Origin of the sequence: Halobacillus karajensis, assembly GCF_900108515.1 — a bacterium.
GTDB classification, from domain to species: Bacteria; Bacillota; Bacilli; order Bacillales; family Halobacillaceae; genus Halobacillus; species Halobacillus karajensis.
Map to the genome: position 1 here is coordinate 344,152 of NZ_FNWW01000004.1, position 43,618 is coordinate 387,769.

The window sequence follows — 43,618 nt, forward strand, 5'->3', positions numbered from 1 at the left end:
ACAATCTCTATCGTTCCCTTCAGTATGATTTGGGAAGAGTTCAACATACTTGGAAATCTCCAGGTATGGCTGCTTATCTTCGGTCTTGGCCTATTATCTACTGTCCTGCCATTTTTGTTGTATACCAAGGGGCTTGAAAAGGTGGAATCAAGCCGGGCAGCCATTGTAGCTACGATCGAACCGGTAGTCGCTACACTCATTGGCTATTTGTTTTACTCCGAGGTAATGACCCTCTATCAATATACAGGTGTTATCCTCGTCCTGCTCTCCGTAGTCATAGTTCAAGAAACGAGACAAAAGAGGGCGATACCAAAAGTGAAATCTTCTGTTTCTTAATTATGCTCAAAACAATCAAGGGCAACATACGTTTGTCTTACGAAACAAACACCTTCGAAATTACACATCCGTTCATTAGAGTGGCTATCCAAGCAGATAAAAGCAAAGACAAGAATATCTCCTCAAGAGGAAAAGTTCTTGTCTTCTCGTTTTTCTATAGAATGGCAATCCTTTATTAAAAGGGATGGATTAAGCGCAAGCGTTCCCCTCTCTTATTTTTTACTTCGTCTGAATAACAATAGTCGTTAATGGATCAATCGTCAATTGACCTTTGTTCCATTCGAAACCTGAAGGTTCCTCCACTTTCCTGCGGCCCGCTTCATCGTTATCTACAAGGACTTTTCCTTTTCTTAGGTCGTCACTAACTGTAAGTGTCCGCTCCTTATTATCTGCATTGACGAACACATAGTAGCTGCCTTTTCCTTTTCCACCCGGATCCACTGCTTTGTAAGCAATAAGCAAGTCGGTATCTTGAACTTCTGGAGCCTCCAGCATCGTCACATGTTCATTCACAAGCGCTTCTGAGCCGTGGCGGAAAGCATCTGTCCACCTTCTCAATTCAATTAAGCCTTTGGTATATTCCATCGTTTCCTTCTGAAGACTTGGTTCTAATACAGACTTCCAATCGAACTGATTAATCACATCTGTGGAATCATAAGAATCATGGATGAAGTACGGATGTTCAAATGCCTTTCCGTGTTCATCCTCCATGTATGTCCACTTGTCCTCCGGTACTCCTTCCCCTTTCCATTGTTTCGTGCGGCCATATTCTTGGCCCGCATGGAGGAAAGAAATGCCCTGGCTTGTTAAGATCATTGAATTGCCGAGGCGGATCCGCTTCTGAATCTCCTCTTCGTGGTGAAACGGGTCTTTTTGGATGGACTGGGCAATCACGTCATGGAGTGTCAAATTATCATGGGCTGCAATATATTGGACGATATCACCAGGGTCATCTTCCGTCACGTTTTCCGGCTGCCCTTTAATAGTATTGAAAATGGTTTGAATAGAACGTGCTCCGCCAGTGATGAAACGGGGCTCCCCTTCACTTCCAAAACCAGACTTTAATTCATTTCGAATCTCATCGGAAAAAACAGCCGCCCCATCTGTTTCATTCATCCAGTCTTGATCCGCTGGCATGACTTCTTCAGCCCCGGTGTCTCCGTCATAAGTTCTCCATCCCTCGCCAAGCATTAAAATATCAGGGTTTATCGCTTTCGCTTCTTCATAAGCAAGCTGGACACTCTCCGCGTCAAGGTCCCCCATCAAATCAAAACGAAATCCATCCACTTTGAATTCCTCTACCCAGTATTTAATGGAGTCTACCATGAGTTTCCGAGACATTTCGTGAGTCGTACCCACTCTTCCTCCACCATAACTGACTTTTGCCTTTCCTTCATCGTCCATGTAATGGTAGTAGTTCGGAACAAGGTCTTCGAGAATGCTTACTTTTGCCGTATGGTTGTATACGACATCCAAAATAACTCCCATCTTACGTTTATGAATTTCATTAACCAATCTTTTAAACTCTCTGATTCTTTCTCCCGGATCTTGTGGGAGTTCCGAATACATACCTGATAGAGAGAAATAACTATGGGGGTCATATCCCCAATTATAATTGTTGCCAGATGCAGAATACTCCCGTTCACGCACTCCGTTCTCCCATTCATTCCCGAAATAATACTTCATGACAGGAAGCAATTGAACATGAGTCACTCCAAGTTCTTTAATGTAGTCTAAACGTTCAACAAAAGCATTGAACGTTCCGAATTGTGAGTTCAGCTCGCCTTCAATACTAGGATCAGACGTAAAATCCCTCACGTGTGCTTCCCATATAATCGCATCTTCACGCTTTTCATAGTTCTTTATTTTCGCGTCTTTCAATTTTGGACCTATATCCGATGGATCCACAATCGCCGCTTTTCCGACATCATCTTGATCCTCATCGTTTGATGCTGCCATTGATTTCGCATATGGATCAAGGGCAGTCTTCTCTTCACCATAGGCCTCAATCCTGTACTGGTAATAATACTTATTCAAGTCTGAAAGGTTTGTATTTTTCTCGTCAAGCGTCACAGACCACACCCCATTATCCCCTTTTTTCATAGCGATGTCTTCTTTAACGACCTGATACTGATTGTCTTTATCATAGAGAACAACCGAAACATTGGTGGCTGTCGGTGACCATAATTTTAATGTAGCTGTGCCATTTTCATGTAAGGTTGCTCCTAACTCTCCATCATAAGCAAACTTGTCATCCATCAACTGCCAGTCCACATAGACGTTTGTTTTCTTTTCCTCAAAATGAAGGGTATAGGTTTGTGTAAGGTCAAGGGCCTCTTCCGTATGGAGAACGATCTCTTGCCCATCTGACTCCGCTCTATGAATGCTTACCACCTCCCCATCTGCCCCTTTAAGGTCAAAATCCGTATGGTCCACATCCTCAATGATTTGATTCATCGTCAACGATACAAGCTTTTCATTCGTAATTTTAGCTGCCTTCACATGAGGAGAAAGTACGGGTTCATCTACATACACTCTCGAATCACCTTGTACCAGCCAAAACTCCTTTTCACCTGTAACAGGAAAACTCCGATCACTTGGTGTATCTTTTTCATCCCCTTTATGTACGATAAAATTTAACCCATTCTGAATATCAATCACTGGAACTTCTGCCGCTACTCCATAATTCGTTTCCTTTGTAAATACAATCGGTCTATTCCAGTCGGTTCCCTGTTCAATGGCCGGATTATTTTTGTCCTGGTTCCACAAATGTAATCCCCAGCCTTCATAATTTCCATCCAATCTTTTGTAATTGATGGTAACGGTTTCATTCGTTTCAGCAGACGTCTCGGTTTCACTAATCCAAGAAAAACCCCCCGGAACAGCTAACATAAATACTACAATAAAGCTGATTACAACTTTCCTCCAATTCTTCCAAATGTCCAAATCATACGTCCCCCTTTTAGTTTTTTAATGCTCACACGAACCATTAAGTGCAAGCGGTTTCACTAATTTGACTATACCATATTCTTTTCTCACGCGAGTGATTATTCAGAAAATTGCAGAAAAAGCAATCGTTTGGTCTGTGCCCATTGGCCTATATTCTGAAATAATTTTGTTCTATAAACTGAAGGAGATTATTAGAAGGTATTTGCTCTTTTGCGAACGGCTCAGATGGTAGGTATAACAGGAGCCATTGAAGTGCTTTTAGGCATTCCATTTGCAGAACCTTTATCATTCACTCTCATCCAGGGCGGAAGGATATCTTTTCGAATCGGCCATGTTTTGGTCTTTTAATGTGACCCTTCTCCCTCACATTCAATACAGAACCAGATTCCAGATGATGCTTGTACCATAGGTGTGTTTCCACATCAGCTTTACTAACATTTCATATCATAGAACACCACAATTTTAATTACCAATAATTATATTATGTAAATTATGTGTCATAATCGATCATTAATCCACTAGTGATTTGTAAAAAAACCCCGCCTTCGCTTCATGTAAAAAGACCGGAGATGAAGTATCTCCGGTCTTTTCTAAGGCACTTTTACCATAGTTATGAATTCACAGGCTTCTGTATAGAAAGTATCTTTTTTTACGAAACCTATATTTTTATATAGCTGGATCGCTCTTCTGTTAAATGTAGCGACAGAAAGGCGTATGGGTTTCCCTGGGTATTCCTTTTTGATATAGGAAAGTACAGCCGAACAGAACGGCGTTCCTTTCCCTTTACCCGTTAATGCTGGATCCATACCAAGCCCCATATCAACAGCCTCATCCTGATATACACCCCTACGACGACCAGCAGGCACTTTGGCGCCTTCACCTATACAAAAGAATCCAATAAAAGTCTTACCCTCAAATAACGCCTTGTATGTTCCGTCCAGCCGCTCGGCAAGGCTGGCTCCATCCCCGTTCACATTATAAAAATCATAAGGTGGCTCATATTTCCATTGCAGTGATACAATCGCCCTTTCCTCCGTCATTTCTTTTACGGAAATATTCATCACTCTCTCCCTTCTTTGACAAAATGATTACGCAAGTAGACACTCATGCTCATATAGATAAGCATATCTCAAATCAATGAATAAGAAATGTTGATCTGTCAGTGGGAAACTGAAGGTCCGTACCATCTCTTTCGTTTCGATATCGGAATAAAGATCGGAAAGTAAGCCGGTATGTAACGCCTTCATCTGCATTACACTTTCAAGGAAATACGGACGAAAAGCCCAATTTGATCCACGCTTATAAGGCTCAAGTTCCCAAATCTCCTCTTTTTTCCTGAAGTTGGAGGACACTTGCTGGCCATCTATATGGCATATGAACATCCGGAAGCTTTCTTCATGGAATTCTTGGGTTACTCCTTCGATAAAGGCATCCGCTTTCTTTGGTCCTTCCCATTTCGATAAAAGACCCTTCACTTTACTCTCCCACTTCCTTATGAAGTCATGCCGCTGTTCAAGTAACCCCTTCTCTCGCTGAACATAGCCCGCCATCTTTTCACCTATATTAATCGCAAGCGATTGATGATCCACAGGTTTAAATTTCGGTTTCCCAAGATAAAATCCTTGATAATAGCGACTGCCATGTTTCCATGCAAAATGCAGCTGGTAATCATCCTCAATATTTTCAAAAAGGAGAGCAGCACCAATCCGGTGGGCAAGCATCGACATGGAATACATGATGTCATGGAAAAGATCGCCGTTCTGCTTTCGTATAATGCCTGTATCAATTTTAAGGATGTGCGGCTCTAATAAACGGATGCGGTCGATGTTCGAGCTTTTTGCCCCGATGTGATCGACAGCGATTTGAATCCCATATGTTTTATAATAGAGAAGCAGGTGATTTAATGATTCAAAATCTTCATCAAAGTCATGCTCTGTCACTTCAATGACGATCCTTTCCATATCAAATCCTTTTTGAGCAAACACAAGCAAGGACTGAAGCAGGTCGTCCCCATCATTAATCATCAACTGTTTCGCATTACGATTAATAAACAATAAACCTTCTGTCCCGCTTTCAAGCATCTCCTCAATGGCCAGTTTCAAAATATGCTGGTCCACTTCAACTTTGAATTCTTCGGGGACATCCGGATCATGGAAAAAAGGCCCCAAACTGTGCCATTCCCCGTCCCCTTCATAACGTGCCAATACTTCATGTCCAATGACTCCATGATTAATCGCACTGACAATCGGTTGGAAGGCCGGCTTAATTTTATGTAAATTCCCTAAGATATCTAATGGATCCATGCGTTCCCCCTCCTAGATTTCTGCCTCTTTCTTCATTATACAATATCTCGGGTGCACATCTAAAGAAAGGTTCTCTCACAGAGCTAGTGGTTGCTAGTGGTTCTTTAAGAATATCTATGTAAAAAATTTCTTTTATTTCCTACATTCAACTATACTTGTCTTCTGATATTTTCATATAATAGCAGGAGTCTTAGAAAGGAGACTGACTACTATGAAAACTGTTGTCATAGATGCCGGTCACGGAGGATCGGATTCAGGTGCTACGTATCAAGGCTATCAGGAAAAGACCTTCAACCTGTCCATCGCTTTGAATGTCCAACGTTTCCTTACTCAAAACTATCAAGTCAACATTCTTATGACGCGGACGAATGATGTAACCTTATCTCTTAACGCGCGTACACGCCTTGCCAACAGGGAAAATGCCGACTTTTTCTTATCCATTCACAACAATGCAGCAGGTGGAAGCGGATTTGAAACGTACATTTACAATGGGGCGTTAAATCCAAATACTCGAACCTATCAAAACATCATTCACAATTCCACCTATAGGGCGATCGGTGGGAAATATAACGTTCGCGACAGGGGAAAGAAACGAGCCAATCTTTATGTGACACGAGAAACGGATATGAGTGCTCTTCTCATTGAAGTATTGTTCATTGACAACCCCGGAGACCTCGCTTTGTTGAGAAATTCCACATTCATTAATGATGTAAGCAGAGGAATTGCCGAGGGAGTTGCCGATTCACTCGACCTTCCAAGAAAACCACAACCCAGTCCTCCACCATCAGAAGGAGACGCGTTATACAGGGTAATCGCTGGATCCTTCCGGAACAGGAAAAACGCTGAAGACAGAATCGAATCCTTAGCAAGACAAGGTTTCCCAGGATTTGTGGTACCGACAACCATTTCTGGAACCCAATATTATCGAGTCCAGACGGGAGCATTCGCAAAAGAAGAAAACGCCAAAGAACAAGTGGAGCAATTAAAACGAATTGGTATTACAAATGCTTTCATTGTACGAGGCGAGGATTCTTCCCCCCAGCCGGAACCGGAGAACCCTGAAGACGGTCTATTCCGTGTTATCGCAGGATCTTTCCGCAATCGCGAAAATGCTGAACAGCGGATTAAGGACCTTTCTAAAGAAGGAATCGACGGGTTCATTGTGCAAGCAGATATCTCCGGGGTGACCCATTACCGCGTTCAGACAGGGGCCTACTCCGAAAAAGAAAATGCCGAGGCCCAAGTAGAAAGGCTTAAATCCATCGGCATTTCAGACGCATTTATTCTTGGTGAAGACTCTACACCACCAAGTGAGCCTGATCCAGAACCGGATCCAGAACCAGAACCACCAGAAGAGGATGGATATTCGATATTAGGGGATATGTATTTGAGTCCCTGTCAGCTTGATGACTTTGTAAAAACCGTCAACCCTGATGCCCCAGACCTTGGGCGCTTTTATATTCAATATGGCGAAGCCTATGAAATTCGCGGAGATATCGCCTATGCTCAAGCGATTCATGAAACGGATTATTTTCGTTTTACAGGCCTTGTCGATGAAGATCAGAACAACTTTGCCGGAATCGGCGCCACGGGTCCCGGCAATCCTGGAGCCACCTTTGATACACCAGAAGAAGGTGTCCATGCTCATATCCAACATTTATACGCTTATGCATCCACAGATCCTATTCCATCCGAATTAGAAAAGGTCGATCCTCGTTTCGACCTCGTCACACGCGGCATCGCCCCAACATGGACAGAATTGAACGGAAGATGGGCCGTACCGGGAGAAACTTACGGACAATTGATCTTACAAATCTATGAACGCAACATTAACCACGCCATAGAAGAAATATCTACACAGCGTGAACAGCTGAATGACGTATTAGAAGAGTTATAGAGAGAAAGCCGGAACCTTTCCTACTGAGGTTCTGGCTTTCTCTCTATAACTCTTCTTTCTTTATTATCATCTCCATCCTCCACCCAGAGCAATTCTTCAAATACCCTTTGTTTTATTTCCCTTTATAGTTTTTGAAAATGGGTATCCTTGTACCCTGTCGGATACTTTAAGCTAAATTCGAACATCCGATCCATCCCAATATGCGCCATCCAAATTAAGCGATCATCAATAACTTGTCATTGCTTGATTGTATAGAAATTAGGATGAGAATCGCCGGAATAAGGTAACTGTGAAAAAAATTATAAATATAACTTCCGGCTTTTTCATGAATGACATAACCGAGCACAGAAACATCAATGGTGAATAACAGGAGGGCAAAAACGATCCAGCTGAAGTTCAGGATATGGTAAAAATAAAGATCAGCCAATAAAACGATAGTGCCTTCGGGGTGAAGGCGTTGTTATTCACTTCCTTCACAAGTTTATAATATAGACAAGCAGTGCTTGTCATAACCGGAAACAAGGGAATTTATGCAAACAGCCTTAAGAAAGGTTGTAAATTTTCAGAGTATTATGTATAATCCTTGGAATAAACGATTTAATTAGAATACAGAGGTGACATACATATGAGTACTCGTGTCGAGAATTTACTAGATGAATTGAAAGCTTTCTTAAGAGATGACCAAGTCTCTACCAATGAAACGATTCTTGAGCACCACAGCAAGGATGAATCCTATCATGCCGGGAATAATCCAGACATAGTCGTTTTCCCCGAAAGTTCGGAGGAAGTAAGTGAGATTGTCAAAGTAGCGGATAGAAATGATACACCGATCGTCCCTTTCGGACTGGGATCCAGCCTGGAGGGTCATGTCATTCCTTCTGATAAGGGAATTACCATCGACTTTACACTAATGAACAAAGTCGTTGAAATCCGGGAAAAGGACTTTCTCGTCAAGGTCCAGCCTGGTGTAACAAGGTCTCAATTGAATAAAGAACTGAAGAAATACGGCCTGTTTTTCACGGTGGACCCAGGGGCAGATGCAACGCTCGGGGGTATGGCAGCTACCAATGCGAGCGGGACGACCTCTGTCAAATATGGGGTTATGAAGGATCAAGTAAATGATTTAGAAGTTGTGCTGCCGGACGGTGAGATTATCCACACAGGAAACATGGCGCAGAAGTCCTCTTCCGGATATGACCTGACGAGCCTTTATGTCGGTTCAGAAGGAACGCTCGGCTGTATTACCGAACTGACTTTGAGAGTATACGGAATCCCGGAAAATATCATGGCCGCAAGAGCGTCGTTCCCGACTATTGATGATGCTGTCGAGGCAGTGGTTTCGATACTGCAGACCGGGGTCCCGGTCGCCCGTGTCGAACTCGTCGATGAAGCTTCCATCAGGCAAGTGAACAGCTTCAGCAAAATGGATTATAAAGAAAAACCTACATTGTTTCTTGAATTTCATGGGAATGAACCTGGTCTCAAGCATGATGTCGCCTTTATGGAAGAAATCGTCGCAGATCATCACTGTGAAGACGTTCATTTTGAAAAGGATAATGCAGCCCGCACCAAGCTTTGGGAAGCACGACATAACCTGGCCTACGCTTATATCCACGGCAACCCTGGAAGAAAGCTCATGGTCACTGATGTTTGTGTTCCCATCTCAGAGTTAGCAGGTGCCATCAAACATGGAAGAGAAAAAATCGAGGAATTGGACTTTGAAGCAGGTATCCTGGGCCACGTCGGTGACGGCAACTACCATGCTTTGTTAATGATCGATACAGATCATCCAGAAGAAGTAAGGATGGCGGAGCAATTCAATGAAGCCATCGTGGAATATGCCTTGGCACGAGGCGGAACATGCACCGGAGAGCATGGCGTCGGACGGGGAAAAATGAAGTATTTGAAGCGTGAACATGGAGGTGCACTAAATGTCATGGGACATATCAAATCAGCACTGGACCCGAAAGGAATCATGAATCCTCATAAACTTGTAGATACGGAAGGAAGAAGCAAATGAAATTACTAGAGTCAATCAGTAATCTAGCCGGAAAATACTTTGCCGTTTTAGTGATCGGGGTAGCCCTTATCGCATTTTTCATCCCGGGACCTTTCGTAGGTTTAGGTGCTTATATCACGATCCTATTGGGAGTCGTCATGTTCGGGATGGGGCTCACACTTAAACCCGTAGATTTCAAGCTAGTATTAAGTAAACCTATCCCCGTTATCATTGGAGTCGCTTCCCAATACGTTCTAATGCCGTTAGTAGCTTTGATGCTTGCCTATCTTATGAATTTACCGGCTGAACTGGCAGCAGGCCTGGTACTCTTGGGTTCTGTTCCAGGCGGTACAGCGTCAAATGTCATGGTCTACCTAGCGAAAGGAAACCTTGCCCTTTCTGTTGCCATGACTTCCTTATCTACCATGCTTGCGCCGATTCTGACACCGTTGATCCTGTTAGCCCTAGCAGGCCAATGGCTGCCCGTAGACCCAGTCGCGATGTTCTTATCCATTGTCCAAGTCATTATTGTTCCGATCACTCTGGGGGTTTTACTCAGAAGAATCTTTCCGGCAACCGTTGAAAAAAGCGCCACTGTCGTTCCGCTGATTTCCGTTATCGCGATCATCATCATCGTTTCCGCAGTCGTAGCAGCGAACGTAGAAAGTATCACCACTTCAGGGTTGCTGATTTTTTCAGCGGTTATGCTTCATAACTTGCTTGGCCTTTTCCTTGGGTATCTAGCAGCTGTACTAATGGGACTGGATGAAAGTAAACGAAGAGCGATATCCATCGAAGTTGGTATGCAGAATTCCGGCCTTGGCGTAGCCCTAGCAACCGCCCACTTTGGACCATTAGCTGCCTTGCCTAATGTCATCGCAGCAGTCTGGCACAACATTTCCGGGCCGATTCTAGCAACAATCTGGTCCAAAAAGCGAGTCACAGAAGGAAAAGACATCAAAGAAACCAAGCCCATCTCCAGACAAGCGTAATAGCGGGGACCGATCCATTGTCCTTGCACCATCGTTTAATAATGCTGTCAGTGCCTGATTCCCCACCACCCAACTATAATAAAAATAGAAAAATATTTAGAGTGAGAACCAAAAGAGCCTACTCTTCATAAGAGAAGTAGGCTCTTTTGGTTGATATTATGATTAAGCAAGGAGAAATACCTTACACCATGCCGCCCATTCATAATAGACAATATTAAGTTCCGCAGAACCTTATTATCACACGGTTTCCGTTAGCAAATAAATTAAATAATTACAATAGGTTTTTTATTACTTAATGAACAGTGTCGAGTCATAATACAGTCAAAAAAACATCCCCTATATATTAAACTGCTCCTAAAAGAAGCACACGAGGATCAGCCACACTCCCAACCTCAACATGACCTGTATCTACCTCTTATAATTTCCTGTTTTGAGCATTGTTGATTCCTCCGGCTGTTTGAATTTTTCTCTCCATAGGACTGCCATTGACTTTTACGGGGCTGCCTTTTAAAAGCCTTAATTACACCTACTGTCGTTTATTGATAATCAACCCAAACTGCCCCTTTATCTGCAGATCGTACACAGTTCTCTACCCAACGGACGCCTTCAATTCCTGCCTCAATCCCAGGGTACCAAACATTTTCCAATGGTTCTTCTGAATCGGCAGCATCCACAGCCTTCGCAAAACGGCTGTAAAGATTAGACCAAGCTTCAAATAATCCTTCTGCATGGCCGCCACTGATGCGATCATCTCTCAAAGCTTCCGGGTAAAGATAATCCATCCCACGCTCTAAGATTTGTACAGGTTTTCCTTGAATCTCGTATCTAAGCTGGTTAGGCTGTTCATCCCACCATTCAATACTAGCTTTAGACCCGACAATTCGGATTTTTTGTCCGTGCATCGATCCGGCATTTACGCATGATGACCAGACAGTCCCAACCGCACCATTGTCATATTCCATTAGGGTATAAGCATTATCTTCAAGCGGGGCACGTTTTTTTACAAAGCTCTGACGTGTACAAAGTAATTTTCTGATTTTCATTTCAGGGAGCATCACCTCTGACAAGTAGAGGGGATGAGTGCCTAAGTCCCCGAGTACATAACTCGGTCCTGCTACTTTGGGGTCCACCCGCCACTTGGTGCTCTGATTGTATTTTTCGACGGCTTGTGAATGAAACCCATGGGCAAACTGCATATTTACAATTCGAATGTCTCCTAAATCTCCATTTGCAATTAATTGCCTTCCTTGTTCGATCGCCTGATGCCCTGAATACCCATAGGTAATCCCAATTATTCTGTTCTTCTCTTGGGCAAGTTTTTCTAGTTCATTCGCTTGCTCCATGTTAAAACATAACGGCTTTTCACAAATAACATGAAGTCCTGCTTGAAGGGCAGTCTTACATATTTCATAATGTGTTCCGTTTGGAGTTGCAATCGAAACAACTTGAATACCGTCTTCTCTTTTTGTCTCTTCTTCGAACATGGTTTGGTAATCTGGGTAACAGCGGTCTGGATCTACATACAGGTTGATACCAAACTCTTTTCCGCGTTCTGGATTTATATCAAAGGCACCGGCTGCCAGCTGAAAATTATGATCCCTTAGTGCAGCTGATCGGTGGATGTAGCCGATTTGGCTTCCGCGACCACCGCCTACCATAGCCCAGCGCAAAGGAGCATCCATACTCTTTTCGCCATTAATCATGATTCATTTCTCCTTTCTCTATCAATATCCAAGGCTTTTCAAATAGTCCACACTTTGTTTCACATCACGGAAACTAGTATCGGAATGTCTAGGATCCCTTTCCTGTTCAATGGTGATGTACCCATGATAGTTGATACCTTTTAACAAGCGATGAATGGAATCGTAATCAATGACTCCATGTCCAATCGGGCACATGACCCCTTTGGCAACTCCATCAAAAAAACGGATATGTTCTCCCATGACCTGCTCGTATACTTCTTTGTTAATATCTTTAAAGTGAATATAGTCCAACCGCTCCGCATAATCCCTGATCCATTCTACTGGATCCATCTTTGAATAATATAGATGGCCTGTATCGAGACAGAGCCCCGCAGTTTCATAAGAAATGTCTTGAACCAGCTGGCTGATTTCATCCTCAAACTCGATATAGCCGCCTGCATGAGGATGAATGACTGGACGTACTCCGTATTGGTCCCACGCTCGTTCTGCGAGTATCTTGATATGATCGACCATTTGCTTCCACTCATTTTCGTCTAAACGCGGGGCTCTATCAGGGTGCCCAGCATTATAATCCCTTTCATCATGGCCCCAATCAATTAAAACTAAATAAGGTGTGGAGAAATGCTGTCCATTCTCCTGCTCAGAAGAAGGCAGAGTAGTAATAAATTGACAAATATCATCCACTTGATTGATTAAGCTATCTAAATGAGATTCGGAAACTAAATCATCAAAGACGGTGCCGGCAATGATCGTCAAATTATTTTCAGAGAGCTTCCCTTGCACTTGTGCGATATCCAGTGGAATATATCCATAAGGTCCTAGCTCAATGCCTTTATATCCAGCCTGAGAGGCTTCTTGCAATACCAGCTCCCACGGTGGCAGATGTGGATTATTAGGATCATCCACACCCCAACAGCATGGAGCCCCTGAAATTACCACACTCATTTGAAACACCTCCAAATCTTGTACATTAATTATAAATTCAAAGTTTTTTTAACGCTTTCATGATATTGCTTATTTGGTTGGGCTATTTCTTATAAATAAACAAAAACTTTCACTATCTTGTTTTTAAGTTGGCAGAAGGTTCATGAATAATAAATAAAAAAGCAATAAGTGGCTCACTTATTGCTTTTTTATTTATTTAGTTTTCATTGTTTTCTCCAAAATTCCCGATATTTTTTGGGAGACATGCCCACTATTTTAGAAAACAAAGTCGTAAAGTAGCTAGTGTTATCGTAACCTACCGTTCCAGCTATTCTGGTAACCTTATCATTCGTATTGATAAGCAGAGACTGCGCTTCGCCAATCCGCCGCCGAATGGTATATTGGATTAGAGAAAACCCGGTAAATTCTTTAAAAAGATGTGATAGATAATAGGAACTTATATGAAACTTGCGCGCGATGTATTCCAAATTTATTTTCTCAAAGTAATATTCATCGACATAGGCTTTAATTTCTTTTGATAATATCGATTCTTCTGATGGGGATTGGCCAAAATTATTCTGGGGAATCTGTAAAAGGAGGGGAATTAGCGAACGAAGCAGATAACTGCAGATTTCTGCTCTCCCCGTTTTCTCATTAGAAACTTGTGAATACATAATATTCAGCATTGTTTCAATCTCAATGGCCTGATCACCGCTGTGCAGCACATAGGAACTCTCTGGTGAAACTAAATGGTTTTTTGGTAATCCAGCAAACTTGACATTGGTTATTCCGCAACAAAATACGTTCAGATTCGTCTTTGGATTTGGATATTCATCATGGAGCACCCCTTTGTTATAAATAAGAACATCTCCCTGATGTACCCTATAATGTCTATCCCCAATTATGAAGTGGCCATTTCCTTTTTTTATATAAATAAGTTCTAAAATATCATTATGCTTATGCATAGAACGGGGAAATTTCGTATATGCTTCATCCACATTACTAATATAGAGCAATTCAGGAATCCAACCATTCTCAAAGGTTGATGTATACGTTTCATTAACTGAAATTTGAGTCATTGTTTCATCTCCCAAACAGCTTTCCAGCCTTACTTTTTTAAATATATCTTGCCACATTTCCTCTCCTTTGCTGCTTTTAGAGTAATTAATCCAGGAAACTAAATACCTATTAAGTAAAAATATAAGCAATAGAACTCAAGCCCTTTACTCAACACCCTATTTTAAATGATTCAAACCTTATACAATCTCTGTTCCTACGCTGAAAGTCTTGCCTCTTAAATAACACCTCTATATGTCGATTCCAATTAATATTGGTATCCATACCTCTACTCGCTATAAATTTGGAATTATCCTTTAACTGCTCCCATTGTCATACCTTTCACCAAATGTTTTTGTACTAAGAAAGAGAAAATTAGCACTGGGAGAATAGATATGGTAGCTGCAGCCGTTAACGCCCCCCAATTGGTTTTAAACTGCGTAATAAAAGTAGAAATTCCAGCTGGCAATGTCATTACATCCGTGTTATTCAACAAAAACATCGCAAATAAGAATTCATTCCAGGTTAGAATAATGGTAAAGATGGATGTTGCTACAAGACCTGGAAGAGCTAAAGGAAGGATAATTTTCACAAAAGCCATAAAGCGAGATGATCCATCAATCATGGCTGATTCCTCCAAGGATTCTGGAATTTCTTCAAAGAATGCCTTAAGCATCCAAACAACAAAAGGAAGATTAAATCCTGTATACACGATTAACATCGCCCACAGTGTGTTTAATAGCCCAATTTTTTGCATGATTAAATAAAGGGGGACAACAATTACGATTGGCGGCAGCATTCTCGCCGTAAGAATTAAAAATGATAGTCTCTCATTTCTTTTCCCTTTCATTTTAAAACGAGCAAGGCTATAGGCAGAAAAGGCACCAATTGTTAAACATAATAAAGTTGAGGCGAACGAAACGATGGTACTGTTAATGAAAAATTGCATAAATGGATTATTTGGTGAAAATATTCCCTCTATCGGGTCAAGATAATACTGAAGTGTGATATCTTGTGGAAAGAATGTTTGTTGGTTCGCAAAGAGCTCACCTTCTGTTTTGAAACTTGTTATTACCATCCAATAAAGAGGAAAAAGGATGAAAAGAATTGCAGCTGTCAAGAAAGAACCACGCAGCAATTTGAGTTTCCAGTCTTCATTCTTTGCGGAAATAGCAGCCATACTTATACCCCTTTCTAATTAGATACTTGTGAGGAATTCATCATTTTAATAAGTAATGAAGAGATAATAATCGTAATAACTAAGACGACTAACAAACCTGCCGAAGCAAAACCAAAATCCGAGAATTTCATGGCTTGACGGTACATTAGAAAACTGACAGTCTCCGTCGCTTGCCCTGGTCCACCCTGGGTAAGAACGAATACTTGGTCAAATGTTCTTAAAGCATCCATGGTACGGATAACAAGTGCAACGACAAGAACCGGCTTCAACATGGGAATCATCACATAACGGATAGTCTGAAATTTTGAAGCACCATCAATATCTGCTGCTTCAAATGGGTCTTTAGGTAGTGATTGCATTCCAGCTAAGATAATTAAGAAAACCATCGGCGTCCACTGCCATATGTCCACAACCACTAATGATACAAAGGCAAGAACAGGTTCTCCTAAGAAATTAACTTGCGGTATTCCGATACTCTGCAGCATATAGTTAATAATTCCCATCTCTGTATGCAGCATCAATTTGAATACAATTGCGACAACAAGCGGGGAAAGCATCATCGGTATAATAAGCAACCAACGCAAATACTTCATCGCTTTGCTATCTTTCGACATAATTAAAGCCAAGTTGAACCCTAGAAAAATCTGTGATCCTACAGCAAGAGCAGTAAAAATCAAAGTAACAAAAATAGAGTTCCAAAAGATACTGCTGGTGAATGTCTTGACATAGTTCTGCAGTCCGGCAAAGCCAGTAGAATTACCGAATGTATCAAAAGAAGAGAAAGAAATAAAAACAGCATAACCAATCGGGAATAATGTCAATAAAGCTAGCAGTAAAAGGGTCGGGGTTAATAATATCCCAGACAGTCTCCTGTCACTGGATAAGCCAGGTGCAGCCTTTTTTTCCTTCTTTTCTTTTTTATTGGGAAGAGCCTTCATGATTGTCGATTCCCTGATATTCATGTGCTTCACTCCTAATGAGATTAAGAGAGAAAGAAATCCCTCCCCCCTAATCTATTTAATTTAATAACCATTTTCCTCCATCACGCTTCTTATATCCTTAGCTGCTCTTTTAAGTGTTTCTTCTGCACTCAGATCACCTGTAACAGCTCTATTCAAATAGGTTCCATAAATCTGTTCCACCTGAGAATATAACGGAGTACGTGGACGCCATTTAGCATTCTGGAGACCTTCCTCTACCGCTTCCAAATACGGGTAGTCTTTAAGTAGTTCGCCATCTGTCAGTACACTGGTACGTGTGGGTATTCCTCCGAGTTTTGTCATTTCCGTTTGTACTTCCTTAGAGGATGCCCATTCAATAAATGACAGTGCGTTTTCCTTATTATCAGAACCCTCTGGGATACCGAAAATCCAGTTACCGACCATCGGAGCATGATCTTTTCCTTCCGCTTTAGGTACAAGCCCATAACCCATTTTTCCGACAACCTCTGATTTCGACTCATCTTCCACTGTTTCTCCCCATGCCGGCCAAACGATGGATGTTAATCCATCACCGCCAGCCATAGTACGACCTATTTCATCGGCATTATAGCTGCCGACTCCTTCTGGTGCATAGTCTAAAAAACTCAAGTAGCGTTCTAATGCTTTAATTGCTTCCGGACTGTCTAATGTTACATTCCACTCTTCATCAAAGAAATCAGCACCATGGGACCATAAGAATGCATTGAAGTTTGTAGCTATCGGGTTACCCCGAGCTCCTCGATGAACGAATCCGTACTCAATTTCATCCTTGTGCTCTTCCATTGCTTTCTCTAGATCCTCCCAAGTTTCAGGGATGTCGCTAAGAATATCTTTTCGGTAGAAGAAAAGCTGTACATTACCAACTTGCGGAACACCATAGTATCTTGGCTCCTCACTTTCTTCAGATCCAGGTAAACGAGGGCTGCCCGGTGCCGGCCACATTGTAACTTGACGGGAAGTCTCTACAAAATCCTCATCCGGCTCATAACCAAGTTCATCTAAAGGTGTCAGGAACCCGCCACCCGCAAACATTGGCATCCAAGGGTCATCGGCAAAAATCACATCGTACGTCTCCCCACCATTACGCAAATCATTATAGATTCGCTCATAAAGGGTATTGTAGTCAAATTCGTTCCAATCCACTTTAATTCCAGTCTCTTCTTCAAATTGAGGAATCATTTGTTTAACGGCAGCTGATTCAACCCCTGCTACCATTGCTACCGAGATCGTTTTAGCTTCTTCGCCTGATGTTTCTTCACCTCCTCCGCAGGCAGCTAAAATCGACAACGTCAAAACAGCTAACATTGCCATTAATTTTTTCATGCTCATTCTCCTTTTCAAATGTTTTTTGGTAAGGCGCTATCTAATAGATAAACTGTTTTATCTTTGGTCTTTCTGATAAACTCTTCTGCTTCTAACTCCCAATATTTCGCACGGAACAATTCAACAGAAACAGGACCTTTAAGCCTTTTTCATAAAGGATAGAAATGATAATTTCCAACGGGATCCCCCCTTCTCCTGGCACCCTTTGCAATCATCGGTGTAAAAAAGGAACAATTTATCGATTGATAGATTTTTCAGATTTTCATAGTTGGAGTTCATGGCGTAAATGATAGCGGTTACAAATTTGCCGATAAAAAAAGTTTTGCAGGTACTTAATGGAGTGTGTAATTAAGGATTCTTTCCATTTACCCAGACGGATTTCTATAAATTCGAAATCATGTTTTCCACAAAACACCACATAATCTTCCTGATTTGAGTTTTCCAATGTGGTTCCCGCATTGAATGCACGTTTCATATTCTCTTCCTCTTTCTTCATTTTCCTACCCTTGCAAACCAATAAGAGTAGAATTTAATAAAAGCTAATACTTTTTACTCTTGCCTCCCTTACTAATGTCTTTTTAGTTAATCAAAGGATTGGAACAAAAATTCAAAACTTAACCTTAAGATACCAAAATGAAGCTCACAATAACCCAATAAGGGTAATTTTTGATAGATTAATTATCAACTTCTGATAATAAGGATAATATCAATTATCCTATCAGTCAACAAATTTATTTAATTTTTAGAAAATTAAATAAATGTTATTTGCTCTCACATATTGTCTGTACGTCTCCTCTGGTACTTCACCAGCAATCTGATAATTGATTTCATACAGCCCCAATAAGTGTTTAAGGGTATTTATCAAATTTAGGATGATCAGCTAGCAAAATACCTTTCTCCTTTTTACGTTTGTACTCTTTATTTGAGCTCAAGTTGTTTAGGGGATTCTTCTGGTTCATCAGAAAATGTACGCCCTTTTTGATTGGCTTCCAAAACTGATATAATTAATTTGTTCCACTTGTAATATCTGCTAATTACCTTCTGCTGAACGTTATTGGGCCAACGAGGAGTTTAAAATAATTTGAAGAAGTTGGGAAGGGATCTTTTTTATGTGCCTTCATGTTCCAAAAAAACACCTTCATACTAACTGCCATTACCTACATTGTAGAATTCCATAAACATACTGGATTAGGGTAGGCATTGAAATTTCCTGTATCGTGTTATGCCAAAAAATGAAATAACAATAAGATGGAATTTTGGGTGAAAAGTTTAGTCCTAATAACAAAAAACCCTCTCTTAAGATTAATTATCTTAAGAGAGGGTTTTTAGATTTTTATAGAAAATCCAGTCATAATCCAGTCATGTAAAAGCAGAGTATACGACTCGTCGGAATAAAAATTTACTACAAAAACAACAGTCTTCTGCTTGGTGAAAAAATTTTCTCCTTATAGGGGCTAGCACAAACACTAATTCTTTTTCTGCGATGTCTCTTCTTCCACCAGCAAAAAGTCGAAGATCTCCCCGGACTCGATGGAATCGGTAAGAAGTTCGAGCCACTTGCACTATTTCCGATAGTCTTCAAGCTGTTCATAATCAACCTTGGCTCTTTCTATCGTATCTCTGTCTGCTTTCCTCAAGTTCTATTCAATTCAAAAATGAGAGTGTTTTATTATGAATACAGCATACCCCATGTATCATAAAGCAAGAATAGATTTTTGGATCTTTTCTAAGTGCTGAATGAACTTTAATTGGATTTTTACAGAACTCCTACCTAATTATCCAACATATCAAATGACGAACAATCTTGATCATTTATTTGCTTAGGAAGCCACAAACCATCCCCGCGTTTTTTTGTTTTATACTTCTCAACTAACCCAAATGGTGAATCGACGCGCTGAGGCAAAACATCTCCCTACTTAAAAAACGACTCTCATTCAGTAGAGCCGTTTTTTTATGATTGCTTATTCATATGAGTGAGTCATGACTGCTTTCATTTCTTCTGGAAAATCTATAAACGGATTGCGGTTTCCTTGAATGTTGTAAATTGCCTGGTTACGGTGGTGTTCATAAACATCAGGCGGGAATTTTTGATGCCAGTCTATCAAAAGCCCAAGGTCAATCTTTTTCTTATGAGATGGGTCAATTTGATGTGGATAGCGGACTAAGAAATAGAGCATCGCTCTGGCTGCTGTCCCTTTCGCATATTCCGGTTCAAATAAACCATCGTCAGCTTTGCCGCACGCTTCTTCGATTCGATTATTGCGAATTCCTTCTGGACGATAGTCCTTAAAATCATAATATGGATAGTTACTTCGAAGGGAATTACAAGTAGGTTCACATGTAAATAGATGATGAAGATCGCCACGCATCGGCTCTTGTTCATTAAACCAAGATTGAGGGACGGCATGTTCGCAATTATATTTAAAATTACTCACAATCCGAGCCACTCGATTTTGATTAGTCGTATCAGTCGTCTTTTCCATTTCTAACTTTCGTTTTAAGGAGGTTTCATAATCCTCTTGTATGGCAGCTTCTGGCTTTTTCTCTTGACCAGAGTATATACTTTTCAAATTTCCGTCCGGCCTTAAATCAACCCAAGGATATACATATTCACTGGGATCATACCGCACTGGATTGGTATGAGTTTCCCTAAGCAATTTTTGCAAAGATGAGAGTAAGGAATCCTCATGTTTTTTAAAATGAATGGCATTGTAATACTGAGCTATTGCTACCTTATTTTTATCCTCATCATAATAGGCTCTTTCATCCCTCTGGATTTTCTCTTTTGTTTCCTTCAGCTGCGAAAGAATGGTGTGGATATGCTCACGATTGGTGGTAACTGAAATCACTTCTGATTTACCATTCATGAAATTCCTCCTCCGTTCCTTACGATTCTAATGCTCTTTATCTCCCCTGCTTTTTCCAAAAATAAAATGCATTAAAATGCTTTACGAAATATCGCTATTAAACAAAAGCATCTACTCAAACCTTACTTGAATAATCTTAAATTCAAAGTATTGATTTCGATCATGGTCTTCAGTAATGAATTTCTCTTAAATTTTACTATATCAGTATGAGGTTAAATAAGATACCAGTAGTAATGGAGAATATCCAGCCCATATCCTGTCAGAAGCCAATGCCACCTTGCGTTCAAATATGTCCACTTCCGAAGTGCAGGGACGGTTCTAGAGTTTCCTCATTCCAGTCACGTCCGCCCACATTAAATAAAAGTGTTGAAATGCAACATTCCCTGTGTATCATGAAGCAAAAATAGATATTTGGATCTTTGTTAAATCCAGAATGAACTTTGCTTCTCTTTTTATAGAAACCATATCTTTGATCATGCACCACTTTCCATGAGGAGCAATAATGTATCATTTATACGACGAGATCAAAACCTTAGCTTCGGTGAATGATTTAATTTAACGCCTCAACTTTCTTCTGGTAATACTCTTTGAATGCTAGCAACTCCTCATCAGAAAAAGAAATTGCTTCCCCTCTTCTTCTCTTTAGCACTTTACCCACTGTAGAGGCATAAGGCGAATTCATCGCCCACCTTCCTGCTTCGTCCTTCGAGCAGATTCTACCTTCGAGTAAGTAGAGATAGACGCGGAGAATATTCAAAACACAATAGACTGGAGCTTCAAGCACATTTTCCAAACAATCTTTATAATCATTCATGATCGAATCCAGATAATCCTTCTTCGGAATGACTGGAAATACTTCACAAATCGGGGCACCGTACAAGACTCGCCCTTTATGGTTAATGATTGTTACATGACCAGCCAAATCCGCATCCTTCTGTTCCTTCCATTGCGAGTATGTAACTTTTCTGTTCAAGAAGCGTTCCCTCAAGGCTTCACTATAATGGTAGTCATAGTGGCTAGGATGCTGCCAATGGTTCAATTGATTCCGATTCAGGACGGAAAACTCAATCGGAAATGGAGATTCAGATTTATCTAGTAAAAAGGCTGTGAGTAGATCCGCATCTTTCCTCGTCATTTGCTTTTCCGTCACAACGATAAGGTCGACATCGCTTTTTTCAGGGACGAAGCCATCCAATACAAGGGATCCATGCAGATATACGCCAACCAAATGAGCTCCTAATATTTTACAGATTTATTCGGTACATTCTTCGAGAAACGATTCGACCATCTATTCTCCCTCTTAAACCTTTTGAAAATGGGTATCTTTGAAACCACTACGATACTTCAAACCGTAACCAATCATCCTATCCATCCCGATATGAGCCGTCCAAATAAGGCTAACCATCAACAACCAATCTAACGTTATAAAGGTAGAAATGAGTATAAGAGTGACCGGAAGGATATAACTATGAAAGATATTGTAGACAATGGCACCTACTCTTTCATTGATAACATAACCTATCATAGAAGAATCGAAAACAAACAAAAGAAAAATGAATGCGAGCCAGCTGAAGTTGTTTTGCTGATAGAAATACAAGCTTGCGATAAAGATAACCGTACCTTCTAAATGGAGGAAAAGCTTTGGCATACAATCACCTCGTCTATGGCTCATAAGTTTTATCCCTATAAAACGAGCAGCTCGTTTAGAAAGGAATTGGTTTTAAATCCTTTTTCAGGTACAGAGAATGTCTTGGATGGTTCCCTTTAGCTGTTTTTTGAGACAATAAGGTTCATACGGAGATAAAATAGATTGAACTTCCTTATTTCTATTTTTTATGGAACTATGTTTTTCTCCCCATAAAAATAAAAGTAAATCCGGTCCATTGACAGCATCCAATATATAACGGTCGTTCTCGTCTCCAATAGAATAAGGGTGCCCTTTAAATCGGGGGCTTTTGATCTAAGGGGAATAAGTTTATTACCTTCTTCTTTCCATATCCCACGACTTGGTAAATGCACACATCTATTTATTTTTCGATCACAAATATTTTTATATCTGCATGGCTGGGATTTAACATTACAAAGGTTAATACTTTATTATTAGCATCCCATTGACACTCCAAAAGGTACCTATACTCTTAACTTGCATCCAAAACTGCATTTACATTTTCATAAATATGCCAGTATCTACACCCTAATGGTAAAGACACTTTTTCACCCCTTTAAAAAATAGTCTTAATTGTAGCTAATACGCCATAATGAAAACCAATACCTTCCTTATAATGAAAAAAGCTAACAAAGAAAAGCCCTACGATCCTTTTTGGTTCTTAGGGCTTTTCCTTGTTTCATAGACTGAGTTATATCTTATATATTCGCACCCCACCATAGAACCATGAGGCAAAATTTTCGCCAACTCATTTCACAGGATCACTTCAACATGTTAGTTTTTTCTATTCCTCCTGATGAAGAAATGATGTCCCTTTAGAAACAAAACCTTCCATAATTTCTTTTGGTACCAAACTTCCTCCTGTCGCCCAGACTAAATGAGTAGCATTACTCAGCCGTGATCCATATATGCGGTCTAACTGTTGATGAATGTCAAGGAAAGCAGGGCCATACATGCCCGCAAGTGCCGATGGCTCGAGTGAAATGCCTTCTGATTCATGTAAAAGGGCTAATAGCTTGTACAAGTTTTCGTCGTTGATCGTATAAATACCGTTCACCATGTTTTCTACCAGCCGACCTGCCAAAGCTGATGGTCGTCCAACAGCTAATCCATCAGCTTCCGTCTTATTATCAAGCCCAATATGTTGAACAGAAATGTCCTCATGTTTTCCTGTGGCAAGACCAAGCATCATGCAAGGAGAGCTGGTCGGCTCTGCAAAGTAACAGTGGACATAATCCCCAAAAACATACTTCAGTCCATAAGTGATACCAGCAGGGCCTCCTCCTACACCACAAGGTAAGTAAACTACCAGGGGATGATCCGCATCAACCGTGATATTCTCCTGCTTTAGTTGCTCACTAATCCGCAAAGCTGCCACTGCATAGCCTAAGAATAAATCTTTGGAATTTTCGTCATCAATAAAATAACAGTTACTTTTCTCCTGACATTGTCTTCGTCCTTCGTTTACGGCAAAAGAAAAGTCCTTATCATGCTCTACCACCTCTACACCCTTATCCCTGAGCAACTCTTTCTTCCATTCTTTCGCTTCAACCGACATATGAACAGTTACCTGAAAGCCTAAAACTGCACTCATGATGCCTATACTTAAAGCCAGATTGCCTGTGGATCCTACAGCGATCGAAAAGTTAGAAAAGAACTGCTTAAATTCGGGATTAGCTAATATGGAATAGTCGTCATCTTTTGTAAGCTTTCCGTGTTTTATTGACAGCCCTTCCGCGTATTTTAATACTTCATAAATACCTCCCCGCGCTTTAATGGACCCAGCTATCGGAAGTTCATGGTCACACTTTAAATACAAATTGCCGGAAATGGATTGTGGGAATCGCTTTTCCAATTCCTGGTGCATCTCGGGTATGCCGTAGATGGGAGATTCAATGATTCCGTTCATTTTCCTGGTTTCCGGAAATACTTTAGCTAAATATGGAGTAAACCTCTGAAGAAGCATTTCTGCTTCATGAAGGTCTTTGGTAGGGATGGGTAGATTTTTTTCAAGCGTGTGGTAAGATTTGAGTGATGCATTGGGCCAAAAGGTTTCTTTCTTATTTTTTAACTGCTCAATCAATTCTTCCTCGCTCCTATAAGTACGTTCAGGACACATAAAATCCTCCTTTAGTTGATTTATATTTAAGAAACCCTTACTTACATAATATTCGCAAAATTAATAGATTTATGCAGTTACGTTATAACGAGGACATTAGCTTTGGATTTTATTGGAATCCCCCTCATCAAGGCAACCAAATGTTTTCATATCCATTCTGAATAAAATAATCATATAGATGAATCATTTTCTCTTCTTTATAATTCATCAAGTGTTGATTTTGCGTGACAATCTCCTGGTGTCCCACTAAAACTTCATTTCTCTCCACGACTAAGCTAAGATAATCACGAACTGGTAACTTGTCATTTTTCGATGTGTTACAGTGACTGCATGTTAAGACAAGGTTCCATAACTGATCCGACTGCACAAATGACCATGGAATGAAGTGATCCACGTGTGTTTTGGCCTGCCCTTTATTTAAATGTTTCCCACAATAGAAACAGCTTTTTTCAAAATATTGAAGCAGTACACGTTCAAAGGGCTTTAAAGTGGAACGCTTCGCAATACTTTCTACCTTTTCCAGCAAGTAATTGATGTGCGGAACATCGTTCAATTTCTCTATCATTTTAGCCATATGGTAATTTACGAGATCTACCATTAAGAGCTGGTATTTCCTCATGAATGACAAAACAGCCCTGTTAAACTGGAACCTTTCTTCTTTATGGTCAAAAGCATAAAAGGAACCTTGCGTATCTCCATAAAGAGCTCCAAATACGTTTGTCTTCATAACTGTTTTTATTCTCGTTGTTGCCTTCACCTGGATAGTGGCATCAAGTTTATCAAACGTTATATCTTTTGGAATACCTTCTTCTCTTTGAATTTCAATCAGTCGATTCACAACAGCTGATCCGCTTGTTCCCTGCTCTAATCCATGGTGGTGAATAACAAGGTTCCAATAGATTTTAGCGAAAGAATAAGCAAGCTGCTCATATGTTACGACTTCTTTTTCATCCACTTGATATAAATTTTCAATCATGGCCTTCAATAAACCATATTTATAAGTTGCAGACTTCTTGGATCTTGTAGTTAAAATGGTTGTGAAGGTTCTCCAAATTTGTTCTTCCGTTAAATAAAGGGCTTGGAGTTCTCCTACCCGCAACTTGTGACTCATAAATTACTCCTTTGTCTTTCCGATATATAAATCTTCCCTGTATTAATCCTCGACATGTCTTAAAAACACCTTCTCGTCGAATGCTCCCCTTTTCTCCGCTTTTTCCTCCCGCACTTTTTCCACTTCTTCTATGGAAGAACCATGCTGCTTCGCGAGGGCCTTCATTAACTCAAGGACGTCTGCTAACTCCTCTACTGCATCTACATCACTTTCTGCTTCCAAATATTCGTTCACTTCTTCCTGAAGCTTTGTTCTCAGCTCTTTATGGTATTCTTCATCTGAAAGTATTTGAGTTTCTAGGGCTTTCCCTTGTTTTTCAATAATTTGAGGGATAAGATTACGTACTAATTTATTATATGTAGGCATATTGAACTCCCCTATATTATGAGATACTCAATTTTACCAATGTCCGTCTAATAGGAAAAGTAGTGGAAGAGCTCCTAGCCTTTTTTACCTTTGTCCAATCACATTTTCCCACGTTTGAAATAATAAGTATAACCCCCTACAACCATGAAGGGGGTTTACTCGTCTAAATCGACACCTATATCAATTTTCTAACGTAGATTCTTTCAATAAGTATAGAGTATCTTAAATAATAACCCTTTAAAAAGAGCTTTTTTGTCGACTTGTACTTTGATTAATTTTCACGAAGTTCTACCCATTTTTCTTGAGAATCATCAATCATTTCTTCCCAAGTGATTTTACCACCTAAATATTTTTGCATGTTAACAGGGAGCGCTCCACCTGGCCAACTAACAGGGAATCCATTAAATACCCACCCCATTACTTCACCTGAGGCTGCATATTCATAAATTTCCTTAGAAATTGGGTCAGATATCATAGATGTTTCATAGCCTTCAAAGGCTGGAATAAACTTGAATTCCTCCATCACATACTGTTTACCCGTTTCAGAAGTATTCATCCAATCCAAGAAATCTTTACTTGCTTGAATTACTTCTTCATCTGCTGTCTTATTTATACCCCAGTACATCGCTACTCCAACCGGAATGGTCCCTTCAAATCCTTCTACCGGTAAAGGGATGATTCCAATGTTGTTCTCTGCGAATTCAGGATCAATTTCATAAATGGAGTTGTAAACCCAGTTACCCTGTTTGATCATCGCAACCTTCCCTAAAGCAAAGAGTTCTTCAACTTGTTGAGAATAGCTAATACTTAAAATTGGTTGTGCCCCATATTCATTGATTAAATCCAGCATTCTCTTAAGTTCGTCTCCTCTTTCAAACTCAACTGCTTCAGAATTGTATGCCTCTGAAATATCATTATTAAACTCTGGAGCTAAGTAAGAATTTGCTAAATGGAAACCCATTGGCCATTTTTCCGCCCCCGGTTCAGCAAATACAGCCTCAATACCCAAACTATCTTTTTGTTTATCAATCGTTTCCGCAGCTGCTTTTAAATCCTCATATGTTTTAATACTATCAGGATTAACACCAGCTTCATCCAAAACTTTTTTGTTATAAATTAGGCCATAACCTTCTTGGTTTAATGGGATTCCCAGGACTTCTTCCCCATCCGTAACACCATTTAGTGTTCCATCGAGCGCTGTTTCTACAGATTTTGTATCAGATAAATCAGCTAAGTGCTCACGGTAATTTGCTACCTCTGAAGGTCCGGCAACGTTAAAGATGTCAGGTTCTTCAGAAGAAGAGAACTTTGTAACAAGAGACTGTCCATAGTTACTACCTCCGCCAAGAGTTTGCACATTAATTTTGACGTCTGGATTTTCTTCTTCATACATTTTTGCTAATTCTTCTATTTCCTCTTTAAGTTCTACCTTGTATTGAAAAACGTCAACCGTAATTTTATCTTCCGAGCCTGCACTTGTTGAACACCCTATCAGAGTCACCATTAGTAAAGAAAAAGCCGCCAGCAGTCCTAAGTGAACCTTCTTTTTCATTTTTCCACCCCTCAAAGATCATTTGAAATACTCTTTAAGTGTTCCTTAAGCGCCGATTATTTCCCAAAACTTTTTGTTAGTTATTCCCGAAAAATAAACAAATTAGCAAAGTATACTAATTTACTAGATTTAAAGAAGAAAAATCTCTAAGCCCGTAAGATGTATACAGATGCTTTTAAAAGTATGGAATGAGGGATGTCATACAATATGCTGACTTAATACGCCTCAGTCACTTCTTTTTTATACACTCCTTTATATAAAAGGATTATCTCTATAGGAACTATCATTTTATATGCTAAAGCTAACTTCAAAAACTTAACTTACATCTTACATATCAGACAGTCGAACGGCTGCTGATAAATGATGTCCTTCTAAACCTTCTACATTTGATTGTTTAGTAGAATGATCAGCTAAATATTCTATTCCCTCACCAGTGATTTCCTGGTGTGTGGCTACCTTTACATAGTTTCCAACCCAAAGGCCTCCCGTATAGCGAGCAGCTTTCTGTGTCGGTAATGTGTGGTTCGTTCCAGAGACTTTATCAGAAAAAACCACAGAACTATCTGCACCAAGAAAGATCGATCCATAGTTAGTAAATTGATCCATAATACTTCTACTATCTTTTAGATGTAAATGAAGATGTTCAATAGCTATTTCATTACAAATTCTTATACCCTCATTCATAGACTCAGCATAAATCACTTCTCCCATATTAATCCAGGATTCGTGGGCAGGAGAATCTGAAGAGAACTCTTTGAGATAATTGTTAACCTCTTCTATTGTTTGGGTCGCTATTGTTCGAGAAGTAGATACTAGAAGCGCACGTGCATTTGGGTCATGTTCGGCTTGAGCTAATAAATCAGCCGCACATTTCTTAGGCTCAGCAGTCTCATCAGCAAAGACAAGAATCTCGCTTGGACCTGCAATTAAATCGATACCCACCTTGCCGAAAACTTGTCTTTTAGCCTCAGCTACAAATCGATTACCCGGCCCTCCAATAACATCTACCTCTGGGATAGTTTCAGTCCCGTATGCCATTGCTGAAATAGCTTGCGCCCCACCAATGGCATAAATATGATCAGCACCTGAACACTTAAGTCCATACAGGACAGCGGGGTGAATTCCGCCTTTGTAGTTAGCCGGGCTGCAGGCTACAATTTGTTTAGCTCCCGCTACCTTTGCAGGGGCAACTACCATCGGACCAGACGAAAGGAGAGGGAAACGCCCTCCTGGAACGTATGCTCCAACCTTCTCGATTGGTATGATTTTATGGCCCATGCGAATTCCTGGTCCAAATTCTTTCTCAAAAGGAGTAAGACATTCAAGTTGTGCCTCCGCGAATGAGGATACTCTTTCTACCACACGCTCAATTAGTGTTTTTATTTCTGGAGAAAGTGAATTTGTACTCTCCTCAATTTCATCTTCATCTACCTTCAAGGGCCGGAAAGAATTACTTAATGTTTCCTCATATTTCTTAACCGCTTCGTCTCCATTAGAGCGGACATTGGAAATAATGTCTTTTACAATTTTCTCCGTGTCTGCCGATTGATCACTTTCTTGAATTTCAGCTCGTTTTAAGAATTCCATATCTAATCCCTCCATTTTTTCTCATATTAATCATTTGATTAGGAGACACCTGTGAAATTTCCATCTTCACTTGTATTAACACCGTCTTCCTGGTCTTCATCCTCGTTTGTCTCCATGTGAATTTGTCTTAATACTTCCATGCCATCAAATAAAAACCATTCTTCGGTGATTTTTTCATCTTTAATCTTATAGTGGTTGATTCCATATATTTCGATAGGTTTACCACTTGGTGCTCCGAAGTATCCAGTACCTTCATGGATTCCTTGAATTCTCCAACGCACAGCAACATCATACTCGCCGTCTGTTTCTTTTTTGTTACAAGTAACACGATCGACCAATACTTTTGCATTGGGTACGGAAGCGAAGAAGCTGATGAACATACCTTGAATTTCATTAAATCCAACTAAGTCTCTATTACAAACAAAATGTAGAGTGGCATTATCTTCATAAAACTCTTTAATATAATTAATGGATCGTCTTTCCCATATGCGATTAAAAACTTGCAGCATGAAATCACCAATTTCAAACCCTTTATGCTCCGGAACATAAACTTTAGGTGGCAACCCTACTTCTGCAGTTTCCGAAAGACCAAAGTTCAAAGGAGGAGCTAGTTTTTTTGTATTTTTAGCCATTATTTTCGCTACTTCAATTGGGTCATATCCCAACTGCAGAACGAGATGATACGTATCCATTACTAACCATTCTTCATAAATTTTATTGGAATGTATAAGGCAATCAGCCGTAGTGCGGAACATGACTTTTTTTCCTGTTGCAGGTCCGTAAAAGCTATCACCTGTATTGGTAGCTATGGAACGGCCACGGTGTGATGTGAAGAAACCATCTTTATCATTACCGGACCACACTACACTCCAGCCTGAGCCCTTTCGATCAGGAAATGCCTGCAATGTCTGCAACGTGCCAGAAATCACTTCATTCACCCCATGGCTATTAATTCTTCCTTTATGAATTTGTATATCGGTACTATACGTGTCATATATCAAACCGATATCTTTTTCCTTCCAAATCTGCCTAGTAATCTTGACTATATAGTCGACAATGTTGTTATATTCATCGTCAAAACCTTCCATGCTTTGCTTTTTCAATTCCTGCTCGTTCATGTTTAAATAATCTTGATTATCTCTGTGATCAATCCGATTCACTTCTCGACTATCCGCATAAAAAACTTTATTACGTAAGGATACTATTTCGTCCTGGCCTTTTTCTCTAAGTTCTTTCTTATCCTTTAAATCTTCCATATTAGTTCTTTCCTGTTGACTATCGCTTTTTTTCACCATTAAAAACCCATCCTTTTTAGAAATATTACAAATGCTATTTACTTGATAGAGCCTGAGGTCATCCCTTGAACAAATTGCTTACGAACTAATAACATAAATACTACGGTAGGCAAAACGAAAAGTGTTCCAGCTGCAGCCATATGATTCCAGATCACACCTTCTTCACCAATGAAAAACTGTAAGGCAACTGGTAACGTAACTGCTTCCCGATTGGTCAGAATTAAGGCAAACATGAATTCATTCCAAATAATAACAAAGCAAAATACAGATGCTGTTATTATTCCAGGTTTGGCAAGAGGTAATAGAATACTCCATATAATCCTTAATCTGCTAGCGCCATCAATACTGGCTTGTTCTTCAATAGCTATTGGTATCCTGTCCATAAAGCCCTTAATAAGCCATATTGCGTAGGGAATGGTATGGCCTAAGTTCACAATAATCAGACCTAAGGTTGTGTCTAAAAGACCCAAATTCCGAAACATGACGAAATAAGGAATGACATTTATAATTAATGGAATGAATTGAGTTGCCAAAATACCAAACATAATAACTTGTTTTCCGGGAATCTCAAATCGCGAAAGACTGTAGGAGGCTAATACACTAACCACTAATGTAATAATGAGTGTTACAACCACTACAATCGTACTGTTTGAATAGTACTTTCCTAAATCGAAGGAGGAACTGAAAACGGCCAGATAATTTTCTAATGTAGGTTGAAAAAATATACTGGTAGTAAAAACTTCCTCATAAGGTTTAAACGAAGTAAGGAAAATCCAAAATAACGGTACAAAAAGGAAAAGCACGATCAAAAGCACACTTATATTCTCCAAAATAGAAGGAAAGATCTTTCTTATACTTATACGGTTTTCTGCCTTTTTTGGTTGTTTCTCTAGATTCACTTGGGAATTCATCAGTTCCACTGGTCTCCTTTCACAAGCCTTCTCATATAAACAATAACGACTACCATCGTTATCCCCGCTAAGATATATCCCAATGCTGCAGAATAACCCAAATTAAAGAATTGGAATCCAGTTTTATAAATGAAGAAATTCAGAACGGAAGTGGAAGCTCCAGGTCCTCCTTGTGTAAGCGTAACTATTGGATCAAATGCTTTTAATGTAAACATTGTAGTCAGAATCGTTGCAATAAGAATGATCGGTTGTAACATAGGTAAAGTGATACGAAAAAAAGTTTGAAACGAGGAAGCTCCATCCACTTTTGCTGCTTCAAATACTTCCTTTGGCATCCCCATCAATGCACTGATGAACATCAGACTTATAAAAGGCATGAATATCCACACCACTACAGATACAAGAGCCACCATGGCTGTTCCTTCGTGTGATAACCAAATCACATCAGACAAGGCTGGTATGAAAAATCCTATTATTTGATCAAACAAACCATAATCTGGATTGAGCATAAATCGCCAGGAATAACCAATTAAAGCTGGACTGACTGCAAATGGAATAATTAATATAGCTCGGATAAACGATAAGTGTTTTTTTTCTTTACTGAGTAATAATCCCACAAGTATACTTAACACAATCGTTGCAATTACAGTACTTCCTGTAAAAATAAGGGTTGCCTTTAACGTGTTCCAAAACTGATAGTCGGAAAAAGCGCTTAAATAATTATTTATACCAACGAACGGACCCATTTCAGCGGTCTCTTTTAAGTCCCACTCATGAAGACTGATCCAAAATGACCTCACAAGAGGATAAAATGTGGTTAACGCTAACAAAATAAAAGCGGGGATCAGTAAGAAATATTTAAATAACCTGTTTTTCAACGCAACTCCCCCTATTTTTATTAATTAAGATTTGGAAGAGTAATACCTTCCAAATCCTAATTAATAATAAACTTTTCAAACACCATTACTCATAATAACCTTGTTCTTTCATCAGTTCTTCAATTCTTTGTGCAGCTTGATCTAAGGTAGGCTTAACCTCTTTACCTGTTGCCATCTCGTTCATGGCTGTGCTAAGAATATCAGCCACTTGTGGCCATTCAGGGATGGTAGGAAATGTTTTCGCGCTTTGGAAGTTTTTATGACCTACGTTATAAAAGTTATCGGAAAGCTCATTTAATTTTTCATCTTGTAAGTTAGCTTTCTGTGTAACAACAATGGAATGCTGTTCAGCTGGAGACTCATTCGTTAAAGTATCCATCACAATATCTTTTTCCATTTCGGGTTCAGCCAACCATTTAAGGTATTCCCATGCAGCATCTTTATTTTTAGATCCTTTGGTCATTGCCATTGGAAAAGAACTAACGTTTGAAACGCTTTCTTTTCCGTCCCATTTAGGAACTTGAGCAAAACCAACATTATCTGCCAATGCTGAACCATCACTATTGAAACCACTATATGCCCACCACCAGCCTATCCACATAGCTGATTTACCATTTTGGAAATTAGTTCTAGCGTCTTGTTCTCCAAATGTTTTCGAACCCGCTGGAGCGATCGTATCTAAAAGACTGATATAACGTTCTGTAGCTTCGACCCCGTTCTTATTGTTAAATGCGGGTTTCATATTTTCGTCAAAAATATCCCCTCCATTACTCCATAAATAAGAAGTCCACATATAGAGGTTTTGTCCATTATTCCCTGCGCCGTAATACGGAACAATTCCTGATAGATCTGTGTTATCTTGCACTTTTTGTCCGGCGGAAACTAGTTCTTCCCATGTTTCCGGGCTTTCTATATTTAATTCTTCAAATATATCTTTGCGGTAAAACAGCATTTGAACATGTGATCTTACAGGTAAGCTATATACTTTATCATCATAAGTCGATAGATTAAGAACAGCTTCCGGCCATCGGTCGAATTGAAAATCGCCTTCTTCCGCATATTCATTAAGGGGTTCCAGAAACTGTTGAATAGAAGGCCCCATAGTGTCCAGGTATGCGACAACATCATACGCGCCGCTACCTGAGATACCAGCTGTAGTTATATCTTCCAACAAATTTTCGTAGGGTACTATAATATACTCCACTTCAATGCCTGTTTCTTTTGTAAACTCTTCGGTTCTTGCTTGCCAGGCATTAAATTGTCCAACTTCCCCTGCTGAAAGAAGTACAGAAATCTTATTATCATCAGAGTTTCCTCCACTGCTTGAAGAACTACAACCCGTTACCAAAAAGGAAAGGATTAAAAGCATACTGATCATCGTCGAGATATTTTTCCTTTTAATCATTCCATCAACCCTTTCTAAAGGTTTATTACGTTCATCATATAGGGACCACGGTAGTTTAGCCGTTATTTTTGAGTTAAACAGACAAACTTATAGTCTCTCACATACCACCACCTAAATTTTCCCGAATACGTATTCCATAAATGGATCCGATAGTGATTCAATCCGTTCATTTATCACTGATCTTAGTGAGAGGTTAAAGAATTTCTCAATTGATAAAAGTCATTCAAGTAATATTTTTCATACATGTGAGCTGCATTCATTTAGTGATTCAATCCGTTCATTTATCACTGATCTTAGTGAGAGGTTAAAGAATTTCTCAATTGATAAAAGTCATTCAAGTAATATTTTTCATACATGTGAGCTGCATTCATTAATACATCTTCTTGGTAATGGTTTGATATAAGCTGCAGACTAACAGGCATCGAGTCATTAGTTATACCACAAGGAAGAGACAGGGCTGGGTGACCGGTTATATCAAATAAACACGTGTACCGAATCATACAATCCCCTACTTTTTCTTTTGAATGACCAAAATCCACTTCACTCTCGCCAAGCTTTGTCGTTGGCACAGGGAGAGTGGGGGTAGCGATTACATCGATACTCTCGTATAATTCACTTACTTTATGACTCATTATCTCCCGTTTCTTTAAAGCTTCAATATACTCAAAAGAAGAGATGGACCGGCTCTTATCAAACGTTTCTTTAGCACCCTCCCCGTAGAGATCAAGCGACGTTTTTATTAACTCATTATGTGTATAACCGACTTCTGCAGTGGCAATTGTAGTGGCGATATCTATTGATTCCGTAGCAAACGGCATATTTATAGCTACAAGTTCCGCTCCCAATCGTTCAAAATCTTCGAGAGCCTTTTGGTAAATCTCTCGTACTTCTTCATTTATCCCTTCATTAAAATGCTGATCAGGAACTCCGATTTTTAATCCTTTTATGTCTTCCTTTCCTGACTTCTTATAAGGCCTTTTAGTAAGCGCCTCCATAACAATATTTAAGTCACTTACGGTTTTCGTGATCGGTCCAACGTGGTCGAGTGTCCATGACAGCGGCATTACTCCATACATTGGAATCAGGTTATATGTCGGCTTTAAACCGATCACACCACAACAAGCTGCCGGGACACGAATCGATCCTGCTGTATCTGTACCTATCGAAGCCATACTAAGGTTCGCAGCAACAGCTGCTGCAGACCCTCCACTGGAACCACCAGCCATATAATCTGTATTCCACGGGTTTTTAACTGGGCCGTAGAAAGGGTTGTCAGAAGTAATTCCAAATCCATATTCATACATATTGTTTTTCCCGAGATTTAAAGCACCGTTTTCTTTTAATACCTTTACTACGTTTGCATCCTCAGTCGCGATACGATTTTTGTGAATGAGGGAACCATTCGTCGTTCTCATTCCTTTTGTATCAATAGAATCCTTATAAGAGATGGGGACTGCTTGGAGAATACCGTGTTCCCCTCTATTATTCATCATGGTAGCTTCGATTCGTTTCGCTTCACTCAAAGCGCTCTCTTCGCAAATGGTAATAAAAGCGTTGTATTCAGCATTATAGATCCTACATTGATCTAAGTGTTTATTAGTTATCTCTACCGGCGAATACTCCTGATTCTTGTAACCCTTAACCAATTCTTCAATCGTCATATTTACCACATCAATCCACGCTCCAGTTAAACTTTTCCTATTCTTTATGGAAGGCGTACACTAAAAGGCCTCTATTTCTGAACTAACTTGTCCTGTGTCACAATGACAAGTTCAATCGTAATCTTCCTTTGTTTGAACTGCCTTTTCCAATGCAGCCATAATGAAAGAATTAGCGACGACTCCCATATAAGAAGCTCCTTTTAAGTAACCTTCTTTTATTCCTTTTTCATTACCTGATACCGCGCCCATTCGTACCCCGTTTTTGTTTCCCTTTTCAAACAACTCTTCAATAACTTCTTGCACATGTGGATGTTTTGCATCTCCTGCATAACCCATGTTGACTGATAAATCGGTCGAACCGATAAAGGCTATATCAATACCTGGAACATCCATAATCTCCAGAAAATTTTGTACAGCTTTTTCCGTTTCGATATGGACTGCGATTAATACCTCATCGTTCGCTCTCTCTATATATTCTTTGCCTTTATCTTTGCCAAACTTAGCAGGACGGATAGAAAATGCTGTCCCTCTGTTCCCCAGTGGCGGGTATTTCACCTTCTTGATGACTTCTTCCGCTTCTTCTTTACTGTTGACCATAGGAACTTGAATACCTTTCGCCCCACGATCTAATGCTTTCTGAATACTTGAGGGATTGTAGGAAACGCGAACAACAGGAGTCAAATTCACAACTTCTGCAGCCCTGATCATGTGTTCCAATTCTGAAGAACTGAAGCTTCCATGCTCATCATCAATGATCAGAAAATCAAAGCCAGCGTATCCTATCATTTCCACCAGGGAAGGAGCATACATGTTAATAAAGGCTCCCATAACTCTTTCGTCATTGGTAATTTTGTCCTTTATGTGATTACTCATGGTATAGATAACTCCTTTTTAAAAAAGCAAATACGTACCAGCTAACATTGGAACCAATATTGAAGTACAGCTGAGACCGCTTCTGGTTGCTCCATACTACTTAAATGACCACAATGATCAATCGTTACAAGCTTCGAATTTTTTATATTCTCTGCTAGCTCCACATGCATATCCATGGTGCACACTGTGTCATTTTCTCCTGTCATCACAAGTGTTGGACACCCTATTTTGTTCAATGCCGCGCGCCCATCCGGTTTACTTATTAATGCTCTCATTTGACGAACCATTGCAGACTTCCCAATGTTGTCTGCCATTTTCACTATATCAGAAGTCAGTTCCTCATTTTCTTGACTGTCAGGATGAATCAATACGGGCAACAAGTAATCCTTTGTGATTTGCCTGAACTCCCCACCTTCAGCCATGTCTATGAACTTCTTCCAAGTTTCCATTTGCTCTTCCCGGGGAGGTCGCGGGTTTGTATCCAGTAAGGCAAGCTTTAGAACTCTTTCTGGTTCCTGCTTCACCATTTCTAACGCTACAATGCCCCCTAAAGACAAACCAGCAAGTGCAAAACGCTCGGGTGCTTCTTTCAGTACTCTATGGGCCATATCTTCAATAGAGTCATCTTCCGTTAACATGACTACAGATACATCCGTAAAGCTGGAGAGATTTTCAACTTGGTGCTCCCATAACCTTTCATCACAAAGGGTACCAGGTAATAGTATCAGTGGAGGCTTATTCATCTCGTTCAACCTTTCCATATACAATTAAAAATGACTAGCCAAAATTAAAACCTATCATTTTCAAGTTCATCATTTCTTCAACTGAGTATTTGATGCCCTCTTTACCTATCCCACTATTTTTCACACCTCCATAAGGCATGTGATCCACACGAAAGGAAGGAATATCATTGATCATTACCCCACCGACTTCAATTCGTTCAGCAGCATCAAATGCTTTTTCCATTGAATTGGTAAACACACCTGCATGCAATCCATAGGATGAATCGTTTATCATCGCAACAGCTTCCTCCCACTCCTGGTATGGTTGGATCGTCACAATTGGAGCAAATGCTTCATCTGAATTTATGGAAAGGTTGGATAAAGAATCAGTAATAATAGTAGGTTCGAATAAGGAGCCTTCTCTTTTACCTCCGCAAAGAATTTTCGCATTTGAATTTTTTGCTTCTTCTAACCATTGCTCTATTCTTTCCGCTTCATTTAGATGGATCATCGCAGAAATATCGGTATTTTCATCTCTCGGATCACCTTTCACCAACTCTTGCGTGCGCTCCACAAATTTCGAGACAAACTCATCATAAAGCCTCTGCTGCACATAAATGCGTTGGATAGAAATACAAACCTGGCCAGCAAAAGCAAAAGACCCTACGACACTTTTTGCAACAAGCTCATCCAAATCATCGGTGCTATCTACAATTAAACCTGAATTTGAACCAAGTTCTAATGTTACTTTTTTTAAGCCTGCTTTTGCCTTTATACCAAGCCCTACTTCTAAACTACCTGTGAACGTAACCATATTCACCCGGGAATCTCTTACAAGAATATCTCCTATCATACTCCCGCGTCCTGTCACCACATTCAAAACACCTGGAGGCAAACCAGCTTCTTCGAAAATTTCTGCTGTTAATAATGCAGAGAGAGGAGTCTGATAGGCAGGTTTCAACACTACTGAATTACCGCTTGCAATGGCTGGCCCCAATTTATGGGCAACAAGATTAAATGGAAAATTGAAAGGGGTTATAGCTGCTATGATCCCCAAAGGTTCTTTTCTCGTATAAGCAAACCGCCCCACTCCGGAGGCTGCTGCATCCATCGGAATCGTTTCCCCATGAATCCGTTTTGCTTCCTCTGCGGCAAATTTATACGTTTCTATCGTTCTCCGTATTTCTCCCCTTGCTGATTTAATAGGCTTAGCATTTTCAAGTGTCAGTATTTGGGCGCATTCTTCCAATCTCTGTTCAAAAATAGCCGAAGCTCTTTCAAGAATTTTTGAACGTTCAAGGGAAGTCAATTTTTTGATTTTTTCTTTTCCTTTTTCTGCACTCATTAATGCTTTCTCAACCTCTTCTGGCGTAGCAAGAGAAACTTCAGTAATAAAATTGCCATTATAAGGAGATTTCAAATCATAATAGTCGCTTCCTTCTTGCCATTTTCCGTTAATGTACAGCTTTGCCTGTGCTTCTTTCAACATTCCGTTACCTCCTCCCTTCTCATTTGTGGTAAACCATGATAGGCATTCCGATAAATCTTTGCTATATTATCCTTTGATAAGTTATATGGAGTATTGGATAAGAGTCTCTCCACCTTCGATGCCTGATCAGCCAGCAAATTCAGGGAATCTTCTTCTACACCCAGTTCTGATAAAGAACTAGGTAAGTCTAACTGGTCCAGTAGCTCATACAAATAACCAACTACTTCACCCAGCGCTTTATGGGTGTTTTCATCATAATCTCCCAGTTGAAGAAACTTTGCTATTTGAACCATTTCTGTAGCACAAGTCTTCCCTGTCACTTCCAATACATAGGGTAAAAGCAGCGCGTTCGCTACCCCATGTTCAATTTTATATTTTCCACCTAATGGGTAGGCCAGCGCATGCACAGCACCTACCCCTGCATTTGCCAGCGAAATCCCCCCGAATAAACTGACCAGGCTCATCCCTTCTCTGGCTTTTAAATCCTTATCGCCATTGTGCACGGCCCTGTGTATGTTCGGTCCAAATAATTTCATCGCTTTTTCCGCATATATCTTTGTTAATGGGTTTGCTTTTACAGCAACATAGGACTCAATAGCATGAGTAAAAGCATCTACCCCGGATGATGCTGTAACTCTTGGCGGACAGGATATGGTCAATTCAGGGTCGACAATGGAGACGTCCGGTAAGAGAGAAACACTTACAATCCCGCGTTTTAATTGTTCTTCTTCATCTCCAAATATAGCATTCATCGTAACTTCAGAGCCTGTACCAGACGTGGTAGGGAGAAGAATACTAGGAACTGTTCTGGACTCGATTGTTAACTTACCGTTCAAGTATGGAGTGATATTTTCCTTATCCATTAAGGCAGCGGTTGCTTTCGCTACATCTAAAGCACTGCCTCCTCCGATCCCGATAATGAGATCACACGCTTCTTTTTTCATTTTCTCAACAACGTCACCCACAAGCTTAAACGTCGGTTCCCCCTGGGTATCCGTAAATGTGACGATAGAATCTGGAACTTGATCAATAGAGTCTACTAATCTATCCACCAGGCCTGCCTTCTCCAACCCTCTATCACTAATGACCCCTACTTTTTCAGGATGAAATTTTTCGACTTCCTCTGCCAATGTCAAGAAGGAACCTGCTCCCGTTCGAACTACTTTCGGCATATGAAAATCAAACACATTTTGAAGTGTCAAGGTATCCCCTCCTTCTTCCTATCATTTGAGTTATCGTTTCAAAACCGCAAAAGTAAACGCTTACTTTTTACCCATTCGAAGTTTTTCAGCCATTTGTTTTTCTAATTCTTTAAAGTTTTCCGGTGGAATCATTTTACCTTTTTCATCTGCATTAAAGTTATGTTGGGCAGCTCTTTTAACTATCTGCGGTGCCCACTTGGGATCCCGTTTATCAAAAACTTCATGTTGTTCCAAAACAGCAAAGCACCATGCATCTTCCTCACTGATGTTCTCAAAACCTCTATAAAGATGGGGAGGCAAAGATATTAGATCCCATGGTCCAATAATGGTTTCCCCTTCAATCTCATCCGGGCTGTTCCCCCAATAGAAGCGCCAATCTCCTGTAAGAGGAAGGAAAGCTTCAATATAATCGTGCGTATGATAAGCTGGACCGTTTCCTGGCGGGGCTTTCACCATCCCAATCTGAAAACCATGTGGTTCCGTAATGATCGGGTTATATTCTGGATTTTCACTTGCGGTATCCCCCACTAGTGCATAATTGAGACGCTGATGACCTGGTAAAATGCTGTCAATAAACATTAAAGGAATGCCTCTTTCCTTCATATCATCGAAACGTACAATCCAGTTGTTTTCCATTTCTTCATTTGTAATGTTAGTTTTTTTGGTATCTTCCATCATAATTCCCCTTCCAATTTTTAGAATACGTATTCGATAAATGCTAAAAAAATATTCATTTTCCCATTACCATACCGTCCAGCCGCCATCGACACGGATCGTATGTCCTGTAACCATGCTTGAAGAATCTGATGCTAAAAAGAGTACAGAACCATATAGATCTTCCGTCTTTGCTAACCTTCCTAATGGAATCCGATTAAGAATTTCCTGTTTGAAACGATCATCTTCAAACATCGGTTTCGTCATATCCGTTTCAATAAACGTTGGGGCTATCGCATTTACATTGATTTGGTCCTGCGCCCATTCAATGGCAAGGGATTTCGTCAACTGTGTAACCCCGCCCTTGCTAGCACTATAAGCGGTCCTTTTAAAATACCCGACGAAGGCCATTTGTGATGACATATTTATGATTTTTCCATATTGCTGCTCTCTCATATAATGTCCTACTTCTTTAGATAAAAAGAAAACGCTTTTCAAGTTAATATCCATCACTTTATCCCAATCGTCCTCTGTCACACTTTCTGCTTCTTTAGCAATATTCAATCCTGCGTTATTAATTAAAATATCAATGTGCCCAAAATGATCCATTACTCTCTTAACTATTGCCGGAATCTCAATTATATCTGACAAATCAAAAGGCAGAATGAATGCATCTTTCCCCAATGCCTTTATTTCAGCTGCAACATTCTCCAATTCTTCTTTGTTTCTTGCTACGAGGGCAAGATCCGCACCAGCACGGGCTAAAAGTTTTGCGATATCTTTACCAATTCCTTTGCTCGCCCCTGTCACCATCGCCACTTTACCATTTAACTTGAAGAGATGCTCAGGTTCCATCCTCTATTCCCTCCCTCCTATAGTTACTCTTTATATGGAGTAGAAGTGGTTTTACGAACAATTAATTCAGGTTTCAAAGATAATTGAATGGATATTGCATCTGATTCTGTTTTTTCAATCAAAGATATCAGTTTCTTGAGAGCAAGTTCTGCCATATTTTCTTTTTGTTGTGAAACAGTTGTGAGACCAATGTATGCGTTTGCAGATATACTCATATTATCAAATCCAACGACTGATAATTCTTGAGGAATACTAATCTTTCTGCTAGCAGCCGCGTCCATGACAGCCAGGGCCATCTGATCAGATGTAGCAAAAAAACTAGTCGGCCTATCAGGGGAGCTTAATAGATTATAAGAAAAATCGTAAACCTTCCTGTAATCATATTCACCATCATAAACATGAGCATTATTAAGGTCTAGTCCGTGTTTCTCTAGAGCTTCCCGGTAACCTAAATAGCGTTCATATGTTGTTAAATATTTTGTAGGTCCTGCAATAAATGCAATGTCTTGATGTCCTAAATCGACTAAGTGATCGACAGCTAAAACCGCTCCTCTATAATTATCAAGGACTACTGAATTTGAAGAATCACCTTCTACTCTACTGTTGTACAAAACAATAGGAAATCCATTTTCATGCAATTTTTTTATTCTCATGCTTGACCTGCTGATAGAAGAAATGATAATCCCATCCACACGCTTGGAAATCAACGTTTGGATCGCATTCTCTAAATTTTCATCATCATGATCTGTGTTACTGATGATGACATCATATCCCTTCTCCTGAGCTTTTCCGATGATAATCTTAGCAGATTCTGCAAAAAAAGGATTGGATATATCACCTACAATCAAACCTAAGGTATTCGTTTTATTCGTAACCATGCTTCTAGCAACAGAATCCGGTGTGAATTTCAGCTCTTCAATAGCATCCGTAACTTTTTTTCTTGTGGATTCTTTTACCCCCGAATAGTTATTAAGTACTTTTGAAACAGTGGCTTGTGACACATTTGCGACACGCGCGATGTCATGAACTGTGAGCCTCATTTTGATAAATTCCCTTCAACTAACAACTATTTCCCATTCTCTAGGATAAAGCTGTAATGTTATAGAATACGTATTCGAAACAATTCCAAGTTTAAGAGAAGAATTGATTTTTGTCAATGTATTCTGAAAATTTATTCTATTTTATTTATTTTTTCGACAACGATTTGGTTAAATGACCTCTCTACAACACTGAAGATATATGCGACCATTACTGAAAATTTGGAAGAAAAAAAACGTCTCAATAGTTCCGTGAGCTAATGAGAGGCTAACTAAAATAGGATATTCGGTTTTCCAATGTCCCATATATACTAATAAAGAATTACATAGGGATACGCATCTTTTTTCAGCTAATGTGCCTGATCCCCACTGCTTTAGAGAAATAGATATTAGGCAACTATCAGGTCAAGTATTTCCCCTACTTATAGAGTTGAATCAAGCAACCCTCATCCCACTACTGCCGAGACAAGGCCCTTGATTCCAAGAATTTATAAAAATCAGCTGGTTCTGACTTCGTCTCTGACGTTTTCCTCCTCTACCATTTTCCTTACCATTTGATCAATCCGCTCCACTTCCGACGGAGCATCTTTCCACCAGCTTCTGCTCCATATCCTGGCTATCGTCCCCCCCCCTTACTTTCAAGGAAACGTTGACGATAAATGGTGTAGTCTGGGGGATAATATTCTTCCTCCTCTTCGCTAAAGTTTTAATACAAGGGGTCAATCAAGGCACTTGCTTTTTCGTCACGACGATAAGGCCGACATCGCTTTTTTCAGGGACGAACCCACCCAATACAAGGTAGCCATGTGCATATAGACGCCTACCAAATGATCCCTTATTATATTTCGTATTCTTTCGGTACATTCTTCGAGAAAAGATTTGTCCACCTCTCCTCCCTCCTAAGAGCTTTTGAAAATTTGTATCTTTGAAACGACTCTGATACTTCAAACCGTAACCAACATCCTATCCATCCCGATATGAGCCGTCCAAATCAGGCTAACCGCCAACAACCAATACAACGTTATTAAGGTAAAAAGGTGACCTTAATAAATGGATGGACTTACAAGAATTTTTTTACCCCCTGGCTCTCCCTCTACACCAAAAAGAGCATACGAAAAACCCTTCAGGAAATAAATCCTGAAGGGTTAATGGATAATGTGGCGGCGTCCTACTCTCACGGGGTAAACCCGACTACCATCGGCGCTGAAGAGCTTAACTGCTGTGTTCGGCATGGGAACAGGTGTGACCTCTTCGCCTTCACCACCACATCAATATAAAGTTAGAAAAATAATTGGTTGCGGGGACAGGATTTGAACCTGTGACCTCCGGGTTATGAGCCCGACGAGCTGCCAGACTGCTCTACCCCGCGATAGTGTGGGAAAATTTATTTATTCCCATAAGTTCATGTGAACCCTCAAAACTGGATAAGGAAACATTCAAGAATGAAAAAGGAAGGATCTTTTCACGAACGATATTGATCAGATAGATAAGTCATCGATCCATTAGTATCCGTCAGCTCCACGTGTCACCACGCTTCCACCTCGGACCTATCAACCTCATCGTCTCTGAGGGATCTTATTTGCTTAAAGCAAAGGGAAATCTCATCTCAAGGGGGGCTTCATGCTTAGATGCTTTCAGCACTTATCCCGACCACACGTAGCTACCCAGCGATGCTCCTGGCGGAACAACTGGTACACCAGCGGTGTGTCCATCCCGGTCCTCTCGT

Annotated in this window: 36 protein-coding genes, 1 tRNA gene, 2 rRNA genes and 2 pseudogenes (1 of these 41 cut by a window edge); 4 read left to right on the forward strand and 37 right to left on the reverse strand. The window is 40.1% G+C overall.

All coding sequences use genetic code 11. The annotated features are described in order from the left end of the window. A protein-coding gene (locus BLW54_RS10950; protein ID WP_074734588.1) for a DMT family transporter crosses the window boundary here: on the forward strand, window positions 1–336 show its end. Its footprint begins 576 nt before the window's first position; 336 of the gene's 912 nt are visible here — the last part of the coding sequence; its start codon lies beyond the left edge, outside the window; it ends in the stop codon at window positions 334–336. A 219-nt stretch (window positions 337–555) separates the two neighbouring features. Here the strand turns inward: BLW54_RS10950 and BLW54_RS10955 are convergent, their stop codons facing one another. The 3 genes from BLW54_RS10955 to BLW54_RS10965 all read right to left on the reverse strand — a co-directional run bounded on the left by BLW54_RS10955 (window position 556) and on the right by BLW54_RS10965 (window position 5,588). Continuing rightward, the gene (locus BLW54_RS10955; protein WP_074734590.1) at window positions 556–3,282 is read right to left on the reverse strand and encodes a pullulanase; all 2,727 of its coding nucleotides are present in this window, start codon (window positions 3,280–3,282) and stop codon (window positions 556–558) included. 593 nt (window positions 3,283–3,875) lie between these two features. Then, window positions 3,876–4,346 carry a GNAT family N-acetyltransferase gene (locus tag BLW54_RS10960; RefSeq protein WP_074734592.1) on the reverse strand — a complete coding sequence of 157 codons (471 nt, stop codon included), beginning with the start codon at window positions 4,344–4,346 and terminating at the stop codon, window positions 3,876–3,878. Window positions 4,347–4,373: 27 nt separating this feature from the next. Further along, window positions 4,374–5,588, reverse strand: a complete 1,215-nt coding sequence (locus tag BLW54_RS10965) for an EAL domain-containing protein (RefSeq protein ID WP_035504723.1) — start codon at window positions 5,586–5,588, stop codon at window positions 4,374–4,376. Window positions 5,589–5,799: 211 nt separating this feature from the next. Between BLW54_RS10965 and BLW54_RS10970 the strand changes: the two genes are divergently transcribed. Continuing rightward, window positions 5,800–7,485, forward strand: a complete 1,686-nt coding sequence (locus tag BLW54_RS10970; protein WP_074734594.1) for an N-acetylmuramoyl-L-alanine amidase — start codon at window positions 5,800–5,802, stop codon at window positions 7,483–7,485. A gap of 122 nt (window positions 7,486–7,607) precedes the next feature. On the opposite strand, the pseudogene BLW54_RS10975 reads toward BLW54_RS10970, so the two are convergent. Next, a pseudogene (locus BLW54_RS10975) lies at window positions 7,608–7,939 on the reverse strand (DUF4260 domain-containing protein); the annotation flags it as partial. Between the two features lie 171 nt (window positions 7,940–8,110). Between BLW54_RS10975 and BLW54_RS10980 the strand changes: the two are divergent. Both BLW54_RS10980 and BLW54_RS10985 read left to right on the forward strand, forming a co-directional pair. Then, window positions 8,111–9,505, forward strand: coding sequence for an FAD-binding oxidoreductase (locus tag BLW54_RS10980; RefSeq protein ID WP_074734596.1), 1,395 nt, complete (start codon window positions 8,111–8,113; stop codon window positions 9,503–9,505). Next, window positions 9,502–10,476, forward strand: a complete 975-nt coding sequence (locus BLW54_RS10985) for a bile acid:sodium symporter family protein (protein WP_074734598.1) — start codon at window positions 9,502–9,504, stop codon at window positions 10,474–10,476. The genes BLW54_RS10980 and BLW54_RS10985 overlap by 4 nt, the downstream gene beginning before the upstream one ends. Window positions 10,477–11,012: 536 nt before the next feature. Here BLW54_RS10985 and BLW54_RS10990 read toward each other — a convergent pair. The 33 genes and pseudogenes from BLW54_RS10990 to BLW54_RS11145 form a co-directional block, all read right to left on the reverse strand. Further along, entirely contained in the window at window positions 11,013–12,179 is a 1,167-nt protein-coding gene (locus BLW54_RS10990; protein ID WP_074734600.1) for a Gfo/Idh/MocA family protein, read from the reverse strand. 21 nt (window positions 12,180–12,200) lie between these two features. Then, complete coding sequence (locus tag BLW54_RS10995; RefSeq protein ID WP_074734602.1) at window positions 12,201–13,124, reverse strand: sugar phosphate isomerase/epimerase family protein; 924 nt, start codon at window positions 13,122–13,124, stop codon at window positions 12,201–12,203. Window positions 13,125–13,327: 203 nt separating this feature from the next. Further along, window positions 13,328–14,239 carry an AraC family transcriptional regulator gene (locus tag BLW54_RS11000; RefSeq protein WP_083391513.1) on the reverse strand — a complete coding sequence of 304 codons (912 nt, stop codon included), beginning with the start codon at window positions 14,237–14,239 and terminating at the stop codon, window positions 13,328–13,330. 230 nt (window positions 14,240–14,469) lie between these two features. Further along, complete coding sequence (locus tag BLW54_RS11005; protein WP_074734604.1) at window positions 14,470–15,339, reverse strand: carbohydrate ABC transporter permease; 870 nt, start codon at window positions 15,337–15,339, stop codon at window positions 14,470–14,472. 14 nt (window positions 15,340–15,353) lie between these two features. Next, window positions 15,354–16,301: a carbohydrate ABC transporter permease gene (locus tag BLW54_RS11010; protein ID WP_083391514.1), complete on the reverse strand. Its 948-nt coding sequence runs from the start codon at window positions 16,299–16,301 to the stop codon at window positions 15,354–15,356. Window positions 16,302–16,361: 60 nt separating this feature from the next. Then, entirely contained in the window at window positions 16,362–17,642 is a 1,281-nt protein-coding gene (locus tag BLW54_RS11015) for an extracellular solute-binding protein (protein WP_074734606.1), read from the reverse strand. Window positions 17,643–17,904: 262 nt separating this feature from the next. Continuing rightward, window positions 17,905–18,117: a hypothetical protein gene (locus BLW54_RS11020; protein WP_139254161.1), complete on the reverse strand. Its 213-nt coding sequence runs from the start codon at window positions 18,115–18,117 to the stop codon at window positions 17,905–17,907. Between the two features lie 1,486 nt (window positions 18,118–19,603). Continuing rightward, a complete protein-coding gene (locus BLW54_RS11025) occupies window positions 19,604–20,509 on the reverse strand; it encodes an endonuclease I family protein (RefSeq protein WP_074734612.1) in 906 nt (301 codons plus the stop codon). A gap of 550 nt (window positions 20,510–21,059) precedes the next feature. Further along, a complete protein-coding gene (locus BLW54_RS11030; RefSeq protein ID WP_083391516.1) occupies window positions 21,060–21,737 on the reverse strand; it encodes an aminoglycoside adenylyltransferase domain-containing protein in 678 nt (225 codons plus the stop codon). 72 nt (window positions 21,738–21,809) lie between these two features. Further along, window positions 21,810–22,157, reverse strand: a complete 348-nt coding sequence (locus BLW54_RS11035; RefSeq protein ID WP_074734615.1) for a DUF4260 domain-containing protein — start codon at window positions 22,155–22,157, stop codon at window positions 21,810–21,812. 84 nt (window positions 22,158–22,241) lie between these two features. Beyond that, the gene (locus tag BLW54_RS21305) at window positions 22,242–22,469 is read right to left on the reverse strand and encodes a DUF1643 domain-containing protein (RefSeq protein ID WP_081867014.1); all 228 of its coding nucleotides are present in this window, start codon (window positions 22,467–22,469) and stop codon (window positions 22,242–22,244) included. Window positions 22,470–22,536: 67 nt separating this feature from the next. Further along, a complete protein-coding gene (locus BLW54_RS21310) occupies window positions 22,537–22,632 on the reverse strand; it encodes a DUF1643 domain-containing protein (protein WP_083391517.1) in 96 nt (31 codons plus the stop codon). A gap of 327 nt (window positions 22,633–22,959) precedes the next feature. Continuing rightward, window positions 22,960–24,294, reverse strand: coding sequence for a D-serine ammonia-lyase (dsdA, locus tag BLW54_RS11050; RefSeq protein WP_074734617.1), 1,335 nt, complete (start codon window positions 24,292–24,294; stop codon window positions 22,960–22,962). A gap of 127 nt (window positions 24,295–24,421) precedes the next feature. Next, entirely contained in the window at window positions 24,422–25,405 is a 984-nt protein-coding gene (locus BLW54_RS11055; protein WP_074734620.1) for an HNH endonuclease domain-containing protein, read from the reverse strand. Window positions 25,406–25,447: 42 nt separating this feature from the next. Continuing rightward, window positions 25,448–25,771 carry a nucleoside triphosphate pyrophosphohydrolase gene (locus tag BLW54_RS11060; protein WP_074734622.1) on the reverse strand — a complete coding sequence of 108 codons (324 nt, stop codon included), beginning with the start codon at window positions 25,769–25,771 and terminating at the stop codon, window positions 25,448–25,450. Between the two features lie 271 nt (window positions 25,772–26,042). Beyond that, a complete protein-coding gene (locus BLW54_RS11065; RefSeq protein WP_074734625.1) occupies window positions 26,043–27,323 on the reverse strand; it encodes an ABC transporter substrate-binding protein in 1,281 nt (426 codons plus the stop codon). Window positions 27,324–27,650: 327 nt separating this feature from the next. Next, a complete protein-coding gene (gene hisD, locus BLW54_RS11070) occupies window positions 27,651–28,910 on the reverse strand; it encodes a histidinol dehydrogenase (RefSeq protein ID WP_074734627.1) in 1,260 nt (419 codons plus the stop codon). Between the two features lie 38 nt (window positions 28,911–28,948). Continuing rightward, window positions 28,949–30,205 carry an ester cyclase gene (locus BLW54_RS11075; protein ID WP_244153504.1) on the reverse strand — a complete coding sequence of 419 codons (1,257 nt, stop codon included), beginning with the start codon at window positions 30,203–30,205 and terminating at the stop codon, window positions 28,949–28,951. Window positions 30,206–30,243: 38 nt separating this feature from the next. Further along, window positions 30,244–31,116 (reverse strand): carbohydrate ABC transporter permease, encoded by an 873-nt coding sequence (locus tag BLW54_RS11080; protein WP_083391518.1) that lies wholly within the window; start codon window positions 31,114–31,116, stop codon window positions 30,244–30,246. Next, window positions 31,116–31,994, reverse strand: a complete 879-nt coding sequence (locus tag BLW54_RS11085) for a carbohydrate ABC transporter permease (protein WP_035504668.1) — start codon at window positions 31,992–31,994, stop codon at window positions 31,116–31,118. Before BLW54_RS11085 ends, BLW54_RS11080 begins: the two co-directional genes overlap by 1 nt. A gap of 85 nt (window positions 31,995–32,079) precedes the next feature. Then, entirely contained in the window at window positions 32,080–33,399 is a 1,320-nt protein-coding gene (locus BLW54_RS11090; protein WP_035507423.1) for an ABC transporter substrate-binding protein, read from the reverse strand. A 293-nt stretch (window positions 33,400–33,692) separates the two neighbouring features. After that, window positions 33,693–35,060 (reverse strand): amidase, encoded by a 1,368-nt coding sequence (locus tag BLW54_RS11095; RefSeq protein ID WP_074734671.1) that lies wholly within the window; start codon window positions 35,058–35,060, stop codon window positions 33,693–33,695. Window positions 35,061–35,171: 111 nt separating this feature from the next. Then, window positions 35,172–35,933, reverse strand: coding sequence for an HpcH/HpaI aldolase family protein (locus BLW54_RS11100; protein WP_035504665.1), 762 nt, complete (start codon window positions 35,931–35,933; stop codon window positions 35,172–35,174). 41 nt (window positions 35,934–35,974) lie between these two features. Next, a complete protein-coding gene (locus BLW54_RS11105; protein ID WP_074734629.1) occupies window positions 35,975–36,676 on the reverse strand; it encodes an alpha/beta fold hydrolase in 702 nt (233 codons plus the stop codon). A 34-nt stretch (window positions 36,677–36,710) separates the two neighbouring features. Further along, the gene (locus tag BLW54_RS11110; protein ID WP_074734631.1) at window positions 36,711–38,144 is read right to left on the reverse strand and encodes an aldehyde dehydrogenase family protein; all 1,434 of its coding nucleotides are present in this window, start codon (window positions 38,142–38,144) and stop codon (window positions 36,711–36,713) included. Continuing rightward, window positions 38,138–39,346 (reverse strand): iron-containing alcohol dehydrogenase, encoded by a 1,209-nt coding sequence (locus BLW54_RS11115; RefSeq protein ID WP_244153505.1) that lies wholly within the window; start codon window positions 39,344–39,346, stop codon window positions 38,138–38,140. Before BLW54_RS11115 ends, BLW54_RS11110 begins: the two co-directional genes overlap by 7 nt. 60 nt (window positions 39,347–39,406) lie before the next feature. Beyond that, the gene (locus BLW54_RS11120) at window positions 39,407–40,024 is read right to left on the reverse strand and encodes a cupin domain-containing protein (RefSeq protein WP_244153506.1); all 618 of its coding nucleotides are present in this window, start codon (window positions 40,022–40,024) and stop codon (window positions 39,407–39,409) included. Window positions 40,025–40,087: 63 nt separating this feature from the next. Beyond that, window positions 40,088–40,855, reverse strand: a complete 768-nt coding sequence (locus BLW54_RS11125; protein ID WP_051744147.1) for an SDR family NAD(P)-dependent oxidoreductase — start codon at window positions 40,853–40,855, stop codon at window positions 40,088–40,090. Between the two features lie 23 nt (window positions 40,856–40,878). After that, on the reverse strand, window positions 40,879–41,895 hold the full coding sequence (locus tag BLW54_RS11130; RefSeq protein ID WP_074734634.1) for a LacI family DNA-binding transcriptional regulator: 1,017 nt from the start codon (window positions 41,893–41,895) through the stop codon (window positions 40,879–40,881). 900 nt (window positions 41,896–42,795) lie between these two features. Continuing rightward, window positions 42,796–42,929, reverse strand: a pseudogene (locus BLW54_RS21240) (DUF4260 family protein); the annotation flags it as partial. Window positions 42,930–43,047: 118 nt separating this feature from the next. After that, window positions 43,048–43,160 (reverse strand): 5S ribosomal RNA (rrf, locus tag BLW54_RS11135). 24 nt (window positions 43,161–43,184) lie between these two features. Further along, window positions 43,185–43,261, reverse strand: a tRNA-Met gene (locus tag BLW54_RS11140). A gap of 113 nt (window positions 43,262–43,374) precedes the next feature. Then, window positions 43,375–43,618: ribosomal RNA gene (locus BLW54_RS11145) — 23S ribosomal RNA — on the reverse strand; the annotation flags it as partial.

What these genes read in the sequence shown, in the direction of transcription:
- BLW54_RS11060 (WP_074734622.1), bottom strand. Translation starts at nt 25,771, where the DNA reads ATGCCTACATATAATAAATTAGTACGTAATCTTATCCCTCAAATTATT.
- BLW54_RS11075 (WP_244153504.1), bottom strand. Translation starts at nt 30,205, where the DNA reads ATGGTGAAAAAAAGCGATAGTCAACAGGAAAGAACTAATATGGAAGAT.
- BLW54_RS11025 (WP_074734612.1), bottom strand. Translation starts at nt 20,509, where the DNA reads ATGAATGGTAAATCAGAAGTGATTTCAGTTACCACCAATCGTGAGCAT.
- BLW54_RS11010 (WP_083391514.1), bottom strand. Translation starts at nt 16,301, where the DNA reads ATGAATATCAGGGAATCGACAATCATGAAGGCTCTTCCCAATAAAAAA.
- BLW54_RS10960 (WP_074734592.1), bottom strand. Translation starts at nt 4,346, where the DNA reads ATGAATATTTCCGTAAAAGAAATGACGGAGGAAAGGGCGATTGTATCA.
- BLW54_RS11005 (WP_074734604.1), bottom strand. Translation starts at nt 15,339, where the DNA reads ATGGCTGCTATTTCCGCAAAGAATGAAGACTGGAAACTCAAATTGCTG.
- BLW54_RS11020 (WP_139254161.1), bottom strand. Translation starts at nt 18,117, where the DNA reads ATGAAACGTGCATTCAATGCGGGAACCACATTGGAAAACTCAAATCAG.
- BLW54_RS11015 (WP_074734606.1), bottom strand. Translation starts at nt 17,642, where the DNA reads ATGAAAAAATTAATGGCAATGTTAGCTGTTTTGACGTTGTCGATTTTA.
- BLW54_RS11080 (WP_083391518.1), bottom strand. Translation starts at nt 31,116, where the DNA reads ATGAATTCCCAAGTGAATCTAGAGAAACAACCAAAAAAGGCAGAAAAC.
- BLW54_RS10995 (WP_074734602.1), bottom strand. Translation starts at nt 13,124, where the DNA reads ATGAGTGTGGTAATTTCAGGGGCTCCATGCTGTTGGGGTGTGGATGAT.
- dsdA (WP_074734617.1), bottom strand. Translation starts at nt 24,294, where the DNA reads ATGTGTCCTGAACGTACTTATAGGAGCGAGGAAGAATTGATTGAGCAG.
- BLW54_RS11095 (WP_074734671.1), bottom strand. Translation starts at nt 35,060, where the DNA reads ATGACGATTGAAGAATTGGTTAAGGGTTACAAGAATCAGGAGTATTCG.
- BLW54_RS10985 (WP_074734598.1), top strand. Translation starts at nt 9,502, where the DNA reads ATGAAATTACTAGAGTCAATCAGTAATCTAGCCGGAAAATACTTTGCC.
- BLW54_RS10990 (WP_074734600.1), bottom strand. Translation starts at nt 12,179, where the DNA reads ATGATTAATGGCGAAAAGAGTATGGATGCTCCTTTGCGCTGGGCTATG.
- BLW54_RS11125 (WP_051744147.1), bottom strand. Translation starts at nt 40,855, where the DNA reads ATGGAACCTGAGCATCTCTTCAAGTTAAATGGTAAAGTGGCGATGGTG.
- BLW54_RS11130 (WP_074734634.1), bottom strand. Translation starts at nt 41,895, where the DNA reads ATGAGGCTCACAGTTCATGACATCGCGCGTGTCGCAAATGTGTCACAA.
- BLW54_RS11055 (WP_074734620.1), bottom strand. Translation starts at nt 25,405, where the DNA reads ATGAGTCACAAGTTGCGGGTAGGAGAACTCCAAGCCCTTTATTTAACG.
- BLW54_RS11035 (WP_074734615.1), bottom strand. Translation starts at nt 22,157, where the DNA reads ATGCCAAAGCTTTTCCTCCATTTAGAAGGTACGGTTATCTTTATCGCA.
- BLW54_RS11100 (WP_035504665.1), bottom strand. Translation starts at nt 35,933, where the DNA reads ATGAGTAATCACATAAAGGACAAAATTACCAATGACGAAAGAGTTATG.
- BLW54_RS11105 (WP_074734629.1), bottom strand. Translation starts at nt 36,676, where the DNA reads ATGAATAAGCCTCCACTGATACTATTACCTGGTACCCTTTGTGATGAA.
- BLW54_RS11000 (WP_083391513.1), bottom strand. Translation starts at nt 14,239, where the DNA reads ATGTGGCAAGATATATTTAAAAAAGTAAGGCTGGAAAGCTGTTTGGGA.
- BLW54_RS11110 (WP_074734631.1), bottom strand. Translation starts at nt 38,144, where the DNA reads ATGTTGAAAGAAGCACAGGCAAAGCTGTACATTAACGGAAAATGGCAA.
- BLW54_RS11065 (WP_074734625.1), bottom strand. Translation starts at nt 27,323, where the DNA reads ATGAAAAAGAAGGTTCACTTAGGACTGCTGGCGGCTTTTTCTTTACTA.
- BLW54_RS11120 (WP_244153506.1), bottom strand. Translation starts at nt 40,024, where the DNA reads ATGATGGAAGATACCAAAAAAACTAACATTACAAATGAAGAAATGGAA.
- BLW54_RS10970 (WP_074734594.1), top strand. Translation starts at nt 5,800, where the DNA reads ATGAAAACTGTTGTCATAGATGCCGGTCACGGAGGATCGGATTCAGGT.
- BLW54_RS10980 (WP_074734596.1), top strand. Translation starts at nt 8,111, where the DNA reads ATGAGTACTCGTGTCGAGAATTTACTAGATGAATTGAAAGCTTTCTTA.
- BLW54_RS10965 (WP_035504723.1), bottom strand. Translation starts at nt 5,588, where the DNA reads ATGGATCCATTAGATATCTTAGGGAATTTACATAAAATTAAGCCGGCC.
- hisD (WP_074734627.1), bottom strand. Translation starts at nt 28,910, where the DNA reads ATGGAATTCTTAAAACGAGCTGAAATTCAAGAAAGTGATCAATCGGCA.
- BLW54_RS11090 (WP_035507423.1), bottom strand. Translation starts at nt 33,399, where the DNA reads ATGATTAAAAGGAAAAATATCTCGACGATGATCAGTATGCTTTTAATC.